At 47.6% G+C, this 57,671-nt stretch carries 51 protein-coding genes (1 of these 51 cut by a window edge); 29 read left to right on the forward strand and 22 right to left on the reverse strand.

The window, feature by feature from the left end:
- Positions 1 to 538 precede the first annotated feature (538 nt).
- Both B5D42_RS07065 and B5D42_RS07070 read right to left on the reverse strand, forming a co-directional pair.
- Positions 539 to 1,198, reverse strand: a complete 660-nt coding sequence (locus B5D42_RS07065) for a response regulator transcription factor (protein ID WP_078830757.1) — start codon at positions 1,196 to 1,198, stop codon at positions 539 to 541.
- Between the two features lie 233 nt (positions 1,199 to 1,431).
- The gene (locus tag B5D42_RS07070; RefSeq protein ID WP_078830758.1) at positions 1,432 to 1,665 is read right to left on the reverse strand and encodes a helix-turn-helix domain-containing protein; all 234 of its coding nucleotides are present in this window, start codon (positions 1,663 to 1,665) and stop codon (positions 1,432 to 1,434) included.
- A gap of 104 nt (positions 1,666 to 1,769) precedes the next feature.
- On the opposite strand from B5D42_RS07070, the gene B5D42_RS17850 reads away from it, so the two are divergent.
- From B5D42_RS17850 to B5D42_RS07100, 7 genes are all read left to right on the forward strand, one after another.
- Complete coding sequence (locus tag B5D42_RS17850) at positions 1,770 to 1,937, forward strand: hypothetical protein (protein ID WP_176112933.1); 168 nt, start codon at positions 1,770 to 1,772, stop codon at positions 1,935 to 1,937.
- 76 nt (positions 1,938 to 2,013) lie between these two features.
- A complete protein-coding gene (locus B5D42_RS07075) occupies positions 2,014 to 4,362 on the forward strand; it encodes an ATP-dependent helicase (protein ID WP_078830759.1) in 2,349 nt (782 codons plus the stop codon).
- A 94-nt stretch (positions 4,363 to 4,456) separates the two neighbouring features.
- Positions 4,457 to 5,362: a phosphate/phosphite/phosphonate ABC transporter substrate-binding protein gene (locus tag B5D42_RS07080; protein WP_078830760.1), complete on the forward strand. Its 906-nt coding sequence runs from the start codon at positions 4,457 to 4,459 to the stop codon at positions 5,360 to 5,362.
- A gap of 85 nt (positions 5,363 to 5,447) precedes the next feature.
- A complete protein-coding gene (locus B5D42_RS07085) occupies positions 5,448 to 6,950 on the forward strand; it encodes a hypothetical protein (RefSeq protein ID WP_078830761.1) in 1,503 nt (500 codons plus the stop codon).
- Between the two features lie 146 nt (positions 6,951 to 7,096).
- Positions 7,097 to 7,714, forward strand: coding sequence for a DUF4377 domain-containing protein (locus B5D42_RS07090; RefSeq protein ID WP_394333290.1), 618 nt, complete (start codon positions 7,097 to 7,099; stop codon positions 7,712 to 7,714).
- 70 nt (positions 7,715 to 7,784) lie between these two features.
- Positions 7,785 to 8,435, forward strand: coding sequence for a nicotinamide riboside transporter PnuC (pnuC, locus tag B5D42_RS07095; RefSeq protein ID WP_176112934.1), 651 nt, complete (start codon positions 7,785 to 7,787; stop codon positions 8,433 to 8,435).
- The gene (locus B5D42_RS07100) at positions 8,432 to 8,986 is read left to right on the forward strand and encodes an AAA family ATPase (protein ID WP_078830764.1); all 555 of its coding nucleotides are present in this window, start codon (positions 8,432 to 8,434) and stop codon (positions 8,984 to 8,986) included. Before pnuC ends, B5D42_RS07100 begins: the two co-directional genes overlap by 4 nt.
- Here B5D42_RS07100 and mtgA read toward each other — a convergent pair.
- From mtgA to B5D42_RS07125, 5 genes are all read right to left on the reverse strand, one after another.
- On the reverse strand, positions 8,976 to 9,698 hold the full coding sequence (gene mtgA / locus B5D42_RS07105; RefSeq protein ID WP_078830765.1) for a monofunctional biosynthetic peptidoglycan transglycosylase: 723 nt from the start codon (positions 9,696 to 9,698) through the stop codon (positions 8,976 to 8,978). The genes B5D42_RS07100 and mtgA overlap by 11 nt on opposite strands.
- Before the next feature lie 50 nt (positions 9,699 to 9,748).
- A complete protein-coding gene (locus B5D42_RS07110; protein WP_078830766.1) occupies positions 9,749 to 10,306 on the reverse strand; it encodes a hypothetical protein in 558 nt (185 codons plus the stop codon).
- A gap of 54 nt (positions 10,307 to 10,360) precedes the next feature.
- Positions 10,361 to 11,017: a LysE family translocator gene (locus B5D42_RS07115; protein ID WP_078830767.1), complete on the reverse strand. Its 657-nt coding sequence runs from the start codon at positions 11,015 to 11,017 to the stop codon at positions 10,361 to 10,363.
- Between the two features lie 73 nt (positions 11,018 to 11,090).
- Positions 11,091 to 11,720, reverse strand: coding sequence for a peptidylprolyl isomerase (locus tag B5D42_RS07120; RefSeq protein WP_176112935.1), 630 nt, complete (start codon positions 11,718 to 11,720; stop codon positions 11,091 to 11,093).
- An 8-nt stretch (positions 11,721 to 11,728) separates the two neighbouring features.
- The gene (locus B5D42_RS07125; RefSeq protein WP_078830769.1) at positions 11,729 to 13,261 is read right to left on the reverse strand and encodes a GH3 family acyl-acid amido synthetase; all 1,533 of its coding nucleotides are present in this window, start codon (positions 13,259 to 13,261) and stop codon (positions 11,729 to 11,731) included.
- A 126-nt stretch (positions 13,262 to 13,387) separates the two neighbouring features.
- Here B5D42_RS07125 and B5D42_RS07130 point away from each other — a divergent pair, with 126 nt between their 5' ends.
- From B5D42_RS07130 to B5D42_RS07140, 3 genes are read left to right on the forward strand one after another with little or no spacing between them, the layout of a single operon-like run.
- Positions 13,388 to 14,164, forward strand: coding sequence for an inositol monophosphatase family protein (locus tag B5D42_RS07130; RefSeq protein ID WP_078830770.1), 777 nt, complete (start codon positions 13,388 to 13,390; stop codon positions 14,162 to 14,164).
- Between the two features lie 32 nt (positions 14,165 to 14,196).
- Complete coding sequence (gene thiL, locus B5D42_RS07135; RefSeq protein WP_078830771.1) at positions 14,197 to 15,228, forward strand: thiamine-phosphate kinase; 1,032 nt, start codon at positions 14,197 to 14,199, stop codon at positions 15,226 to 15,228.
- A 6-nt stretch (positions 15,229 to 15,234) separates the two neighbouring features.
- Entirely contained in the window at positions 15,235 to 16,740 is a 1,506-nt protein-coding gene (locus tag B5D42_RS07140; RefSeq protein ID WP_078830772.1) for a S41 family peptidase, read from the forward strand.
- Here the strand turns inward: B5D42_RS07140 and nagA are convergent.
- Genes nagA through B5D42_RS07160 form a run of 4 tightly spaced genes read right to left on the reverse strand, consistent with a single transcriptional unit; the run spans position 16,737 to position 20,129 of the window.
- The gene (gene nagA, locus B5D42_RS07145; RefSeq protein ID WP_078830773.1) at positions 16,737 to 17,831 is read right to left on the reverse strand and encodes an N-acetylglucosamine-6-phosphate deacetylase; all 1,095 of its coding nucleotides are present in this window, start codon (positions 17,829 to 17,831) and stop codon (positions 16,737 to 16,739) included. The two genes, B5D42_RS07140 and nagA, sit on opposite strands and share 4 nt — an antisense overlap.
- A complete protein-coding gene (locus B5D42_RS07150) occupies positions 17,828 to 18,631 on the reverse strand; it encodes an amidohydrolase (RefSeq protein ID WP_078830774.1) in 804 nt (267 codons plus the stop codon). Before B5D42_RS07150 ends, nagA begins: the two co-directional genes overlap by 4 nt.
- An 8-nt stretch (positions 18,632 to 18,639) precedes the next feature.
- Entirely contained in the window at positions 18,640 to 19,599 is a 960-nt protein-coding gene (locus B5D42_RS07155) for a lipid A deacylase LpxR family protein (protein ID WP_078830775.1), read from the reverse strand.
- A gap of 35 nt (positions 19,600 to 19,634) precedes the next feature.
- Entirely contained in the window at positions 19,635 to 20,129 is a 495-nt protein-coding gene (locus tag B5D42_RS07160; RefSeq protein WP_078830776.1) for a regulatory protein RecX, read from the reverse strand.
- A gap of 152 nt (positions 20,130 to 20,281) precedes the next feature.
- Between B5D42_RS07160 and dnaN the strand changes: the two genes are divergently transcribed.
- The 4 genes from dnaN to B5D42_RS07180 all read left to right on the forward strand — a co-directional run bounded on the left by dnaN (position 20,282) and on the right by B5D42_RS07180 (position 25,805).
- Positions 20,282 to 21,397, forward strand: coding sequence for a DNA polymerase III subunit beta (gene dnaN, locus B5D42_RS07165; RefSeq protein WP_078830777.1), 1,116 nt, complete (start codon positions 20,282 to 20,284; stop codon positions 21,395 to 21,397).
- A 97-nt stretch (positions 21,398 to 21,494) separates the two neighbouring features.
- Positions 21,495 to 22,319 (forward strand): sterol desaturase family protein, encoded by an 825-nt coding sequence (locus tag B5D42_RS07170; protein ID WP_078830982.1) that lies wholly within the window; start codon positions 21,495 to 21,497, stop codon positions 22,317 to 22,319.
- 197 nt (positions 22,320 to 22,516) lie between these two features.
- Complete coding sequence (locus tag B5D42_RS07175) at positions 22,517 to 23,281, forward strand: 3-deoxy-manno-octulosonate cytidylyltransferase (RefSeq protein ID WP_245825600.1); 765 nt, start codon at positions 22,517 to 22,519, stop codon at positions 23,279 to 23,281.
- A 25-nt stretch (positions 23,282 to 23,306) separates the two neighbouring features.
- On the forward strand, positions 23,307 to 25,805 hold the full coding sequence (locus tag B5D42_RS07180) for a PAS domain S-box protein (RefSeq protein ID WP_078830778.1): 2,499 nt from the start codon (positions 23,307 to 23,309) through the stop codon (positions 25,803 to 25,805).
- Positions 25,806 to 25,816: 11 nt separating this feature from the next.
- Here B5D42_RS07180 and B5D42_RS07185 read toward each other — a convergent pair whose 3' ends face one another.
- Both B5D42_RS07185 and B5D42_RS07190 read right to left on the reverse strand, forming a co-directional pair.
- Positions 25,817 to 27,895: an ATP-binding protein gene (locus B5D42_RS07185; RefSeq protein ID WP_078830779.1), complete on the reverse strand. Its 2,079-nt coding sequence runs from the start codon at positions 27,893 to 27,895 to the stop codon at positions 25,817 to 25,819.
- 2 nt (positions 27,896 to 27,897) lie between these two features.
- Positions 27,898 to 28,704 (reverse strand): alpha/beta fold hydrolase, encoded by an 807-nt coding sequence (locus tag B5D42_RS07190; protein WP_078830780.1) that lies wholly within the window; start codon positions 28,702 to 28,704, stop codon positions 27,898 to 27,900.
- 192 nt (positions 28,705 to 28,896) lie between these two features.
- On the opposite strand from B5D42_RS07190, the gene B5D42_RS07195 reads away from it, so the two are divergent.
- From B5D42_RS07195 to B5D42_RS07205, 3 genes are all read left to right on the forward strand, one after another.
- Positions 28,897 to 29,970: an iron-containing alcohol dehydrogenase family protein gene (locus B5D42_RS07195; protein WP_078830781.1), complete on the forward strand. Its 1,074-nt coding sequence runs from the start codon at positions 28,897 to 28,899 to the stop codon at positions 29,968 to 29,970.
- Between the two features lie 77 nt (positions 29,971 to 30,047).
- The gene (locus B5D42_RS07200) at positions 30,048 to 31,271 is read left to right on the forward strand and encodes a DEAD/DEAH box helicase (RefSeq protein WP_078830782.1); all 1,224 of its coding nucleotides are present in this window, start codon (positions 30,048 to 30,050) and stop codon (positions 31,269 to 31,271) included.
- A gap of 68 nt (positions 31,272 to 31,339) precedes the next feature.
- Positions 31,340 to 32,656, forward strand: coding sequence for a glucoamylase family protein (locus tag B5D42_RS07205; protein ID WP_078830783.1), 1,317 nt, complete (start codon positions 31,340 to 31,342; stop codon positions 32,654 to 32,656).
- 8 nt (positions 32,657 to 32,664) lie between these two features.
- Here the strand turns inward: B5D42_RS07205 and B5D42_RS07210 are convergent, their stop codons facing one another.
- Together B5D42_RS07210 and B5D42_RS07215 are read right to left on the reverse strand one after the other, a co-directional pair.
- Positions 32,665 to 33,288 (reverse strand): class I SAM-dependent methyltransferase, encoded by a 624-nt coding sequence (locus B5D42_RS07210; RefSeq protein ID WP_078830784.1) that lies wholly within the window; start codon positions 33,286 to 33,288, stop codon positions 32,665 to 32,667.
- Positions 33,289 to 33,307: 19 nt separating this feature from the next.
- Positions 33,308 to 34,435 carry an AI-2E family transporter gene (locus tag B5D42_RS07215; RefSeq protein ID WP_078830785.1) on the reverse strand — a complete coding sequence of 376 codons (1,128 nt, stop codon included), beginning with the start codon at positions 34,433 to 34,435 and terminating at the stop codon, positions 33,308 to 33,310.
- A 99-nt stretch (positions 34,436 to 34,534) separates the two neighbouring features.
- Between B5D42_RS07215 and nhaA the strand changes: the two genes are divergently transcribed.
- Positions 34,535 to 35,701: a Na+/H+ antiporter NhaA gene (gene nhaA / locus B5D42_RS07220; protein ID WP_078830786.1), complete on the forward strand. Its 1,167-nt coding sequence runs from the start codon at positions 34,535 to 34,537 to the stop codon at positions 35,699 to 35,701.
- Here nhaA and B5D42_RS07225 read toward each other — a convergent pair.
- Positions 35,686 to 36,423, reverse strand: coding sequence for a DUF2490 domain-containing protein (locus B5D42_RS07225; RefSeq protein WP_176112936.1), 738 nt, complete (start codon positions 36,421 to 36,423; stop codon positions 35,686 to 35,688). The two genes, nhaA and B5D42_RS07225, sit on opposite strands and share 16 nt — an antisense overlap.
- Before the next feature lie 143 nt (positions 36,424 to 36,566).
- On the opposite strand from B5D42_RS07225, the gene B5D42_RS07230 reads away from it, so the two are divergent.
- Complete coding sequence (locus tag B5D42_RS07230; protein WP_078830788.1) at positions 36,567 to 38,414, forward strand: M1 family metallopeptidase; 1,848 nt, start codon at positions 36,567 to 36,569, stop codon at positions 38,412 to 38,414.
- A 44-nt stretch (positions 38,415 to 38,458) separates the two neighbouring features.
- Here the strand turns inward: B5D42_RS07230 and B5D42_RS07235 are convergent, their stop codons facing one another.
- Complete coding sequence (locus B5D42_RS07235; RefSeq protein ID WP_139367031.1) at positions 38,459 to 39,175, reverse strand: N-acetylmuramoyl-L-alanine amidase; 717 nt, start codon at positions 39,173 to 39,175, stop codon at positions 38,459 to 38,461.
- A gap of 89 nt (positions 39,176 to 39,264) precedes the next feature.
- On the opposite strand from B5D42_RS07235, the gene B5D42_RS07240 reads away from it, so the two are divergent.
- Together B5D42_RS07240 and B5D42_RS07245 are read left to right on the forward strand one after the other, a co-directional pair.
- Positions 39,265 to 40,863 (forward strand): L,D-transpeptidase family protein, encoded by a 1,599-nt coding sequence (locus B5D42_RS07240; protein WP_078830790.1) that lies wholly within the window; start codon positions 39,265 to 39,267, stop codon positions 40,861 to 40,863.
- Positions 40,864 to 40,951: 88 nt separating this feature from the next.
- A complete protein-coding gene (locus B5D42_RS07245) occupies positions 40,952 to 41,647 on the forward strand; it encodes a uracil-DNA glycosylase family protein (RefSeq protein WP_078830985.1) in 696 nt (231 codons plus the stop codon).
- Here the strand turns inward: B5D42_RS07245 and add are convergent.
- Positions 41,644 to 42,702, reverse strand: a complete 1,059-nt coding sequence (gene add, locus B5D42_RS07250) for an adenosine deaminase (RefSeq protein WP_078830984.1) — start codon at positions 42,700 to 42,702, stop codon at positions 41,644 to 41,646. The genes B5D42_RS07245 and add overlap by 4 nt on opposite strands.
- A 74-nt stretch (positions 42,703 to 42,776) precedes the next feature.
- Between add and B5D42_RS07255 the strand changes: the two genes are divergently transcribed.
- From B5D42_RS07255 to B5D42_RS07285, 7 genes are all read left to right on the forward strand, one after another.
- Positions 42,777 to 43,424, forward strand: coding sequence for a Crp/Fnr family transcriptional regulator (locus B5D42_RS07255; RefSeq protein WP_078830791.1), 648 nt, complete (start codon positions 42,777 to 42,779; stop codon positions 43,422 to 43,424).
- Positions 43,425 to 43,507: 83 nt separating this feature from the next.
- Positions 43,508 to 45,022, forward strand: a complete 1,515-nt coding sequence (locus B5D42_RS07260) for a glycoside hydrolase family 10-like protein (RefSeq protein ID WP_078830792.1) — start codon at positions 43,508 to 43,510, stop codon at positions 45,020 to 45,022.
- A 118-nt stretch (positions 45,023 to 45,140) separates the two neighbouring features.
- Entirely contained in the window at positions 45,141 to 45,905 is a 765-nt protein-coding gene (locus tag B5D42_RS07265) for an HNH endonuclease signature motif containing protein (RefSeq protein ID WP_176112937.1), read from the forward strand.
- 11 nt (positions 45,906 to 45,916) lie between these two features.
- Positions 45,917 to 46,360: an SMI1/KNR4 family protein gene (locus tag B5D42_RS07270; protein WP_078830794.1), complete on the forward strand. Its 444-nt coding sequence runs from the start codon at positions 45,917 to 45,919 to the stop codon at positions 46,358 to 46,360.
- A gap of 120 nt (positions 46,361 to 46,480) precedes the next feature.
- Complete coding sequence (locus B5D42_RS07275) at positions 46,481 to 48,874, forward strand: TonB-dependent receptor (RefSeq protein ID WP_078830795.1); 2,394 nt, start codon at positions 46,481 to 46,483, stop codon at positions 48,872 to 48,874.
- A 97-nt stretch (positions 48,875 to 48,971) separates the two neighbouring features.
- The gene (locus B5D42_RS07280) at positions 48,972 to 50,054 is read left to right on the forward strand and encodes a sensor histidine kinase (protein ID WP_139367032.1); all 1,083 of its coding nucleotides are present in this window, start codon (positions 48,972 to 48,974) and stop codon (positions 50,052 to 50,054) included.
- Positions 50,051 to 50,773 (forward strand): LytR/AlgR family response regulator transcription factor, encoded by a 723-nt coding sequence (locus tag B5D42_RS07285; RefSeq protein ID WP_078830797.1) that lies wholly within the window; start codon positions 50,051 to 50,053, stop codon positions 50,771 to 50,773. The genes B5D42_RS07280 and B5D42_RS07285 overlap by 4 nt, the downstream gene beginning before the upstream one ends.
- A 4-nt stretch (positions 50,774 to 50,777) precedes the next feature.
- Here B5D42_RS07285 and B5D42_RS07290 read toward each other — a convergent pair whose 3' ends face one another.
- Positions 50,778 to 51,203, reverse strand: coding sequence for a hypothetical protein (locus tag B5D42_RS07290; RefSeq protein WP_078830798.1), 426 nt, complete (start codon positions 51,201 to 51,203; stop codon positions 50,778 to 50,780).
- Positions 51,204 to 51,382: 179 nt separating this feature from the next.
- Here B5D42_RS07290 and B5D42_RS07295 point away from each other — a divergent pair, with 179 nt between their 5' ends.
- The gene (locus B5D42_RS07295) at positions 51,383 to 52,018 is read left to right on the forward strand and encodes a response regulator transcription factor (protein ID WP_078830799.1); all 636 of its coding nucleotides are present in this window, start codon (positions 51,383 to 51,385) and stop codon (positions 52,016 to 52,018) included.
- 109 nt (positions 52,019 to 52,127) lie between these two features.
- Here the strand turns inward: B5D42_RS07295 and B5D42_RS07300 are convergent, their stop codons facing one another.
- The 3 genes from B5D42_RS07300 to B5D42_RS07310 form a co-directional block, all read right to left on the reverse strand.
- On the reverse strand, positions 52,128 to 54,176 hold the full coding sequence (locus B5D42_RS07300; protein ID WP_078830800.1) for an OmpA family protein: 2,049 nt from the start codon (positions 54,174 to 54,176) through the stop codon (positions 52,128 to 52,130).
- A gap of 9 nt (positions 54,177 to 54,185) precedes the next feature.
- The gene (locus B5D42_RS07305; RefSeq protein ID WP_078830801.1) at positions 54,186 to 55,193 is read right to left on the reverse strand and encodes a PorP/SprF family type IX secretion system membrane protein; all 1,008 of its coding nucleotides are present in this window, start codon (positions 55,191 to 55,193) and stop codon (positions 54,186 to 54,188) included.
- 51 nt (positions 55,194 to 55,244) lie between these two features.
- The coding region annotated (locus tag B5D42_RS07310; protein WP_176112938.1) for an Ig-like domain-containing protein crosses the window boundary (this coding region is incomplete at its 5' end): on the reverse strand, positions 55,245 to 57,671 show 2,427 of its 5,541 nt. The annotated region continues 3,114 nt past the right edge of the window.

A 57,671-nucleotide genomic window follows, 5' to 3' on the forward strand; every position in this document is an offset into this window, starting at 1 on the left:
AGGCGGGCACCGGCATTTGTCGCTCAGGCCGCTGACCTCGTCTTTGTTCTCTCGCTGATGTCTCCCGAAGGGGACTCAGCGCAGCACGCACTTGCGATTTCTAAAGCTGCTTAGATTTCAACCGTCAGACGGCGCAGGCATCTGTGTCGCTCAGGCCGCTGGGGCCTCGTCTTTGCGCCGGCGCTGCTTTGGCCTCTATCGAAATGTGCTGCGCATCATTTCGATTACCTGCGCTACGCTTGGTACCGAACCCAAAGAGGTGCCTCTGCAAAGACTGGTAGGATCTTTTGGTTAATGGTTAACCACACCGATTTTACACTGTCTCCGACGTCTCCCGGAGGGAACTCCGCGCAGCACTCATTTGCTCTTTCTAAAGTTGGCAGACTTATAAATTCTTCCAAACACGTGGTCAGGCGACCAAGCAATGGCTGGTGCATTCCGATTACACAAACATTCACTCACAGCAAAAGCCACAGGCTTACGCCCTTCAACTCGCCTTTAACCGCACACTTTTATTGTTGAGCCCCGAACAGGAAAATCAGGAGTCAACCTTATAGAGCCCCTTTTCCAGCGCGTAAGTAATAATCCCTGCGATACTTTTAACGCCCATTTTATTCATAATACGTGTACGATGACCTTCGATGGTGCGTTTGCTGAGAAAAAGCAGCCGCGCGATCTCTTTGCTGGTATATTCTTCACAGATCATGTGAATGATCTCTTTTTCCCGATCTGTAAAGGTGATCAGGAAACTGGTATCGCCAGACTGATACTTGGCAATCACTTCCGTGATCTTCCCCGTTATCTCCTTGCAGAAATAAGGCCTGTGCTGGTATACGGCCGAGATCGCATTTTCAATCTCCTGGTTGTCTGCATTCTTCAGCAGGTAACCAAGTGCGCCGGCTTCCAGCATATCCATGATCATACTTTCCTGGCCTGAAACCGAGAGTGCGATGATGCGACAGCCGGGAATACTGCGGCATAACTCACGGGTAGCGTGTATCCCATCCATCACAGGCATGATAATATCTACCAGGATCACATCAGGGAACAACTGCTGTGCCAGCGACACCAGCTCGCTGCCATCCGAAGCTTCGCCCAGCAACTCTATCTGCGGCATGGAAAGCAGCAGGCTTTTTAATCCGGTACGGAAGATTATATGATCATCTGCAATCAGCACCCTGATCTTCGGTTTTTCCATATGGTATCAATGGGTTTGATGGTAAAAAATGAAAACAGGCAACCCTTCCGGATCAACAGCTCCCGGCCCAGGAAAATAAAAAGATGGTGTTGAAGCATGCAGTCGGTTTGTAAACTGCAAGTTGTCTTAAAAATAAGAGCTTGTCAATAGGTATTTATACCTGATTTTGAAAGAGTAATATATTTTTTATTAGGTATATACCGCGCAGTTCGGTTGAAATGCCCTGTTTGCAGCTATTCCGCAACTTCATAACGGGCGAAAAATTCCTCAGGCCGCATATTCAGCGCTTCTATCAGGGCCACCAGGGTGGTAAACTGTATGTTCACTTTTCCCTTGCTGATGCGTTGCACAAGACTATATTCCAGATCGGCAGCGATGGCCAGCTGACGGATACTCATGCCTGCATTCCTGCGCGCAGTATTTACCGCATGCGCCAGTCCAGACAATATTTTCTCCCGTTTTTCCATCAGACGACCAAGGTCAACGCATCGGAAAAAATAAATGACGTATGATCATACGTCATTTGAGAAATTGTCTTTATATTAGCGATTAATATACTTTAAAGACAGTCATGTTACTGAAGCAAAAACAGCAGGTGGTCCCGTTCGAGGGCCTTCAGGGATTATCCAAACAGGCTTTGGATACCATTCTTTATGGATTGATCCTGCAGATTTCCGGCAAAAAGAAAAAACTGCCCTACGCCGCACGCGGCAAGGAGCGTACTGCTGCACAGGCCTGATAACCATCCGTTAAATCATCGCTATAACTTTTCAACGTGTGCATGTCACTTGCGCGCATCTGATTAACTTGCAGCCATGCAAGATTACCTGAAAGGATTGAATGAGCCTCAGCGGGAGGCAGTTACACATATCAACGGCCCCCTGATGATCGTTGCCGGGGCCGGCAGCGGAAAAACAAAAGTACTGACAACACGTATCGCACACCTGCTCGCCAGCGGCGTGGATGCATTCAATATACTCGCGCTCACATTTACCAATAAAGCAGCAGCTGAAATGAAAGAAAGGATCGAAAAGATCCTCGGCAACTCCGAAGCCCGTAATCTTTATATCGGCACTTTCCACAGCGTGTTCGCACGGATCCTCCGCGGTGAAGCCCACAGGATCGGGTACCCGAACAGCTTTACCATTTACGATACGGACGACAGCCGTTCCGTGATCAAAACAGTAGTGAACGAACTGAATCTCGACGATAAGCATTATAAACCCAATGTTGTAGGCAGCCGTATCTCTTCTGCCAAAAACGCACTCATCGGCCCGGCTGAATATGCTACCACCCATTATATCCAGCAGGAAGACATGCGTGCCAACCGGCCCGCAATTGCACAGATCTATGCAGCTTATGCCAGCCGCTGTTTCAAGAACGGTGCAATGGACTTTGATGATCTCCTGCTGAAAATGTATGAACTGCTGAACACCTTCCCGGAAGTACTGCATAAATACCAGCATAAGTTCAAATACATCATGATCGACGAGTACCAAGATACCAATACGGTGCAGTACCAGATCACCAAACTCCTGGCAGCAGTGCATGAGAATATTTGTGTGGTGGGCGACGATGCACAGAGTATCTATAGTTTCCGCGGCGCTACGATCGAGAATATCCTGCAGTTCCAGAAAGATTATGATGATGTGAAAGTGGTGAAACTGGAACAGAACTACCGCAGCAGCCAGAACATCATCAGCGTAGCCAATGAAGTGATCCGTAATAACAAAGGCCAGATACCCAAAAACCTGTGGACCGAAAATGAACACGGGGAAAAGATCAAACTGGTGCGTACCATGACCGACAATGACGAAGGCCGCTTCGTTGCAGACACCATACAGGAACAAAAACTCCGGAATCATTATCATAACAGCGACTTCGCTATTCTTTACCGCACCAATGCCCAGAGCCGTGCCTTCGAGGAAAGTCTGCGCCGTATGGGTATCGCCTACCGCATATACGGCGGCACCAGCTTCTACCAGCGCAAGGAAGTAAAAGATGTACTCGCTTACTTACGTGTAATTGCGAATACCCGTGATGAGGAAGCGCTCAAAAGGATCATCAATTACCCGGTGCGTGGTATTGGTAAAACCACCATTGAAAAATGCGTGATCATTGCCAATGAACAGAACATGACCATGTTCGATGTGCTGCAGCAGGCAGGTACCGCAGGCTTCAAAGGCAGCACGCTCGAATCGCTGCAGAACTTCGTTACCATGATCCGGTATTTCCAGAGCCTGCTCGCAGAAAAGAATGCGTATGATGTAGCGGTTCAGGTAGGTAAACACACCAATATTATAAAGGAACTGTTCAACGATAAAACCACTGAAGGACTCGCGCGCTACGAGAACGTGCAGGAATTGCTGAACTCTATTAAAGAGTGGACAGAAAGTCCGGGTAACGAAGACGGCGAAGTTGGTGATAAATCTCTCGGTGCCTACCTGCAGCAGATCACACTGCTGACAGATGCAGACGAAAACAAGGAAGACAGTGATGTGGTGAAACTGATGACCATCCATGCTGCAAAAGGCCTCGAGTTCGGCTGCGTATTTGTAGGCGGCGTGGAAGAGAGCATCTTCCCCAGCGGCATGTCTATCAACACACGCGAAGAACTGGAAGAGGAACGCCGTTTGTTCTATGTGGCCGTAACCCGCGCCAAACAACGTCTCTGGCTTAGTTATGCCAATTCTCGTTATCGTTTCGGTCAGCTGGTACAGAACGACCCCAGCCGCTTCATCGAAGAAATGCCCGATCAGTATATCGACAGATCCTACGCCGGTGGTGGTGCAAGAAACCACGCAGGCAGCGAGTGGGGAAGCGGCATCGAACGTATGCAGCGCGGGTTTGGCAATACAGCGGCTTCTGCCGAAAAAAGATACGGACCGCCGCCCGCAAAAAAACCTTCTGTACAGAAACGACCGGAATATATGCCACCGCCACCTCAGAGCAAAGTGGTAACACACCAGCCTTCGGCGGATTTTGTTGCAAGCGATACTTCACAACTGCAGGCCGGTCAGCGGGTTGAACACCAGAAGTTCGGTTTTGGAAAAATAGCATCGATCGAAGGCTCGGCACATAACCCGGTTGCAACCATCCAGTTTGAGCATAACGGCGAAAAGAAGATCATGCTGAATTACGCCAAACTCAGGATCGTGGAGTAAGCCGGTTTATCACCATTCAGCAGGTCTGTTTTCCGTTCATGTAAACAAGTGGGGCAAGGCCTTCTACAGCTTTTCTACCTGTTATTTTTGCGGGATGAAACAAGTATTGCTCGGTCTCTTTGCCATGCTCTGCATTTGCAGCGTAACCAGCCAGACCATCCGTCTTGCCACTTACAGGTATGCTACCAATGACAGGATTGCCAATATCAGTCCGCTGGGGCAACAGCTGGAAAAGTCCCTGGGGAGTTCCGTATCTGTAAAAAGCTACAATACAGTTCATGAATTCATCGATGCCATCCGCAACAACGAAGTGGATATTGCTCTGATCAATACATTTGGCTTTCTCTTACTGGAGGCTTCAGATAAATCATTTCCCATGCTGCCCAGACTGGCGCTGGAAGTAAAAGCAGATGCAAAGGATAATTATAAAACAGTGATCGCGGCAAGAGCAAACGTACCCGTTACAACATTGAGCGATCTGCCGGCCAGGGCCGGAACAATGCGCATGCACTTTGTGGCCGAAGGCTCTACTTCCGGCAACCTTGTACCCAGGCTGGCACTCAGCGGCGCAGGCATCAATAACCCGGAAAAGTCTTTCAGGAAATGGGGTTATAGCGGTAATCATGCTGCGGCGATCGAACTGCTGCTGAAAGACAGTACGGATATTGCAGCAATGGGTCATACCGAATATGAAAAACTGCAGGCAGACCCGGCCAGGGCAAAACAGCTGAAACAGATCTGGCTTTCGCCGGAAATTCCCCTAGGACCGGTGTTGCTCAACAAAAGACTTTCCCCCATACAGCAGCAACAGATCGTGGATTGTTTCCTTACACTTGAGCAAACGAATGAGCCCGCGCTTTCCGCTGTAAAAGCCGGCTGGAGCGAAGCCAAGCAGGCCACGCATTATATATCCATCAACGCTGATTTTTATACACCTTTTAAAAGCACGCTGGGCAGCCCGGTCTACCTGCAGGAGATCCTCCGCAGGTTTGCCAATTAATGCCGGATAGTTTTTTCGTTTAAATTACCGAAGGGCTTTATTTTTATTGTACAGCAATCCTATAAACGGAACCTGCCATGTCAAGATGAAGCAACTGAGCTATCGCAATCTTCTTCGTTATTCACCCGCTTTTTTAGCAGCTATTATAGCCATCACTGCACTTAAGCTGCTGATGGCCCATAGCGGGATCGGCATTTCACCAGATTCGGTAGAATATCTTACCACGGCAGAAAATATCCGGCTGCACGGCAGGATCGCTGATTTTACAGGTGAAGCAATGGTTATCTTTCCTGCAGGCTATCCTGCTTTACTGGCGGGCATTTTATTCCTGACAGGAAAAAGCATTCTGCAGTTTGCACCCATACTGAACGAGGTTTTACTGACCGGCATTCTCTTTCTCACCAATCATATCTTAAACGGATTCATCAGCAAAAGCTGGTGGCTGAAGCTGGCCATTCTCTTTGCCATCGTATGCACGCGCGGCGTATTGCAGGTGTATTCCATGTTATGGTCGGAGACGCTGTTCGTTTTTTTATCGCTGGCATTTATTATCGCGCTTCGCGGATATCTCCATACGCATCAGCTACGTCGGCTTATTGTACTGGCATTGATCGCAGCGATGGCGGTCCTTACACGTTATGCGGGTGTTGTTCTGCTGGGAGCGGGCAGTATTCTTTTACTGGCCGACCCGGAAAACGGCCTGCGTAAAAGGCTTTGGCATTGCCTGCTTTTCAATTTTATCGCTATCATCCCTGTTGCCCTGAACCTGCTGCATAACCATAAGGTCAGCGGAACACTTACCGGCGCACGCGAACCGGCCCTGAGCAGTTTTCCGGATAACATGAACAGTATCGCCGTCACATTGAGTGAATGGTTACCGGTATGGAATATTGAATTAACCGGCAAACTCCTTTTGTCGTTGCTCTTGCTGGGTGCAGGCTGTGTTGTTGTATACAGATGGCTTCAGCAGCAGTCTTACAGTTCTTATCAGACACTAACCGCTGCTTTTTTTCTTGCTTACACTTCCTTTATGCTGATTGTAGCAACTTTTTCAAGATTTGAAGAATTGAATAACCGGCTTTTACTGCCTGTATATATACCCATGCTGCTGATGCTTGCCGGTTGGGGTTACACTGCTGCTACAAAGCTTTCCGGGTTCAGAAAGATTGCATTGCTGACGATATGCTTTTGCCTGTATACATCCTTTCATATTCATCAGTACAAGCAGAACAGTGCTGCCTGGAATGGCATTAAAGATGCGGGCATACCGGGTTATACGGAAGATTCCTGGGCGCAATCCGAAACAATCGGTTATATCCGTAACCATAAACCTGCTGCAAATGAAATAGTCTTTGCGCATGCCACCGATGCCATCTGGTTTCTCTGCGGCATCTATACTTATCGTCTTCCCCACCGCGATATCGAATCCGAACTTGGTATCCTGCTTTCACACCCGCGCTTCACTGTTATCATGCTCGATGAAGGCAACGATCCCGACCTGATCGATATTGACATCATTAAAAAACATCGCCGGCTTTTAAACCTGAAAACCTTTGCCGACGGTGCTATCTATTATTTTGGTCAATAGATTTCCCATGCTGTTAAAAAAATGAGAAGTTGCCGTTGTGGCACAGGGTTTGTCCTATCCGGGGTAGTGGCTTAAACTGAATATTTATGAAAACAATATTCTTATTGCTACTCCTGTTGATCATGCGGACGGGGAATGCACAGAAAATAACCTTATATGTAGCCGACAAAAAAACCGGATGCTCCTTTTCAGGTTCAGGCACCTGCCTGCAGGTAAAGGAAAAGCCGGATGCACCTTATTCACTTTTTTATGCCGGCATCAAAGGCTTCAATTATGAAGAGGGATACAATTATAAACTGGAAGTGATCAGACCCGATCTTGTACAGCCTCTTTCATCACAAAATCCTTACAGGTATTACCTGTTGCGGGTACTTTCCAAGGAAAAAACAACAGGCACACAGGCGGCTGCAAGATCCATCCCCGATCAGCAGATACTCGCGCTGGATAAGATCAGTTATAACGGCCGGCTCGAAGGCGTTGGCAGCCTTCGTGTGCCCGATATTTATTTTGACCTCGCCAACGGGCGTATTTCGGGAAACAATAATTGCAACCGGTATGCAGGCACGGTAAGCACCACAGAAAATGGCAGTATCCGGATCGGTTCTCTGGCTACTACACATGCCTCCTGTGCAGAAAATGACCAGGCCGACCTCTTCATGCAATACCTTGCTGCAAGCGATCGCTTTGCCGTTAAAGGTGCAGTACTGCAGTTGCTGAACGGAAACAATGTGCTGCTTCAGTTTCTCGTTCCGGCCGGCAGATAAATACTTTGTGGCCTGCCCGCAATTCTCCCATCAGCTCCGATTCCGTACCTTGCTGCAATTATTTTCAACTATGGATATTGCTGAAGTTGGCCGGCAGTTCATTTCCGGCCTGCAACAAACCTCGTTTACAGAATTTATTGCCGTGATCGCAGGCATTGCCAGCGTCTGGTTCAGCCGCAGGGAAAATATCCTTGTTTATCCGGTTGGCCTCATCAACACAACTATTTATATCTATCTCAGCCTGAAAGGGCACTTACTGGGTGAAGCGAGTGTTAACCTTTATTATACGATTGTAAGCATTTATGGCTGGATACTCTGGAGTAAAAAGGACCAGGTCTCTCACAGCAACGTATTACAGATCTCCAAAAGCAGCGGCAGGCAATGGACAGGTCAGCTGGCATTCTTTGCTGCTTTTTATATTGCCATCTTCTCCGCGCTTTCCTGGCTGAAAAAAGATTTTGCGCCTGAAGCCATTCCCTGGGCCGATGCATTTGCGAGCGCAACGGCTTATACCGGCATGTGGCTGATGGCCAGGAAAAAAGTAGAAAGCTGGATCTGGTGGATCGCTACCAATATTGCATCCATACCTTTGTATTTTATCAAGGGCTATGTGTTTACCAGCGTTCAGTTCCTCGTTCTGCTCGTGCTTGCAGTAGCCGGTCTGATCGAATGGAACAAACGCGCCAAACAACATCAGCCGGTAACAGCACTCAGGCCATGACCAGGAAAATAGTTATCATAGGACCAGAATCAACCGGCAAAAGCACTTTGTCAGAACAACTTGCCGCGCATTATCAAACGCGTTGGTGCCCGGAATTTGCACGCGAATACCTGCTGAAGAACGGTACCGCTTACACATTTGAAGACCTTGAGACCATCGCACGCGGGCAATTGTCGCTTGAAGAAGAATACCTGCGCCAGGTAGAAGATAATCAAAATCCACCTCAGCAACCCATCCTGTTTATCGATACCGATATGTATGTGATGAAAGTATGGTGCGAATATGTTTTCGGCCAATGTCACCAGTTCATTCTGGATGAGATCGTTTCCCGCCGTTATGATCTGTACCTTTTTTGCAATGTTGATCTGCCCTGGGTTGCAGATGAACTGAGGGAATACCCCGATGAAGAACCGCGCCGTGAGCTGTACCATATTTACAAGGACCTGCTTATTAACCAACCCGTGCCCTGGATCGATATTTCAGGTGATTATGACCAAAGGTTACAAACGGCGATCTCTGCTGTTGATGCATTATTAAATACTAACGGATAATCGCCTGTATATCCGGATCGTCTTCAATATTATGCATTTGCTGTACGATCTGCGGATAACGCCAGGCCACCCTGGTACTTGCAGGTTTTACGGAGAATTTTTTCGGGTTGGGTAAACAGGCAATGATCATAGCCGCTTCTGCACGGGTGAGGTCTTTCGCATGCTTGCTGAAATACTTCTGTGATGCCGCTTCAATACCGAATATGCCCGGTCCCATTTCAATTACGTTGAGGTATACTTCCAGGATCCGTTTTTTACCCCAGGTCCACTCTATCAGTTTAGTAAAATACATTTCGGGTACCTTCCGTATGTAACGGGTAAAGCCGCCGGCCTGCCAGAGAAAAACGTTTTTAGCTACCTGCTGGGTAATAGTGCTGGCGCCGCCGCCCAGCGGAATCTTTGTTTTCTTTCCTTTTTTCTTTGGCTTCAGGCTTTTTTCAATCGCATCCCAATCGAACCCGCCATGATCGGGGAATGCCTGGTCTTCGCTGGCAATAGCTGCGAGTTTCACATTATAAGAGATCTCATCCCAGCCCACATAATCTCTTTTCAATCCATAAGAAAATGAATTCCCGATCTGCGTAAGTGTGATCGGAGGCATCAGCCATTTACACACCAGCGTATAGAGCAGCGAAGAGAGAAACATGACCAGCAATACGCGCCAGGTCCATTTCCAGAAACGTTTCCATTTTGATGCTTTTTTCTTTGCCATAGGGTGAGGCCGAACTATGCTCTGGTGAAGTCGGGGTGTGGTGCAATATACTATTTGCTGACTGACATATTAAGAATTTCCATGCGGTATTTTTTACCGAGCACTATGTAAGGGCTATGACTTATCTCAAGCAGTTTGCCTACCAGGAATGCACCTGCTGCAACCCCTATCCCTGTAAGGTTTTTTGAACTGAATACCTGGTCTTTCTTGATCAGGCTGTTCATGATGTTGAGGAAAATATAACCACCGCCTCCGATCTGCAGCAACGCACCATTGGTGAAAATGCTGGCACCGGTTGATCTTTTTTCCATGCCATAGATCTCTTTCACATGCAGCTTCATCAATCCCATATGAAGCGTATCAACGTTCAGAAAACCAAACTGGTTGGGAACCATGACCACGCTCTGCTGGTCTATCAGGAGAGAATCGTTCCAGATCTGTTTAATACGGCCCTGGATCCATTGTTTGCTGCTGAACTGAAAAGTGATAAAACTTCCGCGAACCCAGGTTTGAATGGTCTGGTCCTTTTTTTTAAGTACCAGAAGGTCATTCTGTGCAGATACCGTGATGGTTGCGGCGCAAAGAAAAAGCGCGATTAGCAGTTTCATTGGCGGAAAGATAAAAACTATGTGTTGTTCTGTTATGATAAGAGAACGTTAAAGCTATTTAAGCTTATCGCCATAGGTGAGGATACCCCAGCATAATGCAATCCCAAAGCCGATCAGTATCAGCCCTGAGATCTTATTGATATAATGCAGGTTCCTCGGCGTCAGCTTCGAACGCAGTTTTCCGGCCAGTACTACTTTCAGGATATCGGCCAGCAGCACAAACAACAGGCAGGTTCCAAATACGATCAACCTGTACTCGAAAGGATGCGGCGCACTTTGCGAATCTGCGAGAATGGCGGCCGTCCAGGCAAACCAGAACAGGAACACAGCCGGGTTCAGCATGTTCATGAAAAAACCTGACAGGAAAATAGCTGCCATGTCGCGCTTCCGGAATTTCTTGTTGGCGATGCGGTTCTCTTCGTCTGTTGAGACTTTTTTGAAAAACAAAGTATAAATACCCACACCTACCAGGAAAACACTTCCCGCCACGGCGATAAAAGTCTGGTGCGTGAGCGCTCTTGCAAACAATGCCGTGAAGAGATTACAGACCACTACCAGCAGGATATCGCTTGCAGAAACGCCTGCCACGAATATATAACCTGCTTTATGGCCATTGTTAATACTCTGCTTGATGATGGCAAAGATTACCGGCCCAACTGAAATACTCAGTATCAATCCTAATAACAGTCCTTTGATGAGTGCTGCAGTCATTCGCTCAATTATTCAAACCGAAAATAAGTGGTTAATTCTGAAAAAACAGGCATTTATACCCGTTCTTTAAAATTCAGTCCAGCAACGTTGCGGTTATAATACTATCAAGCCCCGGAAAATTGCGGGCCAGGTAGCTATTTCCGTATTTGTACACGGAATCCTGGATGGCCAGCGTACTTCTTCCGTATTTATTGGTTAACCGATATAAAATATCCATACCAGCCACCACCCGTGCTACGGGTGTATAGCCCCTGAGATCCTGTCTTTTCACGGTATCGAGCACGCGGTTATCGATCATGTTGATGAACAGCTGTGTCGACCTGTCGTTACTGCCGCCGCGTGCAAAAGAGATCACGCCTTTGGTATTACTGGCTTTTACGGGTTCGTCGGGCAATTTTTTGGGGTCCCAGAATTTATTCAGCGGTTTGCTGTCCGCTATCCCGAACTGCACTACATAATCATGCTGCACGCGGAACAGCATATTATTGTTATAGAAACCCGTTTTGATGAGTTGATAAAGTCTGTCGGCCCCTGCCGGCGACCATTTCCTGTATACTTCAATAGTAAAATTCCCTTTCGTTGTTTTGAACAGTGCTTTGAACGTTTCAGGCGCTTTCAGCTTCAGCACGCTTGCTTCAGGCACCTGTGCCTGCAGGTGCAGCATGCAGCTTAGCATCATGATACAGGCAAGGAATTTTTTCATGTGCCCGGTTAAGAGGTTACCAGTTGCTTTTTCAGGAATTGCTGCCATTCTTCGAGCAGTTTGCCTTTAAGTACACGCGGGAATTTGTGCTGACCACCCATTTTTCCTTTGGAATGCATGAAATCGAGGAACTGCTGTTCGGGTAAAACATCCAGCAATACTTTTTTCAGTGCACTCTTTCTTTCTACCGCATAGTCGTCGTTCAGTTCTTTTAAACGCTGGTCTATTTTTTCGGCAAGAACGGCCGGGTCAACGGCATCATCGCAGGCAAGATACCAGTGATGGGCAAAGAAATTATCATACGGAATGCCCGCTACGGTATATTCCGGAATAGATATGTTGAGTTCTTCGCTCACCATCTGTACGGCTTTGTTCATATTCTCCACGCTGAGGTGCTCGCCTACAAGACTGAGGAAATGTTTGGTGCGGCCCGTGATCACGATCTCGCATTTTTCCTTGTCTGTAAAACGAAGCGTATCGCCGATGAGGTAACGCCAGGTGCCGGCAGTTGTGCTGATGAGCAGTGCATAATCTTTTCCCTCTTCCACTTCGTGGATCATCAGTGCTTCAGGGTTTTCCACCATATCGCCGGCTGAATCGAAATTCCTATCATCGAACGGGACGAATTCCATGAAAATATGTTCGCTGGTGACGAGTTTCATGCCTTTGGCATTCTGACGATCCTGGTAAGCAATAAACCCTTCGCTGGCGAGGTAGGTTTCGATATAGGTGATCGGTTTGCCCAGCAGCTTTTCAAATCCTTTTTTATAGGGCTCGAAGCTCACGCCGCCATGCACGAAAAAAGCCAGGTTAGGCCACATTTCGTGGATATTGTTCAGCTTGTAGCGTTCTATCACCATTTCCATGAGCATCTGCACCCAGGCAGGAACGCCTACCAGGAAGCCGATATCCCATTGCGGTGCTTTTTCAACGATCTCTTCCAGTTTTTTATTCCAGTCTTTTTCCTTCGCGATCTTTTTTCCCGGCTTATAGAATGGCTGGAACCAGAAAGGGGATTTTTTTACCGTGATCCCGCTCAGGTCGCCGGCATAATAACCCGCGCCTTTTTCCAATTCGGTGCTGCCGCCTAATGTCAGCCAGCCTTTACCGATAGAACTGTACGGAATATCTTCATAGGTACGCAGGCTCAGAAGCTGCTTGATCATGACCATCTTATTACCCCGCAGCAGATCGTTGGTAATAGGAATATACTTGCTCGATGCCTCGCTGGTTCCGCTGCTCAGCGCATAATAGCGGATCTTGCCGGGCCAGCAGATATCCGGGATCCCTTCGAGGGTCTTATTCCACCATTCGTTGTAGATCTTGTTATAATTGAAGGTTGGTACCAGTTCCTGGAATTTCTTACCGGGATGCTTGCTGAGCAGGATCTCATCAAACCGGTATTGCTGTCCGAATGCAGTGAAACGGGCTTTCCGGAGTAACTTACGCAGCACTTTCAGTTGCTGACGCCGCGGATTATTCTGCGGAAGCCTTAATGCCTTCAGGATGCTGTTGGGTAGTTTAATATCTAATATAGCCATCGTTAGAGCCCGTTTAGAATATACAAATTTAGCGCAATTCAGCTAAACAGGTATCCGGGTAAGCTAAATTACCACTCCTTCGCTTTGCTTTCTGTACCGGTTCAGCCTTTTGATTACTTTTGCAGCATGTTAAAACAGACCTTACTCAAAGCAACAGAAGCCGGGGCCAGACAATTACTGCATTTTTTTAACGGTCAGTTCGAGATCAGTAATAAGGAAGGGATCAATAACCTGGTAACGGAAGCAGACCATGCTGCCGAAAAAGCCATTTTTGAAGTGATCCGCGAAGATTATCCAGAACATTTCATCCTGAGCGAAGAGACAGGCGAGATCATACAGGACTCTTCCTACAAATGGATCATCGACCCTATCGACGGCACCGTTAATTTCGCAAACGGCATTCCTATCTGCTGTGTGAGTATTGGTATCGAGCAGGACGGGCACATGATCCTCGGTGCGGTCTACAATCCGTTCATGAATGAACTGTTCTTTGCCCAACGCGGATTCGGCGCAACGCTGAACGATAAAAGGATCCATGTGAGCAAGAAAAGCTCCCTGATCAAAAGCTGTCTGGTTACCGGTTTTCCCTACACCTACCTCGATATGGAAAACGGCCCGTTACAGGTTTTTGAAAAACTGATCAGGAAAGGAATTCCGGTAAGAAGACTGGGAAGCGCCGCTATTGATCTCTGTTGGGTTGCAGCCGGCCGGTTCGATGGTTTTTATGAGCATAAGCTGCAAGCCTGGGACAGTGCAGCAGGTTTCCTGATTGTAGAAGAGGCGGGTGGAAAAGTAACCGATTTCGCGGGCAATCCCTATTCCCCTTATCAGCCGCATATCATTGCCACCAACGGGCAGATCCACGATGAGCTGCTGAAAGTAGTGAATGGCGGAAACGTATAATCCCGATCTCAATTTTAAATGAACCTGTGAACATGGAAAACAGAACAGAAATAGCAACGCTGGGTGAATTTGGTCTGATCGATCACCTTACGCGCAATTTTGAAACACATAATGCATCCACCGTACTCGGCGTTGGCGACGATGCTGCCGTTATCGATCATTTCGGCAGGCAAACCGTTGTTACCACGGATCTTTTACTGGAAGGTATTCATTTCGACCTGATGTATACACCGCTGAAACACCTCGGCTACAAAGCCGTGATGGTAAACCTCAGTGATATTTATGCAATGAATGCCACACCAACACAACTTACGATCAGTATCGGCATCAGCAACAGGTTCAGTCTTGAAGCGCTGGACGAGTTTTACGAAGGCGTGCACATTGCCTGCGAAAAACACGGCGTGGACCTGATCGGCGGCGACACCTCTTCTTCGCAGAAAGGTTTTATCATTTCAGTAACCGCCATCGGCGAAGTGGCTCCGGATAAATTTGTAAAAAGAAGCACCGCGCAAAAAGGAGACCTGATCTGCGTGAGCGGCGATGTAGGCGGTGCATTCCTGGGCCTTACCCTGATGGGAAGGGAGAAAAAGATCTACCTCGAAAATCCACAGATACAACCCGATCTTGAAAACGAAAGTTATATCGTAGGGCGGTTATTACGCCCGGAAGCGAGGAAGGAGATCGTTGATTTCTTTGCTGCCAATAATATTGTTCCTACAGCCATGATGGATGTAAGCGATGGTATCAGCAGCGAGGTACTGCATCTCTGCAGGCAGAGCGGACTGGGCTGCAGGATCTATGAAGAAAAACTGCCGCTCTCCGAAGACAGCCGCAAAGCCGCATATAAATTCGGCCTGGATCCCACAGTCTGCGCACTGAACGGCGGGGAAGATTATGAACTGATCTTCACTTTACGCCAGGAAGACCACGAGAAGATCACCCTGAACGAAGACATCAGCGTGATAGGTTACATGACCGACCCTGAAGAGGGAACCAAATTACTCACCAAGGGTGGCAATACCTTCGACATCACGGCCCAGGGCTGGAATGCGTTTCAGAAATAAACAGCTATGAGGATGCGATCGTTTGTATTGTGGTTGCTGTTACTGTCGGGCATGCTGTCCGTCAACGCGCAGCAACCTGCACAGTCGCTTCCCAAAATGCCGGCGCAGCCGCTGCAGGAAGATGTGGCGCTGCTTAAAAAGATCCTCGAAGCCAATCACCCGAGCTTGTACTGGTATATCAGTAAAGACAGTCTGGACGCCTGTTTCAATGATGTGATCAGTGGCATCACCGACTCTCTGAACGAAGTTCAGTTCAAGAACAAGGTAGCCTGGCTGGTGAGCAAGATCCGCTGCGGGCATACCGCCGTCCGCTTCTCTAAAGCATATGGAAAAGTAGCGCCGGCTTTCCGTTATCCCGTATTCCCGTTATCGATCAAGACCTGGCAGGATAGCCTGGTAATATTATCCAGCATTTTACCGAAAGACAGCATTTTTAAACGCGGAACAGTAATTACCGGCATCAACGGCATGAGCAACCGCTTCCTGCTCGATACTATTTTCAGATTCATCAGCACGGATGGTTATGCAGACAACTACAAAAGCCAGCTCATCAGCGGCAATTTCGGAGGCTGGCTTAAAACCATCATGGGCATCGACAGCACTTACACCATCTCTTACATTGATACAGCCGGGCATGAAGCAACAACGGTGATTAAGAGCTTCAGTCCGGACACAAGCGCACAGAGCCGCAGGGCTGTTGTTCCGGCACGACCATTTCCACCCGGCAAGCCAACCAGAAAACAATTACGCCAGGCCAACCTGCTCAATAAAAGAGCGATGGTGATCGATACAGCCAGCAGCACGGCGTTCATCCGTCTTACCACATTTACAGGAGGCCGGTTACGCAGCTTCTTCCGCAGGTCTTTCAAAGCCATGCGTAAGCAGCACATCAAAAACCTTGTGATCGACATGCGTGAAAACGGCGGTGGTAATGTGGGTAACAGCATTACACTAACCCGCTATCTTGCAGATACCGCTTTTAAAATAGGAGACAGTGTAACAGCCATCAGCAGGAGTTTCAGGTATGGCCGTTATATCAAACCGGTCTGGACTTACTGGCTGGCCATGCGTTTTACGGCACACAAGGCCGATGACGGATTGATCCACGCAGGACGTTACGAGCGTCATTATTTCAAGCCCAAAACAAGAAATCATTTCAACGGTAATGTATACCTGGTGCAGGGCGGATTAACCTTTTCAGCCGCAACCATGTGCATCGCTACATTACAGGGTCAGTCGAATATTAAAATAGTGGGTGAAGAAACGGGCGGAGGATATTACGGCAATTCTGCCATGCATATTCCGGTGATCACGCTTCCCAACAGTGGTTTGCAAATAAGTTTACCGATGTACCGTTTGGTAATGGATGCCGCGAGGCCTAAAGGACATGGTATTATTCCGGACATTGTCATTAATCCATCTTCGGAAGCCATTAAAAAAGGTATAGACCTTAAGATAGAAGTCATTAAGGAAATGATCAGTAAAAGTAATGCAGCAGTCAGCGTGCATTAACCTTCCGTGAGAACCGTATCCGCTTCCAGCTGCGCGTTAAGGCAAACAATGTTTACAGGATAACCCGTTTCGATCTTACCCATCGTTTGTTCCATTCCCATTACCCTGGCAGGATAAAGGCTGCACATCCTGAATGCCTCTTCAACAGTTGACCCTGTATGCGTTACCAGGTTCTTTGCAGCCTGTGCCATACTGAGTGCAGAGCCGCTGAGAATTCCGCCGGCTTCATATTTATCACCGGCCAGCTGATGCGGATACGGACCACTGGTGGTGCCGGTAACAGCATCCGTGATCACGAAAAGTCTTTCCTGCATAATCGTTTTGGCAATGCGTACCGCTGCAAAATCAACATGGTAGCCATCAGGTATAATGCTTGCCATGACGTTTGCATGATTGAAGATCGCGCCAACCATACCCGGTGCCCGGTGTTGTAACGGGCTCATTGCATTGTACAAATGGGTGGTTGTATGAACCAGCCCATCAAAAGCCGCAAGCGCTTCTTCGTAGGCAGCATTACTATGGCCGCCGGAGATCTTTACGCCATAGCTGTGTACAAGTTCCTGCACTTCTTTGCTGCATACCTCGGGCGCCAGGGTGATCATAGTGATCACGCCTTTGCCATATTCCAGCAAGTTGCGGGCCTGCTCAACAGAAGGGCTGTGAATGAACGACTCAATATGAGCGCCTTTTCTCACAGGGCTGAGCCACGGGCCTTCAATATGCAGACCGATACAGCCCCTGCCACCGTTATTCCGGTAATCACGGACCGCATCGATCGATTTATAAAATACCTCGTAAGAGTTGGTCGCAACGGTTGGCTGAAAATGTGAAGTACCACCTTCAAGGCAATGTTCATACAGTGCCTGAAGAGAAGCTGCTTCCGGGTAAACGGAGAATAGTTTTTCCCGTGCACCATAAATCTGCAGGTCGATAAACGCCGGTGCCATTATTTCAAAACGTGCGGAAACATCCTCATCATTTCCTGCAGGAGTGATCTTAATAATTTGTCCGTCGCGAACCGTAACAACCTGCTGATTCAGCCATGCTGTTCCGGTGAATAATCGGGCTGCATAATATTTTTTCTCGTTCATGATTGCCTGTTCTGTTCTATGATAAAAGAATCGCCGTCTTTCCAGAAAGGAAATTTTTCACGGATCTCTGTCAGCCGGTCTTTATCCAGGCTGATGGTATGCACGGCTTCTTCATCTGCTACCTGGTATAATATTTCGCCAAGCGGATCTATTACCATGGTATCGCCGCTGTGGTAAATGCCGTTACCATCTTCACCAACCCTGTTCACACCAATTACATAACACTGGTTTTCTATCGCTCTTGCCATGAGCAGGGTTTTCCATGCATGACTGCGCCGCTGGGGCCAGTTGGCTACGTAGATCAGCACATCGTATTCAGGTGTTTCTGTAGTTTGTTGTCTTGCCCATACCGGGAAACGCAGATCATAGCAAACCTGCAGGTTGATCTTCCAGCCTTTTGCCTGCGCGATCAGCCGTTGATTTCCTGCGGTATAGTGATTGTCTTCTCCTGCAAATGCAAAAAGATGACGCTTGTTGTAATAGCCGGTTTGTCCATTCGGCAGTACCCACAATAAACGGTTATAATAAGCGTCGTTTTCCCCGATGATGAGACTGCCGGTGAGTGCAACTTTTTTTTCCGCCGCGAGATCTTTCATCCATTTCACCGTTTCGTCATCCATGGTCTCTGCCAGTTTTCCGGGCTGCATGCTGAAGCCGGTACTGAACATTTCGGGCAGTACCACTATTTCTGTGCGCTCATTAATGTCCATGATCTTTTTCCGCAGCATCGCGAGATTAGCCGCTTTGTCTTCCCAGTGAAGTGCGGTCTGTACCAGTGAAAAAGTAAGCAGGTTTGCCATTTCTTTATTTATAATGCCGGCCGGCTTTGAAACCGGTAAGCGAATTGTATGGATCCGTATTGCTGATCTGTCTGCTGCAGCCGGGCTTCCCTGGTCTGGTAAACATATTCCAGTCTGAGAGTCCATCGCCCCTGCGCATAACAAACCCCGGTATTCTGTTCAAACATCAGTGTGCGGATATCTCCCAGAACGGCACCGGTTCCTTTATGCAATAATCCGCCCTGTATTGTTGCATTATAGCCCTGCAGAACCAGGTGCGGATAAGTATAAAAGAACAATTCTGCCTTACGCTGCAATGATGCTGTGTTTTTACCGATGCGCGATGCAAAAAGCGCCGAACGGTCGTTCCGTTCAAAAGCACCGACACAAAGGTAGGTACCGAGCCGGGCATTGAGGAAAGTGGTGCCTATATTTCCCTGTGCCGCGGGAACCATTTTAAACCAGTCTGAACGCAGCGGCAGTGTTCTTGCATACAGCACCGAACCATCCAGCGCAATATCATTCCTGACCTGGTAACGCCAGCCTTTGAAACGGCTGTAACGGAAAAGCTGGTGATAGCCGTTCTGTACTTCTTCACCCAGTGAAGATTCCCCGATCATGCCGGCAGCGGCAGACCATTGTAATATTGCATCCTCCTTCGGCCTGAATGTAGTTTGCAGGTATTTGAGATAAAGATAGCCGCTGTAAGGCCTGTCGATGTCCACCTCGGCAAGCGTATTTCTTTCCAGCGGTGTGTAGATCATCTGGCCCAGCTCCAGCGCCCGGATCTTCTTTTTGTCTTCAGTGCCCGATGCCGCGGCATAACGAAAGAACAGTCCGTTGGTATAATAGGCATCCTTGTATTGCAGGAGGTATGCATCATTATCGTTTACAAACGAAAGTTCCTTATTGAAAAAAACATTCTTTTTTTTCTGCGCGAAAGCTACCGATATATGAATGCAACAACAGAAAACCAGCAGGTATTTCATTGACTATCTCCTTTCCTTGGGGCCTGAAGATACAACTATTCTTTTCCGGCTGCGCGGCAGGCGGCTACGGCTTTCTGAACCAGTGCGGATTCATAGCCTTTTGCGAGCAGGTAGGTGGTGGTTTTCGACTGTCTTACCAGGTATTGCTCGCCGCGGAGCGCTTTCCACCTGGTCTCGGCCAGTTTCCGGAGCGTTTGCCGGTAATCTTCTTCGGGTATCTCTTTAAGTGCGGCTTTGATATTGTAATCGCTCACCCGCTTCTGTTTCAGCTCATATACGATCTTCTGCCGGCCCCATTTCTTGAGCCGGAAATGTCCGCCCGCAAACTGGGTCGCAAACCTCGATTCGTTCAGGTAATCCTCTTCTATAAGCTGAGCCAACAGGGTTTCCACATCTTTTTTAGACAACCCCATTCCATACAGTTTTTCCTTTGTTTCCTGGTGCGCGCGTTCCTGGTAGGCACAATAATGCCTGATCTTCTGAAGCGCCTGTTCAGGGGTAAGCCGGGTCTGCTGTTTTCGCGGGAACATGAGGCAAAATAACTGAATATCGCCAAGTAATTTTCTGCCGGATAAATCCACAACTCATTAACAATCTTAATAATATCGCCCTGCCGGGTAATTTCTGTTTATGGAATATTACATTTTTACATTAGGTTTGTTGCCAACCTAAATTTCGCAGAATGAAATTCATTGTTTCGTCGTCTTCCCTCCTGAAGCACCTGCAGCAGATCAGTGGTGTGATCAATGCCAATACGGTATTGCCGATTCTGGAAGACTTTTTATTTGAGATCGAGGACAAAAAACTGAATGTGGTAGCAACGGACCTCGAAACGGTTATGCGTGTACAGATGGATGTGGAAAGCAAAGCCAACGGTAAAGTGTGTATCCCGGCCAAAATCCTGATCGACTCGCTCAAGAATATCCCCGACCAGCCGCTGACCTTTAATATCGACAAGAATTTCGCGGTTGAGATCACCAGCGACAACGGTAAATACAAGGTAATGGGCGAAAATCCGGATAATTTTCCGAAGGAACCGTCTGCTGATGATACCACCAATTTTACCATGAGCAGCAGCGCTCTGCTTACAGCCATCAATAAAACCCTGTTTGCTGTGAGCAGCGACGACCTCCGTCCGGCCATGACCGGTGTGTTTTTTGAGCTCAGCAAGGATGGTGTACAGTTTGTTGCAACCGATGCCCACAGGCTGGTACGTTACAAAAGAACAGATACCCATGCAACCAAAGCAGATTCTTTCATCGTGCCTAAAAAACCGCTGAACCTGCTGAAGAATGCGTTGCCCGACAACGAAGACACACTTACCATCAGCTATAACAGCAATCATCTTTTTGTGAACCATGGTTCTACGCAGATGATCTGTCGGCTGATCGATGCAAGGTTCCCTGATTATAAAGTGGTGATCCCTGCTGATAATCCTTATAAACTGATCGTAAACAAAGGCGATTTTCAGAATGCGCTGCGCCGAGTGAATGTATTCAGTAACAAGAGCACCAACCAGGTGGCCCTCAATATTTCCGGCAGTGAATTACAAATGGCTGCCCAGGATGTTGATTTCAGTTTTGAAGGAAACGAGCGTATGAACTGCCAGTATGATGGCGGTGATCTGCAGATCGCGTTCAATGCAAAATTCCTGATCGAAATGCTGAATGCAGCTGATACCGAAGAGGTTAAAATGGAGCTTTCCACCCCAACTAAAGCCGGCCTCATCAAGCCAAGCGAACAGGCGGAAGGCGAAGACCTGCTGATGCTGGTAATGCCGCTGATGCTGAACAATTAATACAATCCCGTTATTGTAAATACAAGCCCTCCACATGTGAGGGCTTTTTTTGTTGCGTCGGTCTTTTGTTCGTAAATTGATTACCAATGTTATTGCCATGCCCGAAACCCTGGTTCATTATTTTGAGCATATTCCCAGCCTGCACCGCGCGCTGATCCTTGCGGGCGGGATCACATTTTTCTGGATCATCGAAGGTGTTATTCCGCTTTTCCGTTTCGGGTACAGCAAATGGAAGCACGCGGGGGTGAACCTCTTTTTTACGTTTACTACCATCATTGTCAATTTTGCCTTTGCATTACTGATTGTAAAAGCGAGCGACTGGGCCATTGCACATCATTTCGGGCTATTACAGCTGGCGGATATGCCCTTCTGGCTTTACCTGCTTGCGGGTCTGCTGCTGCTGGACCTGGTTGGCGCCTACCTCGTACACCTGGTTGAACATAAGGTAAAGTGGATGTGGAAGTTTCATATGGTGCATCATGCGGATATGCATGTGGACACTACCACTGCCAACAGGCATCATCCCGGCGAGAGTGTTTTCAGGGCCGTTTTCACCTTGCTCGCAGTGTGGATCTGCGGTGCACCGATCTGGCTGGTGATGTTATACCAGAGTGTTAGTGTAGTGCTTTCGCAGTTCAATCATGCGAATATCCGGTTGCCGCTGTGGCTGGATCATGCCATCAGCTGGGTACTGATATCGCCTAATATGCATAAAGTACATCACCATTATGTACGACCGCAGACCGACAGTAATTATGGCAATATCTTTTCCGTCTGGGACCGCCTTTTCGGTACTTATAATTACACCCCGACAGAGCAACTCCGTTACGGACTGGATGTACTGGAAGGCGATGGCAAGGCAGACCAGGTGAAAAGGCAGCTGCAGATCCCGTTCGATAAAAAGATCAAAACTGATTATTAGGCATCGATATATTTTTTTCTGTTATTTTTTATCCGTTGAAAAAATGCATTTTTGTACTAACAAGCTCAACCTCTTTTCTCCGGGCAACACCATCCCCCTATGGCCCGTGACAAGAGGAAACGAATGCCAGGCAATTAACACAAGAACCAGAAAGCATATTTAATTCCGGCGGAAGGAAGATATTCCGCACTGTAGTTATGGAAATGGATGCGTTAAAGAAACCAAGGATCATCTGCCTTATTCCCGCGAGATATGATGCTACCCGCTACCCGGGCAAACTCATGACCTTACTTGTAAACAAAACTGTGATCCGTTATACCTACGAGAATGTTGTTTCGATGAACCTTTTCGATTATGTGGCGGTGGTTACCAACAGCGATGTGATCCGGGATGAGATCGAAAAGCATGGCGGTAATGTGATCTATATGCCTGTGAACTTTGAAAGCGGATCGGACAGGATCGCCGCGGCGCTGGAAAACCTGGAAGGGGATATTATCCTGAACGTGCAGGGCGACGAACCTTTTGTAAGACCGGAACCGCTGCAGGACATGATCGGCAGCTTTAACCTGGAACAGAATGATAACATGGTGGCGAGCCTGATGCGGCCGATGGACAATGAGGACGATGTACGCAGCTCCGACTTTGTAAAAGTGGTCTGTGATAGAAACAATTTTGCACTGTACTTCAGCCGGAGTGTGGTTCCGTTTCAGAAAAAGGCAGAACCGAAAGCGGTCTACTACGAGCATATCGGCGTATACGGCTTCACCCGTAAATCGTTGCTGCAGTTCTCATCGCTTGAACCGACCCCGCTGGAAAGGATAGAAAGCATAGAATGCCTGCGTTTCCTGGAGAACGGCATCCCTATCAAAATGATCGAAACCCCATACCATATTATTGAAATAGACACGGAAGCAGATCGTATCAAAGCTGAAGAACTGATCCGTTCGGGCTATTACAAATAGATGCGGAACCGATAAACTGAAGAGCATGCAAATAATGAACAATAAAAAAGGGATGCTGCAGCTGGCTTTTGCTGTTGCCGGCTTTGCCTGTATTGTGCTGCTCTACTATTTTCCCGCCAACTTTTATGTATTACTCTGCGGAACGTCGGTTCTGCTACTGGTGATCGTGCTTGCATGGCTGAACATGACCAGTCCGCCGGCACCCGCCGTGCAAACCACCAAACGCCAGATCTACCGCGACCTGGTGGAGAGTGCGGGCATTACTGTTTTCACCACCGATCAATCGGGGCATTTTTCATTCGTTGGCAGCCAGGCGGAAGCGCTTACCGGCTATTCGCCTGCAGAACTGGAAGGCCGTGATTTTTCTTTCCTGCTGCATCCGGCCTGGATCAACCAGGTATTCGCCTTTTATAATAACCAGATCTCTTCGCGGATTGCAGCTACTACATTCGAGTTTATCATCCGCACCAAATCGGGGCAGCAGAAATGGGTAGAACAGTCGGCCCAGCTGATTTTTACAGACAATCATATCAGCGGGTTCCAGTGTATGGTAAAAGATATCACTACCAAAAAAAGAACGGAACTGGAGCTGAAAGAGTCTGAGCTGAAACGGAAAGAAACACAGCACCGGCTTGATTCCATCATCAACCATGCCACATCGCTGATCTTTATCAAGGACCTCGACGGCCGGTATGTGATGGCAAATAAAAAATTCAAGGAAGTGTTCCGCGTTACCGACAAGGATATCATTGATAAAACAGATTATTCCTTCAACAGCGAGGCGCTTGCAGATCATTATAAAACGCTCGACAACCAGGTGATTGCCACCAAACAATCCGTTGAAAGCGTGGAGCAGATCAATACTCCCGAGGGAAAAATGAGCCTGCTGCTCGTTAAGTTCCCGCTGCTGAACCAGGATAAAAGCATTTTCGGTATCGGCGCCATTGCTACCGATATCACAGATCGTACCGAATACCAGCAGCAGCTGATAGAAGCAAAAAAGAGTGCGGAAGCGGCAAGAATGAAACAGGAACATTTCCTTTCCAACATGAGCCGCGAAATCCTTTCCCCGGTAAACAATATCCAGAATATGAGTAATCATTTGCTGGAAATGTCTTTGCCGGCCGACCAGAAAGAAACCGTTCTTCACATCAAGCGTACGGTTGCCAGTCTGGCCGGTATGGTGAACGACGTGATCGAGTTTTCCAAGATCCGTAATGGAAAGATCATTATTGAAAAAACCGCTTTCAATATCGAAAAAGTACTGGAAGAGATCCTGCAGCAGCAGCTTCCTGTTGCAAGGGAAAAAGGTTTGTTACTGGAAACACAGACAGATCATAAGATCCCATCCATTCTCATCGGCGATCCGCAGCATCTTAAAAAAGTATTGCTCAATATCGTATCCAATGGTTTGCGTTTTACAGAGAACGGCATGGTGAAGATCCATGTGTCGCTGCTGCAGAAAACCAAACATGCGGTTGTGATCCAGTTTGCCATCAGCGATACCGGCATCGGCATTCCCGAAGACCGCATCCATGACATTTTTGAAAGCTTTGCACAGGAAGACGGTAATATCAGCCGCAGGCATGGCGGCGCGGGATTAGGCCTGGCTATCAGCAAAAGCCTGCTGCAGCTGCAGGGCGGTGATATTTCCGTGAAAAGCCGGCCGGGCTATGGATCCGTGTTTACATTCCATATTCCTTACGGCATCAAGATCAGGATCGATAGCCTCTCCCCTGAGCTGGATCCGGCAGTCTTGTTAAAAGGTAAACGTTTCCTGGTAGTAGAAGACAATGAAGTAAACCAGAAATTCCTGCGCGTGATCCTGAAAAAAGTAGACGCCTTTGCCGATGTTGCAGCCAATGGGAAAGAAGCGATTGCTTATTATGAATCGGGCAACAGTTATGATGCCGTGATCATGGATATCCAGATGCCGGTGATGGATGGTTATGAAACCGCGGCTTACATCCGCAATACCCTGCGTTTACAGGTTCCCATTCTTGCCACCACCGCCACCACTACCCGCGAAGTGATCGACAAATGCATAGAAAGCGGTATGAACGACTGCATGACCAAACCTTTTGAATTCGATCATCTCTACCACAGGCTTATACGCTTATTATATAAATCCTCAATGCCCAACCCGATGTCCGGAGAAAACAACAACGAGCCCAAACTCTACAGTCTCGATCTCTTCGATGGTCTTGACGACCCTGAGTCGCTGCTGGATGTGATCAGCATTTTCCTTGAAGATGCCCCCCTGCAGGTGAAAGATCTGACAGAATTTTGCCAACAGGGCGATTTTTCCGCCATTGTAAAAGCGGCACATAAACTGAAAGGTGCTATCGCTATGCTGCAGGCGGATCCCATTACTTCGCTGCTGGTGAAAATTGAAGCGGCGGCTAAAGAAGGAAAAGATATTGAACCGATCCGTGAAGATGCGGCCCGTGTTGCCGGCTTATTTGCGCAGCTGGAAAAACAACTAAAGGAAGAAAGCCTGCAGATCAGGAACGGAAACAGGTAACTGCAATTCGATTACAGTCGCGAATGTGCATCCCCCAGGATGCCGGACCATTTTTCTACCTTCTCGCGGATATCATCCAGTTTGAACGGTTTACTGATATAATCCTTCATACCGGCTTCCAGCGTTCTCTCACGGTCGCCAGGCAGTGCATTGGCGGTCATGGCAATAATAACAGGTATATGTTTGCCTTCATTTCCGCTGATGATCTTTTCCGTGGCCTCAAGGCCGTCCATTTCCGGCATCATCACATCCATAAATACAATATCGTATTTTTTATTCCGTACCGCTTCCACGGCTTCGCGGCCGTTTTTCACGAGGTCTGAAACAAGCCCTATTTTGTCAAACATCCTTTTGATCAGCTTCTGGTTGATCTCATTGTCTTCTGCAACAAGAATAGCCAGCGTTGCCGGTACAGGCATATCAAGCATTTCCTGCACGGTTGCGGTATTGTCGGCCAGCTGCAATGGTTCGCTATTGGTTACAGCGCCGATTCTGATATCGAAAATAAAATCTGACCCGTCTCCATAACGGCTTTGTATGGTGATATTGCCGCCCATTAATTCCACCAGCCGCTGGCAGATCACCAGCCCCAGGCCGGTACCGCCGTACTTACGTGTGGTAGAAGAGTCCACCTGCGAAAACGCACTGAATAATTTATGCAGCTTATCCTCCGGAATCCCTATTCCGGTATCCTTTACAATAAACTGAAGATGATGTTCGTCTTTCTCACTATTGAGCTTCCTGATCAGAACAGCTATTTCGCCTTTCTCTGTAAACTTAACCGCATTGGAGAGCAGGTTAAGCATGATCTGTTTTAGTCTTACACCATCGCCCTTCACAAGCGCCGGCACATCATCGTCTATTTTATATCCAACTTTCAAACCCTTTTCCCGCACTTTTACCGAGAGCAGCTGTACGCAGTTGTCGAGCACGTCCTGTATGGAGAACGGCACTGATTCAAGTTCTATCTTGTTGGCTTCTATCTTGGAGAAATCGAGAATGTCGTTGATCAGCGAAAGCAGCGTTTCCCCGCTGGTACGGATGGTTTCGGTATAGTCTCTTTGTTCGCTGCTCAGCGTTGTTTCCGTGAGCAGGCTGGTCATACCGATGATCCCGTTCAGCGGCGTACGGATCTCATGACTCATATTTGCAAGGAAGCTCGATTTGGCCTCGCTTTGCTCTTCCGCTATTTTTCTTTTTTCTGCAAGTTCTATATTCAGCAATCGCAGTTGTTCCTGGGCTTCATATTCGGCTGTTACATCTGTAAACACCCAGAGCCGGCCTTTGACATTTTCAGAAACCGTGGGCGAAGAATCCACACTGAGTACTTTCAATGCCGGGGTCCTGAAAATCCATTTCCAGCCGCGCACTACCTGATCGGGTTTGCTGAACAGGTCCAGGCTTTGCTGCATGATCTCACCCTTGTTAACAGCGCTGGTACGCAGATTCTGCATGGCAGCGGCTACAATATGGGGTGCATTATTCTGTTTAGGTATGGCCAGTAAGGAAGCGGCTGTTGCATTTACCCAGGCTCTTTTACCGGCATCATCTGCAAATACGATGGCCTGTGGTACGGTTTCGAGAATTGCATTGAACCGGGTGCCCAGCTCGTCAATCGCGTAATAGGTGCGGATCAGCATCACCACCGATCTCAACCCAAGCAATGCATGATCCAGAAAGATATCGAACCCGGGATCATTCACATCCAGCTTATCGCTGATCTGTAATGCAAACACGGAATGAAAATCATCCGCCGATGCGGGAATCCAGATAGTTGTATGTCCGTCTCCGGGGTAAAGCTTCGTGTTCCGGTCTTTTCTGATTACATCTGCCCCGATCAGTGTATCAATGTCATGGGCATGGGCATAATCGCCCTGCAACTTCGGGTCACTGGAATAAAGCACCGTTGCCGTTAAGCTGTCTTCCTGCCATATAAAAGAGATCTTTTCCGCATGCGCATATTGCAGTATCAGCGCTGCGGTCTGCGTATAAAGATGCGAAATATCTTTCTCCCATTTAATAGCATACAGACCCGAGAGAAACCCGAGTGCTTCCTGCTGCCAGTTAATAGGTAAAGCTGTTCGCTCCATGTTTATAAAAATTGCCTGATGGCGTCAATAACCTGTCCGGGTGCACTGATATGCGGAAAATGCCCTGTTGCACTCACATGCACCAATTTACTGCTCCTGATATGTTCATGCAGGTAATCGGCTACCTGGTCGGGCACCGCGATATCTTCCGTTGAGTGGATCAGCAAGGTATCATGCTGCAGCCTGGGCAGATCGGCACGATGATCCGACTGAAAAATAGCGCGCACAACAGACTGTGCTATATCCGGCCTGATGGATGCCAGCGTACGGGCAAAGTTTTCGGCAAGATGCGGACGATCTGCATTCTGCATGGCCAGGTTGGCAAAGCCACTCACCCAGGCAAAATAATTGTTGGACATTGCCTGGTAAAGATTGTCCAGGTCTTCCTGGGTAAATCCGCCATAATAACCCGTATCCGTATCGTTCAGGTAACGCGGTGATGCGCCAACCAGTGCCATTTTTGAAAAATATTCCGGCTTTTCATTGGCCGCCAGTACGGAGGTCATACCGCCTACGGAATGACTGATCGAGATTGCATTTTTCAGTTCAAACTCCTGACAGATGGCCAGCAGGTCTGTGGCATAACTGTTAATACTTCTGTATTTGTTGGGACTGAATGCTTCCGGATCTGCGCTTCCCGCGCCAACCGTATCGTACATGATCAGGCGGTACTGGTCTTTAAAAGCTTCCGCCACAGCGTTCCAGGCCGTCTGGTCAGTTCCGAAACCATGTGTAAAAATGATGGTCTGCAAAGAAGGATCATCATTCAGGATATGGATATTGTTTTTTGTAACGGTCCTTAAGGTCATTGTGGTCTTAAGCTGTTTCCGGACAAATTACGGGAACTTATCACATATAAAAAATTTTTAACCGCCCGTAAAAGGCATTTCTTTTCCCGGGATATATCCTAAAAACCATTGCCGCAAGCAACTTATTTGAAGATTAACATTATCTGGAGTAGGTTTGCATTCCGGTAACCGGTTCATCTAAACGGTAATATTATGAGTTTCCGCAATTTTAAAATGGTAAGTTACGTGGTGTATGGCCGCGGAAGTTTCAACCAGCTCGACGAGATCCTGGCTCCGCAGCGAAAAGGGGATGCGCCGATGGTGTTCCTGCTCGATCATTTTTTTGAGGGCAAGCCGCTGGCAGGCAGGATCCCGCTTCGCGGAAAAGACAAACTCATTTTTGCCGATGTTACCTATGAACCAAAGACAACCCAGGTAGATGCACTGGCAGCGCAGCTGAAAGAAGAATTCGGTACTATCAGCGGTGTGATCGGCATCGGCGGCGGATCAGTGATGGATCTTGCCAAAGCCGTATCACTCATGATGACCAACCCGGGTTCTTCGGCTGATTACCAGGGCTGGGACCTGGTGAAAGTACCAGGCGTTTACAAGGCAGGTATCCCCACATTAAGCGGAACCGGTGCCGAAGTAAGCAGAACAACGGTACTCACAGGACCAACGCGCAAGCTGGGTATGAACAGCGATTTCACACCATTCGATCAGATCGTTTTAGATCCGGAGCTAACCAAAGATGCGCCGGCCAACCAGCGTTTTTATACAGGCATGGACTGTTATATCCACTGCATCGAAAGTTTGCAGGGAACTTATATCAATGAATTCAGCAAAAGCTATGGCGAAAAAGCGTTACAGCTTTGCCAGGAGATCTATGTACACAGGAACAGCTGGGATGAAGAGTGCGATGACAAGCTGATGATGGCATCTTACGCGGGCGGCATGAGCATTGCTTATTCGCAGGTAGGTGTGGCGCATGCCGTGAGCTATGGTCTTTCTTACCTGTTAGGTACCAAACACGGTATCGGCAACTGTATTGTGATGAACCACCTGGAAGAATATTACCCGGAAGGCGTAAAAGAGTTTAAATTCATGGTGGAAAAAAATAACATCGATATCCCGAAAGGTATCTGCAGCGGCTTAACAGATGAGCAGTTCGATACCATGATCAATGTATCGATGGGCATGAAGCCATTATGGGAAAATGCGCTGGGGAAAAACTGGGAGCAGATCATGACCCGGGAAAAACTAAGAACTTTATACGAAAAATTATAAGCGAAAGCAGGCTGCAGACCATAGCCTGCTTTTCTATATAAATCCATTCAATTTATTTATAAAACCATACCGCTACTTTGAAGTTTACAGATTTAGGCCTTGACGAAAGACTGCTGGAGGGCATCGATGCCATGGGTTATGAAACAGCAACCCCGGTGCAGCAACAGGTAATTGTTCCTATACTGGAAGGCAAGGACATTATTGCTTCGGCACAAACCGGAACCGGGAAAACGGCGGCATTTTTACTTCCGCTGATACACCAGTTACTTACGCATCCGCACGAAACACATGATATCAATGCCATGATCATCGTTCCTACACGGGAACTGGCTATCCAGATCGCGGAAACGATGGAAGGGCTTTCCTATTTTACTTCCGTAAGCTCTATTGCAGTATATGGCGGTGGCGATGGAACATCCTTTGCAACGGAAAAGAAAGCGCTCACACAAGGCGTTGATGTAGTGATCTGTACACCCGGCCGGATGATCGCCCACCTGAACATGGGTTATGTAAAACTGAAAGGTCTGCGCTACCTGGTGCTCGACGAGGCAGACCGTATGCTGGACATGGGTTTTAATGATGATATCATGAAGATCATCTCCTTCCTTCCGCGCGATCGCCAGAACCTGCTTTTCTCGGCAACCATGCCGCCGAAAATGCGCGAAATGGCCCGTAAGATCCTTCATGAGCCGGTGGAGATCAACATTGCAGTATCAAAACCGCCGGAGAAGATCATACAGAAAGCATTTATTGTTTACGATGCGCAGAAAGTAGCCATCATAAAAGATATACTCAGCACCAAATCGTTCCAGCGGGCAATTGTATTCTGCTCCAAAAAACAGAATGTAAAGCAACTGAGCCAGGAACTGAAGCGCGCTAAACTTTCTATCGAACAGATCCATTCAGATCTCGAACAGTCACAGCGCGAACAGGTATTGCAGGATTACCGTAACAAGAAGATCAAAATACTCGTGGCCACGGATATCCTCAGCAGGGGCATTGATATTGAAGATATCGACCTTGTGATCAACTTCGACGTACCGAACGATGGCGAAGACTATATCCACCGCATAGGCCGTACCGCTCGCGCAGAAAGCACAGGCACCGCCTTTACGCTTGTAAGTGAAAAGGAGCAGAACAAACTGGCACAGATTGAAGTACTGCTTGGACAACCTGTACCCAAAGGCAATGTGCCGGAAGAGTTCGGACCAACACCCGAATATAATCCCCGCAAACCAAGAAGCGGATCAGGAGGCGGCGGCGGAAAGAAAAGATTTTCCAGACAACGAAAACAGCAGTAGGCCATATGACCATACGGTGACAATGACGATTGCAAAAAAAAGCAATTTGCCCGCCGAAAAATGGTCATATGCTAAAGCCCTTACTCTGCTTCATTTTCAGCGGATTGCTGATCGTGCTCCATGCGCAACGTCCTAAAAACCCTTCCGATACCGCTTTGCTCAACCTGATACAGGAACAGAGCTTTTTATATACCTGGAACCAGGCGCACCCTGTCAGCGGTATGGCCCGTGAAAAAGCAGGCAGCGATACCGTTAACACCGGCGCTTCGGGTTTTTCTGTCCTGGCTACGATCGTTGGCGTGGAAAGAAAATGGGTGAAGAGAGATTCTGCAGCGTTAAAGCTGATCAGGATGACCAGATTCCTTTACCAGCAGGCAACCGCTTACCATGGAATATTCCCCAGGCAGATGAACGGCATTACCGGGCAGCTTGTTGCAACGAGCCGTAAAGACGATGGGAGCGACCTTGTAGAAACCGCATATCTTTTTGAAGGACTGCTTTGTGCAAGAGAATATTTTAACCAGAACACAAGGGCAGAATCAGACCTGCGCAACCGGATTACAGCCTTGTGGAATGAAGCGGAATGGAATTTCCATACAAAAGACGGTGCTAAAGAAGTGCTGTACCGCAACTGGAGTCCGAATAACGGCTTCGGTACCAATGCAGAACTTCGCGGCTGGAAAGAAGGCCTGATGACCTATATCCTTGCGGCAGCTTCACCACAGTACAGCATTCCGGCGAACGTATACCACAAAGGCTGGGCAGCCGGGCCGGATTTCAAAAACACAAAATCCTATTTCAATATAAAACCGGCGCTGGGTGGTAATTATGTTGGTCCGCTCAACTGGTTCCGGTATCCGTTTATGGCATTGAACCCGAAAGGACTTAAAGACATCTATGCCGACTACTGGCAGCAGCATAAAAAACACCTGCTCATTCATTACAATTATGTGCTGGAGAACCCGAGACAATTCATGGGTTACGATTCGCTGAACTGGGGAATCGGTGCGGGTGACAGCTACAGGGGATTCCGAAATGCATCACCGCTGGCAGACGACGGTACCATTACCATTGCAGCAACAGTAGCAGCACTTCCTTATATGCCGAAAGAAGCCATGGCAACCCTGCATCATATCTATAACAATCTTGGCGATAGTCTCTGGGGGAAATACGGACTTTACGATGGGTATAACCAGACACAGGGCTGGTATTCGAAAAATTATATTGTCAGCAATGAAGCAATAATCGCAGTGATGATAGAAAACTATCGCAGCGGGCTGATCTGGAATACATTCATGCAGATCCCTGAGATCAGAACAGGTCTTAAAAAACTCGGTTTCAACTCTCCTTCGATCCCGGCAGAGAAATCGGCAGTGAAAAAATAAGCTGGCCGCTATTGCAACACCAGGCAGCTGATGCGTACATCTTCGCTGCCATCCTGTTGTATCACCAGTTCTTCATTCCGGGTGCACAGCGGCAGCAGTTTTGCGATGAAAGGCCGGGCCATGAGCCGCTGGGGTGTGGTTAGTAAAATGGGTGTGCCGTTGTTCAGGAATTTTGCAAGCACACCATATAAAACTTCAAATTCAGCGGGATCATAATTGATATCGCTGAGCAGTAAAACATCTGCCCTTGTTGTTTCAGGAAGATGATGCCAGTTGAGTAATTCACAGCGCACATTATTGAAACGGTTCAGCTGCGTGGAGCGTTGCATTAGTTCCACCGCTTCGGGCAGGTAATCGCTGCAGCAGACTTCAGAAGCGGATAAAGCTGCAACCATCGATGGAAGCCCTACGCCGGCAGCCAGTTCCAGTACGCGTTTGCCGGCAACATATTCATTGTTTTCAACGATGAACCGCGAAAGTGCATAAGCGGAAGGCCAGAGCCTGGCCCAGTAAGGGAATGCTGCCGAAGGGTCGCGGTTATAAATAAGCCGTACTTCTTCTTCGTCAGGAACTAACAGGTTTACAGTTTTATCCTGCCAGGTAAAACAAACATTCTTCACCGGGTACATCATGTTTCAAAGATACCGCCGCTTATGCGTTATCCTCTTTTTTACGTGCGGGCTTTTTAAACCTGAAGATCTGTTTCCCAAGATCGGGCTGGTTATCGCCAAGCAGCAGTCCGAAAGGCTGCAGGCCATCGATGCGGTCAAAGATAACCTTGGCAATCGCCGTGATGGGTATGGAAAGGAACATGCCGGATATACCCCAGAGTGCACCGCCGATAAATACCACAAGAATTGAAATGAATGCGTTGATCTTTACTTTCGATGCAACAATGCGCGGCACTACGATATTATTATCTATAAACTGGTTAAAGAGATAAAGCGCAACAACCCAGATAACCTGATTGGGGTTACCGGTGGCCAGAGCTATGATCACGGGTAATGCAATGGCGATGATGCCGCCGATATATGGGATCAGGTTGAGCAATGCCCCCAGTATCCCCAGCAGTATCGCGTATTTAACACCAATGATCAGTAACCCGCCGGCATTCATAACGGCAACGATCACCATTTCAATAAGCAGCCCGGCGAGATAGCTTTGTATCAGCACTTTTGTTTCCTGCAGCACTTCGGCTACAACGGTATGTTGTCTTTTATCGAACAGCGACGCCACAAACTGCAGCAGCAATGGCTTGTAAAAAAGAATAGTGAACATATATACCGGCATCAGGAACAGCATGGCCAGCACGCCGGTGATCGAACCCAGGGTCTGACCAATTACGGCAGTTCCGTTGCCCATACTATCTTTCTTTACATTATTCACCCATTGATCGATCTGCGGCCTGGCTACATTGAAGGTGCGCGATACCCAGTTCAGGATATCGTTGAACATGCTTTCAAAGTTTTTCTTGAACTGGGGGAAAGTATCTGCGAACATCGAAAGCTGGATCCCGATAAAATATAATAATCCCAGCACTGCCAGGAATGATACCGCCAGCACGATCAGGATCGCCAAAGGCCTGTTCAGTCCGCGCCCGCATAAAAAATTAATGGCCGGATTGAGCAGGATCGCAAATACAAGAGAAAAAACAACCGGCGTCAGTACATCCCGGCCGATATAAATAATATAGAAGAACCCGATCAGCCCTAATATTACCTGTGACAGTTTACTGTAAAGCGGAAGATCGATGCTGCGTGACAAACGGGATAAGGGCATAATCAGTATTGGTCTTTATGACACTTTATGATTAAAAAAACTATGCCATGCATAGCCGGTTATTTCATTTATTTTAGCGTGGCGTGAAAAAAGATTCTGATGAAAAAAACAAAGGGAACACTTGAAAAAATAATACTGCCGCTGATCAACGATAACCGTTCAGTCGGCGTGCTGCTATTACTGTGCACCTGCTGTTCGCTGCTCATTGCCAATCTTCCCGCAGGAGCCGCCTACCTTGATTTCTGGGCTTCAGGGTCAGATCTGCTGCATCGTTTGCACCTGCCGCATACGCTGCATCATTTTATCAATGACGGCCTGATGACGATCTTTTTTTTCCTCGCCGGCATGGAAATAAAAAGCGAGTTGAAAACAGGTGCACTTGCATCAGCGAAGAGCGCTGCATTGCCTGTTGCCGCAGCCATCGGCGGAATGCTGGTGCCGGCATTGTTCTTTACCTTATTTAACAAGGGAACTGATTTCATTGGCGGCTGGGCTATTCCTGCTTCTACGGATATCGCTTTTTCACTGGGCGTTGCCGCATTACTGGGTAAACGGGTGCCGGTTGCATTAAAAGTATTCCTTACAGCCCTTGCCATTATAGACGATCTTGGCGCCATCATTATCATTGCACTTTTCTATGGCGAGCCGGTTAAGCTCTTATTTTTGCTGCTGGCCGCATTAGCCGTCCTGGCATTCTGGTACCTCAACAAACGCAAACGCAGCTTCAACTGGTTGCACCTGCTGCTGGCACTGATGCTCTGGTATTTTGTTTACAATTCAGGTATTCACGCAACGGTGGCGGGCGTTATTGTTGCGTTTATGGTTCCGCAAAACCAGTTGCCGCGGTTTCAGCATGCACTGCATCACCCGGTTAATTTCCTCGTGATGCCGGTTTTTGCATTAGCCAATACTGCCATTATTTTTCCCGAACAGGCTGCACAGGCATTGAATAATAGTCTTTCCTGGGGCATTATGCTCGGACTGGTGGCGGGCAAACCCGTCGGGATCTTTATTTCATCGTGGCTGATGATCAGGAACAAACTGGCCGTTTTACCGGCAGGCGTTAACTACCGCCAGCTGGCTGGTGCGGGCATGCTGGCCGGGATCGGCTTTACCATGTCCATTTTTGTGGCAACACTTGCATTCAGCGATGTAATGGCACAGGATATTGCCAAGATGGCCGTTCTGGCCGCTTCGTTTTTATCGATGATTCTTGGTTTTACCTGGCTGCGTTTCTTTTCCCATCAGACTCAGAGACGCAGGTAAGCCGCTACCTGTAAAATATTATTGCTGGTACGCACCGATCCGCGGCCGGAAACAAACTGGTTCATATAACCGATCTCAAGATCTGCCTTGGGCGAGAAGCGGTATCCGAAAGAGCCGTAAGCCCGGTTCTGATCAAAGAACTTGCCGTTTACTGCTGCAGCATCCCCGATATTGAACATGATCTCGTTCTGCAGTGAAATAAATGTGCCCTGTGTAAACTGCTGCACCGGCTTTAACGGAAATATGCCTCGCGCGAAATAACGTAGCCGCTGCGCAAAGCTGGTTCCATCTGTTTTCAGTGCATTATTCGCAACTATGCTATTCGCGATAAATCTTTGCTCCAGGCGGAACCTGTGTTGTAACGAAGTAGCATGACCTCCGATCTTAAAAGACTGGTTGATGATATATTGCTCCCAGATGCGGTGCTCCGGCGACCAGCCGCTTACTGTACCGATTGTTCTGCTGTTGTTGATAAACGCATACCCGATGGTTGCAACCTGGTTCTTGTTCACCTTATAATTCAGTCCCGGGCGCAGCAGTATGGTCTGCACACGCTGCAGCTTATCACTGCTTCTCACCTGTCCGTCGAAGTGAAGGCTAAACCTGTTATCCAGTTTTGTAGTACTGAAAACAGCTCCCCAGCCGCTGAAAGGGCGGCTGGTCTGCGCCTGGGCTTGCTGAAAAACAAAAACCGTTGCGATCAATAATAAATACTTTCTCATATGACTCATCTATATCCGTTTAATAACGGCAAGATAAGTGCTTCTGCATGGATGAACAATTCAGCGGCACAACTCTCATCCCATTTTTAATCTGGTCAATTTTTTAATACTTATTTTTAATATTCATTCATCAAGCTGTTCATATGAAAAAACTTCTTTTTGTTTTATCCGCAGTTTCGCTGTTTGCCTGTAAGCAAAAGCCTGCGGACAATGCCGCTGCGGCGGAAAAAGATCCGCATTCGCTGGCAGACCCATCCAAAGCAGTGGTGCAGCACCTCGACCTGGATATAAAAGTGGATTTTGCCACAAAAGAAATTGGCGGAAAAGCATCCTGGACAGTAAAGAACATCACGGGCGCCGATTCTGTGATCTTCGATACCTGGAAGCTCAATGTACAGAAAGTGACGATCGGCAGGGAAGAGCGACCGACCACATTTTCATTTGGCGATGAAGTGCCTGTTCTCGGCAGGGCATTGCGTGTGAAGATCGACACGGGAACTTCCGTTGTGAATATTTATTACACCAGTTCGCCTGATGCCGGTGCCGTACAATGGCTTACCGCACAACAGACCGCCGGAAAACAAAAGCCATTCCTGTTCACGCAATCCGAACCTATTCTTGCGCGCAGCTGGATTCCCTGCCAGGATGGGCCGGGCGTTCGCTTTACTTACAATGCAACCGTTACCGTTCCTTCAGACCTGATGGCGGTAATGAGCGCAGAAAATCCGCAGCAGAAAACAGCGGATGGCGTATATCATTTTAAACAATCGCATGCCATTCCTTCTTACCTGCTGGCACTCGCCGTTGGCGATCTCGCCTTCAAAGCCATCGATGCACGTACCGGTGTATATGCAGAGCCTTCCGTAGTAAACAAAGCGGCATGGGAATTTGCAGACATGGGTAAGATGGTTGATGCGGCGGAGAAGCTCTACGGGCCTTACCGCTGGGGACGTTACGATGTGCTCGTACTGCCTCCGAGTTTCCCTTACGGCGGTATGGAAAACCCCAACCTGACCTTTGCAACACCCACCGTTATTGCAGGCGATCGTTCACTGGTAAGCCTTATTGCACATGAGCTGGCTCACAGCTGGAGCGGCAACCTGGTTACCAATGCCAACTGGAACAACATGTGGCTGAACGAAGGGTTCACCACTTATTTCGAGCGCAGGATCGTGGAAGCTTTATATGGTAAGGACGAAGCAAAAATGCAGGAAGTCCTCGGCAGACAGGTGCTCGACAAAACCATTGCCGAAATGGGCGCAACCAACCCCGACTCCCGCCTGAAAGTTGATTTTACCGGCCGTGATCCAGACCAGGCTACCGGCCAGATCGCTTATGAAAAAGGTTATGCGTTTTTGCGTACGCTGGAAGAAACCGCAGGTCGTGAAAAATTTGACGCTTTTCTGAAAAAGAATTTCGATGATCATGCATTCCAGTCGCGCAACACCGAGCAATTTCTCGCAGACGTAAATAAAGATCTTGCCGGCGGCGATACCAGTTTTGCACGAAAAGCCATGATACAGCAATGGGTATATGAACCAGGCATTCCTTCAAATATTCCGTCTGTCTCATCTGCCGCCTTCAATACCATCGATACACTGATCAGCAAATGGACTGCAGATAAACAAACCGCAGGGCTGCATCAGAAAATAAAATCAGCCAATGAATTGCTGTATTTCCTTACCCATCTGCCGGAGGTTAATATCACCGATATGACCGCGCTGGATAAAGAGTTTGGCTTCACCAATTCCGGTAATGCCGAAGTGCAGAGTAAATGGTATGTGTTAAGCATCCGCAACAGCTATAAACCTGCTTATCCTAAAATAGAGCAGTTTCTCGGCAGCGTAGGGCGCCGCAAGCTGATTGTTCCTTTATACAAGGAAGCCGTAAAAAACCCGGAGAATAAACAATGGGCAACTACTATTTACAAAAAAGCAAGACTGAACTATCATCCTGTTACCTACAATACGGTTGATGAAGTTCTGAAATAGTTAAAACAGAAAAGCCGCATGAACTGCGGCTTTTCTGTTTCAGATCAATACATTTTTTTCTCTTCCAGCCATAGTGCCAGTTCTTTTTTAATGGCTTCGCCGATGATCTGCTGGTTTTTGGCATCTTTCAGAAATTCATGGCTGGCTTCATTATCGCCGATCTCAAGCAGTACGCGGTAAGGCGCAGTGTTTACCTGTGCATCAAGGCTGTAAAAAGCACGTTTCCCCGTTGCCTGGCTGCGGTAATCGTTACGTCCGGTAGTGCTGTCCAGCAGAACACCACGGTTCTCTAATGTGGTAGCTGCCGCAACCGCTTTTACCAGGCGAGCTGCGAGCTCACGGTTCGCACTTTCATAAGCATCTCCGTAATGAATATAGCCCCAGATAGCGTGACGCTTTGTTCCGCCGTTATTATGCAGGGCAATGAACACATCTGGTTTCTTTTTGTTGGATTCTTTCAGCTCATACGCGTAACCTGATATTTGTCCATCTATTACTGCAGTAGTGTGTTCCACCACAGTATTGCTTCCGCGGTCGGGATGATGTACACCTGCAACACCCAGGCTCCACACTTTATGTTCTTTTAATTTAGGAGCCGTTGCCATAGCAGCTTCTGCAATACCGTTACATACGGCAGCTTCACTGAAATCTTTTCCGGTGTCTGTCTGGTGCGATGGCTGCCACACAATTACAGGCTTCTTTTTTACAGGCAACCCGCTGCAGAGTACAACGAGCAGGATAAACAGGGAGGACTTTTTCATATAGGCTTTGTTAGTGCCCCGAAAATAATCAGAAGCAGAATACCAGTTGTTAGTTTTCGGGCTGGTATAGTTTTTTATGAATACCGTATATGAGAAATTTTTTATTGACCAGCCTGGTCGCACTCGGCTTTTTTACTGCCTGCAATAACGAAATCAAAAAGGAACAACAGGTTTCTGAAAGAGACCTGAGCATTACACGTGTAAATGCTTATAACGATCTTTTCCTGGATACCGCAGCAGTCAACACATTTATCACAAAGGAACAAATGGAGCCCGCACTGGCCAACCGTTTTCGCAGTTTTTACAACCGCCGCAATTTCCAGTTTGCATGGCTGGCCAGCGACGGACTTACGGAACAGGCACGCAGTTTCTGGAATGCGGTTAATTATAAGCAGGACTCTGCCCTTGAAGACAAAAAACTGAAGGCAGAAATGAAAGACCTCTGGAGCAGTTCCACCCAGGCCAGCGCGTCTGACAAGGATAATATCCGTACCGAGTTATTACTCACTAAATATTTCATGAACTATATGCTCACGAATTATGAGCAGGGTACGGTAAAGAAGAAAGACCTGGAAAGTCTTGTGCCGAGGAAAAAGGAACCCGTGATCGTTCTCGCAGATTCGTTTGTTTCGAAAAAAGCGGTGAACAATGAATACGAAGCGGCCAACAGTTCATATAAATTACTGAAAGACCAGCTGGCATTATATGTAGGAATTGCCAAAAAAGGAGGCTGGCAATTGTTTTCCGTGCCGGCCGGAAAGAAATTCAAAAAAAATGGCTCGGACCCATTAATCCCGGTGATCAAAAAACACCTCGCGCTTACAGGTGATATGGCAGCCGGAGATACCACTGCTGTATTCAACGAACCATTGGAAGCAGGCATTAAAAGTTACCAGGCACGGATGGGCTATAAACCGGATGGCGTGATCTCTCCGGCAATCATTAAGGAAATGAATGTGCCTGTGAACAAAAGAATCCAGCAGCTGGTGATCAATCTGGACCGTATGCGCTGGCTGCCTGATGGCGATAACGGCAAACTGATCGTTACCAATATCCCCGAATTCAAAGTACATGTGTACGATGGAAGCCGCCAGGAATTTGAGATGCCCGTAGTTGTGGGAAAAGATGGCCACAATACCGTGATCTTTACCGGCACATTAAGCCAGGTAGTGTTCTCGCCTTACTGGAATGTTCCGCCAAGCATTGTAAAGAACGAGATCTTACCTAAGATGAACAGTGATAAAAGCTACCTGGATCAGGAAGATATGGAAGTGGTGAGCGAATCGGGAGGCTTACCCGTGATCAGGCAGCGGCCCGGTCCTAAGAACTCGCTGGGTAAAGTAAAGTTCCTCTTTCCGAACGATTTCAATATTTATTTCCACGACACACCGGCGAAAAGTTTATTCAGTCAGGACCAGCGCGCGTTCAGTCATGGCTGCATCAGGCTCAGTGACCCTGTTAAAATGGCCAATTATCTTTTGAAGGATGATGCAGGCTGGGACGCTGCTAAAATCAACGCGGCCATGAATGCGGGTAAAGAAAAAACGGTTGAACTGAAAACAAAGATCCCGGTGCTTATTACCTATTATACTGCATGGGTGGATGCTGCCGGCAAACTGAATTTCAGGGATGATATCTACGGTCACGATGCTGCCGTTGCGCATAAGATGTTTACTAACCCGTTGTGATTCTGCAACGTCTTTATACACAAAGGCTGCATTATTCATGCAGCCTTTTTATTTTCCGTATTTATCTTTATGCAGCAATCCCGAATATATGCCGAGTTTTGGAGAAAAAGTGATCCGGTTTTATCGTCGCCTGGAATTCAGGGAACAGCTTCCCGCTGGCATCCGTGTTATTAATCCATTTGAAGACAACCGGGAAACCATGCGGATCATGTCTGAGTTCTACAGGAAATTTTATAACGACAATGAAAAAAGACACCTGATCCTCGGCATCAATCCCGGCCGTTTCGGCGCAGCCGTTACAGGCATTCCCTTCACAGATACTTCGCGCTTACAGGATTACTGCGGCATCAGCTACAACGGTAAACCTTCTTATGAAACGTCTTCCGTTTTTGTATATGAGATGATCAACGCGTTTGGCGGCACACCGCATTTCTGCAGGCATTTTTACATCAATTCCATGTTTCCGCTGGCCATTACAAAAAGCACGAAAGATGGCAAAGAAGTCAATTATAATTATTACGATAGTCCCGAACTGAAAGCCATTACCCGCACTGCGATCATTGAAAACATCCGGAAACAGATCAGCCTGGGAACTTATACGGATACCTGCATCTGCTTCGGCACAGGCAAAAATGAAAAAGTGCTGCAGGAGCTGAACAGCCGTGAAAAATTCTTCCGGCAGATCATTCCCCTGGAGCACCCGAGGTATATCATGCAGTATAAGTTAAAACAGAAGCAGGCATACATCGATAAATACCTGCGTGTTTTTGAAACGCTGATCTAACGGTAAGCCTGTTTCAGTTTTTTCCTGATCTTTTTCTTTACTGCATCCGTTGTAAATGCATGATCGATCGCTTCGAGGTTACAGTGAAGCAACTCTTTCTTCGTCCACCCGAAAATCCGGTTTAAGCTTTTGTATTCATCTGTCAGTGTTACATCGGATATGGTTCTTCCATCCGTATTCACACCCAGTGAAACGCCGGCCTTATACAATTTGCCGATCACATGATCTTCAGGACTTTGATAAATATTGGTCTGGTAATTGCTTTTCGGGCAAACCTCCAGGTGTATGTTTTTTTTTATGATCCTTCTGATCACCGTGCTGTCTTCGATACTTCTTACCCCATGGCCGATGCGCGAAGGTTTCAGCAGATCCAGGGTTTCGCGTACGCTTTCCGCACCTTTCGCCTCTCCTGCATGAGCAGTACACCCGATATTTTGGCGGTGTGCGTATTCGAATGCTTCAATATGATTGGTGAGCGGATAACCGGCTTCATCCGCAGCAATATCGAAACCAACCACCGTTGTTCCTTTAAACTGCGCAGCCAGTTTTGCCGTTTGCAGGCTCTGTTCTTTTGTAAAATGCCTGAGCGTGCAGAGGATCAGTCCGGCTTCTATGCCTGTTGATCTCATTCCTTCGCGCATGGCGCTGTCTGCAGTTGCCACCACTTCTTCGGGCGTTAATCCTTTATAAATATGCTGCAGTGGTGCAAACCTGATCTCTGCATAAATAACGTTATCCGCTTTCAGTTGTCTGAACAGGTCGAGCGTTACCAGACGTAACTGTTCGCGGGTCTGCATCAGCTCAAATCCTTTAACGGCTCGCAGAATATAATCTGCCAGGTTCAGACATTTACCGGGTGCCTGAAAAGAATCGCGGTACATTTCAGGCGTAACCGCCGGATTCAATTGCTGCACCACTTCGTAACTCAATGAGCAATCGAGGTGAAGATGAAGCTCTACTTTGGGTAATACAGCAAACTCTTTTTGTGCATGCGCAATGGCGGAAAAGAAAACCAGAAGTAAACCGACCGCGAGGCTTTTGATGATTGTGTTCATGGTAAATTGCAGATTGATTAACTTTCTCTTCAATATAAATACCGGCGCGGGACATTTGTCCTGCCACCAGCACAATGATCAGAACCAACCCAAAGCTCCTTACTATTATCGATAACTGGCTGCAAAACCGGCCGGAAGAAATCGGCCATCGCAGTTTTACGGCCGGGGAGCGGCTGGTATTCCAGGACGAGCAGATCAGATTTGTTTATATCATGCAGAGCGGACTGGCAAAATGTTTTATTACGGAAGAGAATGGCCGCGATTATATTCTCGAATTCTTCGGCGAAGGCGAGATCATGGGCGAGCTGGAGCTGATCACGGGCAAGGGAAGTTTGTCCAATGTAGCTGCCATCACCGATCTTACGACATTCCGGGTAAGAGCAGCTTTTTTTACCGCAGAGCTCGCCGGTAACCGCGAACTGGCACAGCTCATTATGGAACAGCTGGCCATCCGACTGGAGCAAACCGCTATGCGCGCTTCTTACCAGCAGATCTACCCGCTGGAATACAACCTTCTTAAGTTGCTTTACCTCTCTTCCGAGCAGGAGTTGCAGCTCTCCAAGCGGGATATTGCCGATTATCTCGCCATTTCTATCCGCAGCCTGAACCGGGCATTAAAAGAACTCAGAAACCGCAATATTATTAATCCGGATAGCTATAATGCGATCATTTCAAGAGAACAGCTGGCACAGGTACTACAGGAATTTGACCGGTTGATCTGATCAAAGACGCAATATCCCGCAGAAATTACCGCAGGTTTGCGTATTTTAGAACGCCAACTATTACCAAATTTCAAAACCCCATCATGACCCGAAACAAACTAACTGTGCTTGGCCTGGTTATCCTGCTGTTGCAGGCATGTTCAGGAACCAGGCAGGCACAACAACCGGCCGCAGCCACCCAACCTCCTGTAAAAGGCAGTGCCGAAAGAGAGTTCCGCGCAGCCTGGATTGCTACGGTAGCCAATATCAACTGGCCCAGCAAACCTGGTTTATCCAGCCAGGAGCAGCAGCGCGAAGCCATCGAACAGCTCGATTACCTGCAAACCCATCATTTCAACGCGGTGATCCTGCAGGTAAGACCACAGGCAGATGCCCTTTACAAAAGCGAACTGGAACCCTGGTCTTATTTTCTTACCGGCCAGCAGGGAAAAGCACCCGAGCCATTATATGATCCGCTCGAATTCTGGGTGAAGGAAGCGCACGACAGGGGAATGGAACTGCATGTATGGCTCAACCCTTACCGTGCCCATCATGTTTCCGGTAAAGAGATCAGCGCGCAATCGGTTGTGAAAACGAATCCTGAAATGGTTGTTAAACTGAAAGAAGGTTACTGGTGGATGGACCCCGCACAAAAAGCCACACAGGATCGTACTTCTGCCGTTGTAAAAGACCTGGTAAAACGTTATGATATCGATGGTGTTCACTTTGATGATTATTTCTATCCTTATCCTTCCTATAACGGGGATGAAGATTTCCCGGATAATGCCAGCTGGACTGCTTACCAGGCAGCAGGTGGAAAATTGTCGCGCGCAGACTGGCGCAGGGAAAGCGTAAACATACTGATAGAGCGCCTGTACAAAGAGATCAAGGCAGAAAAGAAACATGTGAAATTCGGCCTGAGTCCGTTCGGTATCTGGCGCCCGGGTTACCCGGCTTCTGTTGAAGGGCTTGACCAGTACGACAAACTCTATGCAGATGCCAAACTCTGGCTCAACAAAGGCTGGATCGATTATTTCACGCCGCAGCTCTACTGGACCATCAACGATATTCCGCATAGTTTTCCTGTATTGCTGGGCTGGTGGAGTGAAGAGAATACCCTGAAAAGGCATTTATGGCCGGGCATCAATGTAGGCAGGGACACTGCTTACAAAACAGTGAACGAAATCCTGAGCCAGATCATGATCACAAGGGGTATGCAACCCGAAAGCAAGGGCGTTGTACACTGGAGTCTTTCATCTGACATGAAAAACACGGTGCTCTCCAAATCCTTGCTGGCGGGACCATACAAACGTGAAGCACTTGTTCCGGCAAGCCCCTGGCTCGATGATAAAGCACCGGAAGCTCCAACCGCAACAAAAACCGATAAGGGCGATAAAGTTGTTATCAATCTCTCACACGCCAACAGTGCAGACATATTCCGCTGGGTGGTTTACTACCAGTATGGTAATAAATGGGATTACAGGATCCTGAACCGGAATGAACTTTCACTGGAGCTGGCCAGACAAACCGGCGACAAAACAAAACAGAACCTCGGTAAAATCGCCGTTACGGCTGTAGACAGGGTTGGAAACGAAAGTGCAAGATTTGAAGTACAGTAATATTCCTATTGTTTTTAGAAAAGCGAATGAACTGAACATCATTCGCTTTTTTTATTTCATGATGACACCAAAATACATAATATATTATTCATATTTGTTTTTGTATATTGGTGCTCCGATGAAAGAAGCGCAAAACAACGGGCGGCAAAATGCAGCTCCCATACAGGGAATTGCGAACCAGTTGCAGGGTACCGGAGGTAGTAGTCTGCCGGCTGTTCCCGTGTTCCGGCAGCATTCGTTCACGGGCGGTTTGCCGGAAAGCGATAAGCCGGTTCAGCGCACCGTAAACAGTGACTGGGCCGCAGCTGATGTTGTTGATCACCTGGCAACAGCTGAAGGCTGGGATCTTGAAAAATTTGAGCCGGATAGTTTAACGGAAGCGATAGAATCTTTTGTTGAAAGCGATACTGATTTTGATATTGCCGATGTTGTTGAACGTCTGGATAAGATCAAAGAAGATCTTTTGAATGGCGATATGGAAGAAGAGAGCGAGGATGAAGAATATGATCCCAAAAACGAGTGGTCTCCACAGATACCAAGAAATGATTACCAGACAAGGAAGGTTGATGGCACTACCTACAAATTATTTAATGATGGAAAAGGAAGCCTTGATAATTCCAAAGGTTTCGAGTCAACAGGCCTGGCTGCAGAAACCGTAGACATCAGGAATTCCAGCATATTCAAGAACAACAGCCTGAAAGCAAGCCGATACCTGCATTTCAAGGCCTCCAACGAACTTGCCGGCAATAAAGGGATAGGAGGCCTTCCTCCAACCGGTTATACCTGGCATCACCGGATAGAAACCGGACTTATGCAACTGATTCCCCGCAAACTGCATGCTGCCTTCTTCCACAGAGGTGGTTTTGCAGAGTGGGGCTCTTAAATTAAATACCTATGAAATGGACAGCATACCTGTTTGCAACACAGCCTGCCTTTGATGAAGCCGGATTCAATGCATGGGCAGCCCAGCTGGGTCTGCATTTCCCCGAAGCCTATGTTGAACTGCTCCGTAACCACCAGGGAATGGTTCCTGAAGCAGGTTTATTCCGTTATAATGATTCCCGCAGGGAGAATATGACCGTTATGGGACCGCTGTTTCATTTTGCTCTTGACAATAGTGAACAGGAGAGTTACCGGCTGGGCTCAACTCCATATAAACAATTGCCGGCCGGCATCGTTCCGTTTTCAGAAGATCCGGGAGGTTTTCCGATCGCTTTTGATTTCAGGAAAAACGCGAGAACACCGGCCATTGTACTCGTTGATACCGAAAAGCCGGTTATTATCAGGGTTGCTGAAGATTTTGAAAGTTTTATCAACGGGCTTTTTGCAGATGAATAAGCTGTTTCTATCGATCCGTTTCCTTCTTTTCGTCAATTCATACCTGCAAACAGCCTTTTGGTGTATCGTTTTTCCCGCTGGCGGTGGGTAGTGATAGGTTTGTGTCTCAAACTTACAATCATGAACCTGATCCTAACTGCCATCGCATCTTTGCTTTTCTTTTTAGGCGCAAGCGCTCAGCAACTGAGCGGCAGCGTATCTGACCAGCTCAGCAAAGCTCCTTTACCAAACGCTTCTGTTCAGCTTACCAATGCTAAAGATTCAACCCTGGTTTTGAGAACAACCACCGATACCAAAGGTCGTTTCTCTTTCCGCGTTGCGGCCGATAACCGTTACAACCTGAAAGTTGAATATACCGGTTACCAGACCTTAACGCAGAACGGCATTCTGCCCGGTACCCCGCTGACGCTTGCCATGCAGCTTGAGAACAAGCAGCTGCAGGGTGTTACCGTATCGGCCACCGCACAGAAGCCGTTTATTACCATGGCCGCGGATAAAATGACATTGAATGTAGCCAACAGCCCCATTGCTGCCGGCGGAAATGCATACGATGTGATCCTGAGAGCTCCGGGCTTAACCGAGCAGAACAACAGCCTGAACCTGAACGGTAAGTCTGTGAATGTACTCATCGATGGCCGCCCCGCCAACCTTACCGGCGAGCAGCTGAAGACCATGCTTTCCAATATGCCGGCCGCCGGTATCAGTAAGGTGGAAGTGATGAGCAATCCTTCTGCACGTTATGATGCACAGGGTGCCAGTATTATCAATATCATTCTCGCAAAAAACCAGAATTTCGGCGTAAACGGAACTTTCACACAGGGTGTGGGCATCGGCAATTACCTGCGTGGTAACAGCGGCCTGAGCCTGAACTACCGCAACAGGAATGTGAATGTGTACGGCAGTTACGACTACATGCATATCAAACAGAAATCACAGATCAATTCTTCCCGTTTTCTCAGCGCTTCCAGCCATATCGAAACCGAAGAAACGGAAATCCGCAACAGGAATAACCATGCTTACAAGCTTGGCCTCGATTACGATATCAGCAAAAGAAGCAGCGCGGGTATCCTGGTGAAGGGTTTTACCAATTACCAGGACAGGGATGTGACCAACAGGGCTGTTATCGATCAGCTCAGTCTGCCTGATTCGTCTTCTGTGGTTCGTACAAGCGGAAAAGCAAGGTTCTTCAACCCGTCTGTTAACGTATATTTCAAAACCACGTTAGATTCTGCAGGTAAAAAAGAATTATCACTGAATGCAGATTATTTCAACTACAACAAAAGATGGTCTGACGATTTCAATACACGTTATTATGATGGTACCGGCACAGAATACCAGGTTCCGTTTATCCTGATGAACAATTCACCGGCCAATAACAATATCACCACTTTTACAGCAGACTATTCAGAAACATCCCGCTTCGGCAAATGGGAAGCTGGTGTAAAAACGGCATTTACGAAAACAGATAACGATGTTCTCTGGCAGCAGCTGGAAAACAACACCTGGAAGACAGATGCGGGTAAAACCAATCATTTCATCTTCAGGGAAAATATCGGCGCAGCTTATGTAACCCTTGCCAAAACCATCAAGAAACTCAGTCTGCAGGCGGGTTTGCGTTTAGAGCATACAGAGTCGGAAGGCTTTTCAGTAACACTCAACCAGGTTAACAAGAACAATTACACCAACCTGTTCCCGAACCTTTCGCTGATGTATATGCAGTCTACGAAACAACAATTTGGCATCAGCTACCGTAAAAGCATTCAGCGTTTTGGTTTCGATTATGTGAATCCGTTCGTAGTTTACCAGAACCAGTATGCTTATTCACAGGGTAACCCGAATATCCAGCCGATGATCATGCACAGCATCGAATTATCGCACAGTTATAATTACAAATTATTTTCCAAGCTGAGCTATACAAGGATCAACAATGTACTTGGCCCTGTATACAGACAGGATCCTGTAAATAAAGTTGTGATCAGCTCTTATGGCAACCTTAATACCGCGGATGTGTTCAGCGGAACAGTCACTTCCATGAAAAGCTTTTTCAAAGGCCGGTGGAGTAGTGTGACTACTGCAGGTGCTTTTTACGCCCGCTACAATACAACAACAGGCGGCAGCGAGCAGAATGCGAAAGTGACCGCTATTGTATCCAGCAATAATACCGTGCTGCTGCCGGGTAAGATCAAAGCGGAAGTCAATATCATGTACCTGTCTCCGATCGCATCGGGTGTATATCAACAGAAATCGCTTTATTTTGTGAATACGGGTTTTTCTAAGAACATCCTGCAATCCAAAGGAACGCTGGCGCTGAACATTTCCGATATTTTCAATACGCAGCGTGCGCGTAATGATGTGATGTCGAACGGAGTAAACATGAGCAGCACCGTTAAACCGGATACCCGTGTTGCCAATCTGGTATTCACTTACCGTTTTGGCAACAACAAAGTGAAAGCGGCCAAAGTGCGTAAAACAAGCAATGAAGATGAAAAAACCCGCGTAGGTGCAGGTTCTTAATAAACCATTATTCAAGACAAGAGGCTGCGGTTCTGCTGCAGCCTCTTGCTATTAGCGCTGGAGTCGTTAATTTAGATCATCAAACAGAACAATTACCTTGAACCAGCATAAAAGATATTCGTTCCGTAAGGTTGCACTGGTGGTTTTTGCCGTCAACATAGCTATGACGCTCTTTGCTGTCATAGCCATATTATACATACCTGGTGCCAAGGAACAGGCCAAGCTGAAAGATTTGTGCTCGCCGCTGAATCTGATCCGGACAGGCGCCTCACTCGTATTTCATACCCTTTATTTCTATTACGGATTGAATGCATACCATACGATCCTCCGCGCGGCAAAACCATGGCGGACCCACATCCTGTTTATGATCGTGCTGGTCCTGTGCTCATTGACTTATTATTATCTCAGCGTTATACTTGTATCTGACGACCAGATCGAGAAGATGAAAAAATATGGCTGGGGACTGAGCCTGTTCTCTTTCTTTTTCAGCAGTGTGCTGCTCTGCGGACTATGTATGCTCATCGCTTATATCGACAACCTTCGTATTGAAAAGAAACAACGCCAGTTGCTGGAACGCAAGTCGCTGCTGCTTGAAAATAAAAACACGCAGGCCAATTATAATTTCCTGAAAGCACAGATCAATCCGCATTTCCTGCACAATACACTTAATTTCTTCTATGCCAAATCACTGCCTTATTCGCAGGAATTGTCCGATGGTATTCTTACTTTAAGTGAGATCATGCGTTACTCGCTTACCAATACGGAAGATGTGGAAGGAAAAGTGCCGTTGTCCGATGAAATAGCGCATGTGAGAAATGTGATCAAAATCAACCAGATGCGGTTCAGTGATAAACTTCAGGTAAACTTTGAAGTGGCCGGTATTGTGGAACCGCTTCGCATCATCCCTTTTGTGCTGATTACCATCGTGGAAAATGTACTGAAGCACGGAGAGCTGAAAGATGCTTCCGATCCTGCTGTGATCAAACTGAGTGTTACTGATAAAACGCTCTCCTTCCATTGCCGCAATAAAAAGAAAACAGGTCCGAAAGAACTTTCTACCGGGCTGGGACTGGACAATACCCGCAAACGGCTTGCCCTTACTTATGGTAAACAGTTTACGCTTGATGTAACAGATACAGAAACACATTACACCACGGAATTAACTATTCTTCAGTTATGATACACTGTTTAGTTGTAGATGATGAACAACATGCGATTGATGTACTGACGCATTATATCAGCAAAGTTCCTTTTCTCGAGCTCACCGCATCCTCTACCAATCCGCTGGAAGCCCTGCAATTGCTGAATAAACACAAGATCGATCTCGTATTCCTGGACATACAGATGCCCGAACTTTCCGGGCTGGATTTTATCAAGGCGATCAATCATCAGTGCAAGGTCATTTTTACAACCGCTTACAGCGAATTTGCCGCAGAAGGTTTTGAACTGGAAGCGGTTGATTATTTGCTGAAACCGGTCAGCATGCCGCGCTTCCTGAAAGCAGTGCAACGCGCCGCCAACCTGATACAACCAAGTACTGAAACTGCAGCAGCGGAAGACCTGGATGATGATTATATTTTCATTAAAACAGAATCAAAGGGAAAAGTACTGAAGATCAACTTCAGGGATATCGACTATGTGGAAGGCATGAAGAATTATGTGGCCATCCACCACAATAACCAGAAAACAATGGCGCTGCTGAACATGAAAGACCTGGAAGACCGGCTTCCGAAAAAACATTTCGCGCGTGTTCACCGTTCTTTTATCGTTTGCCTGAACAAGATCAGTGCTGTTGAAGGAAACAGGATCCTGTTACGCGGCACAGATGCAGAAATTCTGCTGGGTGATACGTATAAAGCTGCTTTCTTTGAGCTGATCGGTCCCAAACTGCTCAAATAACCTCTTATTTCAGTAACAATTTGTGAAACCTGGACAATTCGGCCTGCTCCGGCTGGGAGAGCGGATCGTTATGCTGTAATTTGTTTTTGAAAAAAAGCACTCTTTTGTGTCCGGGATATTTTGCAAGGATCGCATCGGCCAGTTCTTCATCCTTGTTTTCGGGTAATACCGGCATCGTTTTTTCCGCAACCGATTTATAACGTGTAGGCATTTTCTTGATTGTTGCGTCCAGCGTTGCCAGCCAGGACGGGGGCATGTCTTTTACTTTCTGTGCTTTCTGAAACAAACCCTCCAATTGCTTTTTACTCAGACTACCTCTTTCTTCGTACTGGTGCATCAGGCTCATAACAAAAAGAGCATCAGGGTTATGGCGATAAGTCGCATCCAGAATTTTCCCGATAATATCCACGCTTTTCTTACTGGTATTCATGCAGATGAAAGGGTTATGGTCATTGCCTTATGACAAAATAACGCAATTTCTTCCGGCTCTGGCAGATTGGCGTTTGATACCCGTGCTTTTCCCGGTGTTTTTGGCTGATTACATTTAACCGCTATATTTGTCCTGTTCATTATTAGTGTGCACAGAACCTAACCCCCCAAAGTTCATCAGTGGAGCGCAAAATTCTCATAGCAGACGACCATGCGATAGTACGCTACGGAGTTTCCCTGATCATAAGGGAGGAAGTTCCCGGGTCTGTTATTACTGAGGTTGACAATTTTAATGATGCGCTTTCCCTTGTAGAAAAAGAGCATTTTCATCTTCTGATACTGGATATCAATCTTCCCGGCGGTAACAGCATCCAGATGCTGGACCAGATCCGTCAGAAACAACCCTCCATCAAGATCCTCGTTTTCACCGCATACGAAGAATCTACTTTCGCAATCCGTTATATGCAGGCAGGTGCCGATGGTTACCTGATCAAGAATTCCGCTGCAGATGAGATCGGCCGTGCACTGAGAACTGTATTAAGCAGCCAGTTATATGTGAGTGATTCTGTTAAAGAATCTTTACTCGCCGATAAGCTCAACCGGCATAACAGCGAAGCCAACCCCCTGCGTCTTCTGTCGAACCGCGAAAACGATGTGCTGCAACTAATGCTGCAGGGTAAAAGTGTTTCCGAGATCGCCAATATGCTGAATGTTCACACTACTACCATCAGCACTTACAAAAACCGCATCTTCGAAAAGATGAATACACGTAACCTTGTGGAACTCATCGAAAAGTACCGTCTTTTCCAGAGCTGATCTGGTAAAGTTCAGGAGACAAGCACAGGATCTTTTTTCTGTTGATCTGTTGTTCGCCGGTTGGCCTTCATTCCTGGACCCGTCTCCTGAGTGTACCGTCTGTTATCAATCAATCTATTTTCAAAATCTTTACCTCCGTTCTCCTGTTCGCCTGGTGCTCTGCTACTGAACATGGAACACCGTTTGAACATCCGTTCACCAGCATGCTTTCGCCATAGCCTTTCGCTTTCAGGCGGTTTGCATTGATTCCTTTTTTCACCAGGTATTCTACCGCTGCTTTTGCCCTGCGGTCAGAAAGCGCCATGTTGTAGGTGTCGCTTCCGCGGCTGTCTGTATGTGACGAAAGTTCGATCTGCAGACCCGGATATTTGTTCAGCGTAGCTACCAGCCTGTCGAGGATCACTGCTGCATCCGGCCTGATATTATGTTTGTCGTAATCGTAATGCAGGTTTTCCAGTACAAACTTGTCGCCTACTTTAAACGGAACAGCTTCCTGTACAGGCGCTGCAGGCTCCTGTGGTTTCATATACACAATGGCCGTGATGGTATCGTTGGCCGGCGGCATCAGTGTTTCCACGGCAGTTATACCGGATGTGAATCCTTTCAGCTCTGCCTTAACCGTGTAATGCTTGCTTTTTTCAACAATAAAATTATTCTGACCCGCCGCATCCGATTGTTTTACCCAGTCTGCACCGCGTTCAAGGTTCGTTAACCTGATCTCACTGTTAGGAATTACTGTCTTATCCTTCTCGTTCATCACGATGGTTTTAAGAACAAGGGCCTTAGGTGTTGCCGCATCAGGAACAGGTGTCGGGGGCGGCACCTGCCTGAATGCAGCGAAGGAATAGATATCGTCGCTTCCCTTTCCTGCTGCGCGGTTGGATGAAAGATACCCGGAACCGTCTGCCGACAATGTCAGGTAAAAATCATCATACGGTGAGTTGAAAGGAGGTTTTAGATTTTGTGGCGTCTGCCATACAGCGCCATTACCAGAGGTTACGAAAATGTCGAAACCACCCATGCCCGCAAGTCCTTTGCTGGAGAAGAACAGTTGTCCTGATGTTCCGACGGTCGGGAAAGCTTCTTCCTCTTCGGTATTCACCAGCGGACCGCAGTTCTGTGGTTCCTGCCATTCGCCGTTTGCCTGTTTTATACAATACCAGATATCCGTTTTACCATAGCCACCCGGCCTATCAGAAGCAAAGTAAAGTACGGAGCCGTCGTTATTCAGCGCGGCATGGCCTACTGAATATTTGGAAACATTATTGTATGCAAATGGTTTCAGTTCCGTCCACTTGCCTTCTGCATTCTTCACACTGTAGAAAAGTGCCAGGTTATATTTAGCCATCCTGGATCTTTTTACATATTCAACCGTTTCCGTCAGCCGGCTTTCGCTGGTGATGGTAAAGTAAACTGTATCGAGCTTTTTGGAAAAGGCCGCTGGTCCAACATGGTACTTATGATCGTTGATCAGGGAACTGAAGCTTGTTTTTACATTCGCAGAATCGGCAGATTGCCAGCCCGGAACGGTAGTGAATAAGCGCAGGAAGGGATTACCTGTCCAGCCGTATTCTTTTTCGCCGGAACGGCTTTTTCTGTCGAGCACTTTTTTATCCCGGTCTTCAGATGTGAATACCAGTTCTTTGCCGTAAAAAGTAGCGCCCCAGTCGGAGTAAGGCGTATTGAGCTGTGCCGCGTTTTTAACGGTAGCCGTTGTTTTTTCCTGCAACCATTTCACTGCAGAATCGCAGCCGTTGATGCGGATTGCGATTTTTTTTGTGTCTTCCGGTTTACGCAGCAGGTATTCGTTATAGATGGCTTTCGCCTCTGCATACCGCTGCTGAATTTTCAGGATATCCGCTTTGCGCAGTACAGCAGGGGCTGCTTTGGCAGAATCTTTTTTTATGTAGGTATCGTACCAGGTCAACGCTTTATCGTATTGCTGCATTTCATCGTAGCAATAAGCCAGTTTGTAGAGTACATCGGCTTTGGGCTTTCGCCTGTTGGCCAGTTTTTCATACATGGGTGCGGCATACGAATATTCCATTTTCGCGAAATGCCTTTCCGCGATATCAAGCCTGTCTGGTTGCTCCTGTGCACGGAGCGAGAATGCTGCCGGCATCAATAAAAAAAGAAGACTGTATTTTTTGAAGCTCATGCTGTTATTTTAAAAATACCTTGGACTTAATTGCATTTTGTCTTTGTTCCAGAATGTGATACCCAGGGAAAGTTCATGTGTTCCGTTCTGGTACGTATTCAGCTTGCTGGTAGTAATATCATAGGCATACCCGATCCGGAGTCTTGGTGTAGCATAGATCTCTGTGATCAGGGAGTACGCATCCGTTTGTTCCAGGTCTTTCTGCAGGTTGCTCTTGTTCCAGATCTTGAAACCGGTACGGTATGAAGCCCCCAGCCAGATGATGTCTTTCAGCAGGAAGAAAGCGTTCAGATCCACGTTGCTCGGGCCCTTGAAGTCTTCTTTCCAGAGAAAGGATGGCTTGAATTTCACATTGTCGGAGATATTCATCATCACACCGGTTCCGGCGTAGATGTGCATGGATTTTTCCATGCTGTAGAATTTATTTCCGAGCCAGTTATAACTCACATTCGCCTTATCGAAAGAAAGGATGTTGTTGCCGCCTACGCTGAAATAGAACTTGGGCGTGTAGTAGTAGATACCGAAGTTCGCGTCCGGCACCATTTTACTTTCCCTTCCCACAGGCACCATCGGATCGTTTGCATCCACGTACTGGAATACATTACCATCCATGGTGTACTGCGAAACACCAGCGCCGATTCCGATACAGAGGCGACGGGTATCTTCCCTGTTCAGCGGGATGCGATAGGTATAGCCGCCAAAAACCGAAACAGTCTGCTGAGGTCCGATCTTGTCGGAAAGAACCCTTGCGCTCCAGGCCACTCTTTCGTCGTGGTTAGGCACCAGCCACTCCACGGAGGCTGCTGCTGTTTTAGGTGCACCGGGAAAACTGGCCCACTGCGTTCTGTAAAGCGCATTCACATAAGTGGCTCCACGGTACCCGGCATAAGCAGGGTTCAGCGCCAGCGGGTTGAATATGTACTGACTGAACTGTACATCCTGTTGGGCTTTTGTTTCGGGAACCAGCATCATCACAAGCATTAAAAGCAGTGCGCCCGTTTTAATAATCTTATTCATGTTCACCTTTTTCTTTTTCGGTTTTTATTGGTGTTATCTGTTTGGCTGTTACTATCGTATCAGCTGTACCCATCCGTTATATACTTTGGTACCGGTCGGTTTGGGAACGGTCAGTATGTAGAAGTAGGTTCCTTCGTTCAGACCGGAGCCATCCCAGTTGTTCGAATAATCTTTCGAATGGAATACCATGTTACCCCATCTGTTATAGATTACCAGCTGTGTTCCCGGGTAGCGGTTGATACCGAGTATCAGGAACTTGTCGTTCTTACCATCGCCGTTCGGTGTAACAACGTTTGGTATAAAGATGTCGTCCTTAACTGTGGTATCTGCGCTCACACTGTACGTTGCAGAGGCAAGGTTATTGGCCGGGTTACCATCTACTTCATCAGATTTAACCGAAACGGTGTTTACGATATCGCCGCCGCTTGTTACCTGAACTTTCAGTCGCATCGTTGACTTCTCGTTGAATGCGAGTGTCGGGATCTTCCAGGTGATGGTTTTGGTGGTCTTATCGTAAGATGCCGTTCCTTTCTGAACCGTTGTTGTTACATTGGCACCGCCCAGGTTTCCAGGTAACGGATCAGTTATAACTACGTTGTTCGCAGTTGCCCTGCTGAGGTTGGTTACTTCTATTTCATATTCTACTTCCTTACCAACTTTCACGTTTGGCGCAACTGTTACAAGACGTTTGGTCACGTACAGATCCGGTTTAACAGTGAGTATGGTCAGGTTAACCGTTGCCACATTCGAAATCTCGCCGTTGTTATCCAGTATGGTGTAAGTGAATACATCCGTTCCTTCATAACCCGGTGCAGGCGTATAGATAACCGTACCGTCAGGCCTGATCGTTACCGTTCCGTGTGCAGGCTGTGCCACAACCACGATCGAAGCCGGGTTCAGTGTTGTTCCGTATGCCGCATCGTTGGCGATGAGGTTAATGGTTACAGGAACATCTGTTTCCGTAGTTGCTGCATCATTGGTTGCGAGCGGTGGCCTGTTGATGGTAATGCTGGCCGTTGCCACGTTCGAGATATTGCCGTTCGCATCCTTCACTGTATAAGTGAAGCTGTCTGTTCCGTAGTAGCCGTTAGCCGGTGTATATACCACTTTACCTGTTGCAGGGTCGATGCTCAGCGTACCATGTGCCGGTTGCGTTACAATGGTTACTGTTGATGGTACCAGGTTGCCGTCGCCCTTCACATCGTTCGCAAGGATATCCAGCGTTACAGGAACGTTCATTCTTGTTTTAGCTGCATCATTGGTTGCGGTCGGAGGTTTGTTCACATAAATGTTAACCGTTGCCACATTCGAGATCGCGCCATTTGCATCTACTACAGTATAGGTAAAGCTATCCGGTCCGAAGTAACCCGGGTTCGGTGTGTATACCACTTTACCTGTTGCAGGATCGATGGTAAATGTGCCGTGTGCCGGAGGTGTTACAACCGTTACCGTTGATGGTACGAGATTACCGTCGCCCTTCACGTCGTTCGCGAGGATATCGATGGTTACCGGTACTCCGGGGTTCGCTACCACGTTATCGTTAACAGCGGTTGGCGGTTTCGGTACGGTGATATTCACGGTTGCCACATTAGAGATCGCGCCGTTGGCATCTTTCACGGTGTAGGTGAATACATCCGGTCCGTAATAACCCGGGTTCGGCGTATACGTAACCCTTCCTGTTGTCGGGTTAACACTCAGCGTACCGTGCGCAGTTTGTGCAACAATGCTTACTGTTCCAGGAGCAAGCGCTGCAGCTCCCTGCAGATCGTTGCCGAGAATATTAATCGTTACCGGTGTATTCGGAGGTGTCATCGCCGCATCATTAACTGCAGTTGGTCCCTGGCTGATGTTAATGGTTACGGTTGCCACGTTAGAGATCGCGCCGTTGGCGTCTTTCACGGTGTAGGTGAAGTTGTCCGGTCCGTAATAACCCGGGTTCGGTGTGTATTTCACTTTACCGGTTGCCGGGTCAATGCTCAGCGTACCGTGTGCAGGCTGCGTTACAATGGTTACGGTCGACGGAACAAGTGCTGCAGATCCGATAGCATCATTACCCAGGATATCGATGGTTACCGGAGTGTCCGGGATCGTTGCTGCCACATCGTTGTTTGCTACCGGTGGCTGGTTCACGGTAATGTTAACCGTTGCTACGTTCGTTACATTGCCATACTGGTCTTTCACCGTGTAAGTGAATACATCCGGACCATAATAGCCATTGTTCGGAGTATAGGTCACTTTGCCGGTTGCAGGATCAACGCTCAGTACACCGTGTGCAGGCTGAGAGATGATGGTAACGGTATTGGGTACCAGGTTACCGTCGCCCTTCACGTCATTTGCAAGGATATCGATCACTACCGGTGTAGACGGGTTGGTTACAGCCGCGTCGTTGGTTGCTACCGGTGGTTTATATACATGTATGGTTGCTGTGGCCACATTCGAGATCACGCCGTTTGCATCTTTCACGGTATAAGTAAAGCT

The sequence above is a fragment of the Sediminibacterium ginsengisoli genome, assembly GCF_900167075.1.
Lineage (GTDB): Bacteria > Bacteroidota > Bacteroidia > Chitinophagales > Chitinophagaceae > Sediminibacterium > Sediminibacterium ginsengisoli.

Bases quoted from the DNA above. Each gene is read 5' to 3' on its own strand.
- B5D42_RS07065 (WP_078830757.1), bottom strand. From the start codon at position 1,198: ATGGAAAAACCGAAGATCAGGGTGCTGATTGCAGATGATCATATAATC.
- B5D42_RS07070 (WP_078830758.1), bottom strand. From the start codon at position 1,665: ATGGAAAAACGGGAGAAAATATTGTCTGGACTGGCGCATGCGGTAAAT.
- B5D42_RS17850 (WP_176112933.1), top strand. From the start codon at position 1,770: ATGTTACTGAAGCAAAAACAGCAGGTGGTCCCGTTCGAGGGCCTTCAG.
- B5D42_RS07075 (WP_078830759.1), top strand. From the start codon at position 2,014: ATGCAAGATTACCTGAAAGGATTGAATGAGCCTCAGCGGGAGGCAGTT.
- B5D42_RS07080 (WP_078830760.1), top strand. From the start codon at position 4,457: ATGAAACAAGTATTGCTCGGTCTCTTTGCCATGCTCTGCATTTGCAGC.
- B5D42_RS07085 (WP_078830761.1), top strand. From the start codon at position 5,448: ATGAAGCAACTGAGCTATCGCAATCTTCTTCGTTATTCACCCGCTTTT.
- pnuC (WP_176112934.1), top strand. From the start codon at position 7,785: ATGGATATTGCTGAAGTTGGCCGGCAGTTCATTTCCGGCCTGCAACAA.
- B5D42_RS07100 (WP_078830764.1), top strand. From the start codon at position 8,432: ATGACCAGGAAAATAGTTATCATAGGACCAGAATCAACCGGCAAAAGC.
- mtgA (WP_078830765.1), bottom strand. From the start codon at position 9,698: ATGGCAAAGAAAAAAGCATCAAAATGGAAACGTTTCTGGAAATGGACC.
- B5D42_RS07110 (WP_078830766.1), bottom strand. From the start codon at position 10,306: ATGAAACTGCTAATCGCGCTTTTTCTTTGCGCCGCAACCATCACGGTA.
- B5D42_RS07115 (WP_078830767.1), bottom strand. From the start codon at position 11,017: ATGACTGCAGCACTCATCAAAGGACTGTTATTAGGATTGATACTGAGT.
- B5D42_RS07120 (WP_176112935.1), bottom strand. From the start codon at position 11,720: ATGAAAAAATTCCTTGCCTGTATCATGATGCTAAGCTGCATGCTGCAC.
- B5D42_RS07125 (WP_078830769.1), bottom strand. From the start codon at position 13,261: ATGGCTATATTAGATATTAAACTACCCAACAGCATCCTGAAGGCATTA.
- B5D42_RS07130 (WP_078830770.1), top strand. From the start codon at position 13,388: ATGTTAAAACAGACCTTACTCAAAGCAACAGAAGCCGGGGCCAGACAA.
- thiL (WP_078830771.1), top strand. From the start codon at position 14,197: ATGGAAAACAGAACAGAAATAGCAACGCTGGGTGAATTTGGTCTGATC.
- B5D42_RS07140 (WP_078830772.1), top strand. From the start codon at position 15,235: ATGAGGATGCGATCGTTTGTATTGTGGTTGCTGTTACTGTCGGGCATG.
- nagA (WP_078830773.1), bottom strand. From the start codon at position 17,831: ATGAACGAGAAAAAATATTATGCAGCCCGATTATTCACCGGAACAGCA.
- B5D42_RS07150 (WP_078830774.1), bottom strand. From the start codon at position 18,631: ATGGCAAACCTGCTTACTTTTTCACTGGTACAGACCGCACTTCACTGG.
- B5D42_RS07155 (WP_078830775.1), bottom strand. From the start codon at position 19,599: ATGAAATACCTGCTGGTTTTCTGTTGTTGCATTCATATATCGGTAGCT.
- B5D42_RS07160 (WP_078830776.1), bottom strand. From the start codon at position 20,129: ATGTTCCCGCGAAAACAGCAGACCCGGCTTACCCCTGAACAGGCGCTT.
- dnaN (WP_078830777.1), top strand. From the start codon at position 20,282: ATGAAATTCATTGTTTCGTCGTCTTCCCTCCTGAAGCACCTGCAGCAG.
- B5D42_RS07170 (WP_078830982.1), top strand. From the start codon at position 21,495: ATGCCCGAAACCCTGGTTCATTATTTTGAGCATATTCCCAGCCTGCAC.
- B5D42_RS07175 (WP_245825600.1), top strand. From the start codon at position 22,517: ATGGAAATGGATGCGTTAAAGAAACCAAGGATCATCTGCCTTATTCCC.
- B5D42_RS07180 (WP_078830778.1), top strand. From the start codon at position 23,307: ATGCAAATAATGAACAATAAAAAAGGGATGCTGCAGCTGGCTTTTGCT.
- B5D42_RS07185 (WP_078830779.1), bottom strand. From the start codon at position 27,895: ATGGAGCGAACAGCTTTACCTATTAACTGGCAGCAGGAAGCACTCGGG.
- B5D42_RS07190 (WP_078830780.1), bottom strand. From the start codon at position 28,704: ATGACCTTAAGGACCGTTACAAAAAACAATATCCATATCCTGAATGAT.
- B5D42_RS07195 (WP_078830781.1), top strand. From the start codon at position 28,897: ATGAGTTTCCGCAATTTTAAAATGGTAAGTTACGTGGTGTATGGCCGC.
- B5D42_RS07205 (WP_078830783.1), top strand. From the start codon at position 31,340: ATGCTAAAGCCCTTACTCTGCTTCATTTTCAGCGGATTGCTGATCGTG.
- B5D42_RS07210 (WP_078830784.1), bottom strand. From the start codon at position 33,288: ATGATGTACCCGGTGAAGAATGTTTGTTTTACCTGGCAGGATAAAACT.
- B5D42_RS07215 (WP_078830785.1), bottom strand. From the start codon at position 34,435: ATGCCCTTATCCCGTTTGTCACGCAGCATCGATCTTCCGCTTTACAGT.
- nhaA (WP_078830786.1), top strand. From the start codon at position 34,535: ATGAAAAAAACAAAGGGAACACTTGAAAAAATAATACTGCCGCTGATC.
- B5D42_RS07225 (WP_176112936.1), bottom strand. From the start codon at position 36,423: ATGAGAAAGTATTTATTATTGATCGCAACGGTTTTTGTTTTTCAGCAA.
- B5D42_RS07230 (WP_078830788.1), top strand. From the start codon at position 36,567: ATGAAAAAACTTCTTTTTGTTTTATCCGCAGTTTCGCTGTTTGCCTGT.
- B5D42_RS07235 (WP_139367031.1), bottom strand. From the start codon at position 39,175: ATGAAAAAGTCCTCCCTGTTTATCCTGCTCGTTGTACTCTGCAGCGGG.
- B5D42_RS07240 (WP_078830790.1), top strand. From the start codon at position 39,265: ATGAGAAATTTTTTATTGACCAGCCTGGTCGCACTCGGCTTTTTTACT.
- B5D42_RS07245 (WP_078830985.1), top strand. From the start codon at position 40,952: ATGCCGAGTTTTGGAGAAAAAGTGATCCGGTTTTATCGTCGCCTGGAA.
- add (WP_078830984.1), bottom strand. From the start codon at position 42,702: ATGAACACAATCATCAAAAGCCTCGCGGTCGGTTTACTTCTGGTTTTC.
- B5D42_RS07255 (WP_078830791.1), top strand. From the start codon at position 42,777: ATGATCAGAACCAACCCAAAGCTCCTTACTATTATCGATAACTGGCTG.
- B5D42_RS07260 (WP_078830792.1), top strand. From the start codon at position 43,508: ATGACCCGAAACAAACTAACTGTGCTTGGCCTGGTTATCCTGCTGTTG.
- B5D42_RS07265 (WP_176112937.1), top strand. From the start codon at position 45,141: ATGAAAGAAGCGCAAAACAACGGGCGGCAAAATGCAGCTCCCATACAG.
- B5D42_RS07270 (WP_078830794.1), top strand. From the start codon at position 45,917: ATGAAATGGACAGCATACCTGTTTGCAACACAGCCTGCCTTTGATGAA.
- B5D42_RS07275 (WP_078830795.1), top strand. From the start codon at position 46,481: ATGAACCTGATCCTAACTGCCATCGCATCTTTGCTTTTCTTTTTAGGC.
- B5D42_RS07285 (WP_078830797.1), top strand. From the start codon at position 50,051: ATGATACACTGTTTAGTTGTAGATGATGAACAACATGCGATTGATGTA.
- B5D42_RS07290 (WP_078830798.1), bottom strand. From the start codon at position 51,203: ATGAATACCAGTAAGAAAAGCGTGGATATTATCGGGAAAATTCTGGAT.
- B5D42_RS07300 (WP_078830800.1), bottom strand. From the start codon at position 54,176: ATGAGCTTCAAAAAATACAGTCTTCTTTTTTTATTGATGCCGGCAGCA.
- B5D42_RS07305 (WP_078830801.1), bottom strand. From the start codon at position 55,193: ATGAATAAGATTATTAAAACGGGCGCACTGCTTTTAATGCTTGTGATG.